This is a genomic window from Pedobacter borealis DSM 19626 (assembly GCF_000708285.2).
In the GTDB taxonomy this organism is placed as follows: Bacteria; Bacteroidota; Bacteroidia; order Sphingobacteriales; family Sphingobacteriaceae; genus Pedobacter; species Pedobacter borealis.
Genome location: NZ_JAUG01000013.1, coordinates 1 through 57,671, shown reverse-complemented (window position 1 = coordinate 57,671; position 57,671 = coordinate 1). Strand labels below are relative to the sequence as shown.

Below are 57,671 nucleotides of genomic sequence, written 5' to 3'. Positions count from 1 at the left end.
ACTTTTAGCTATACGGTTTCGCACGATTTAAGAACACCATTGACCTCGATAAAAACTTATGCTGAGCTTATGCTTAAAAATAAGAGCATTGATGAAAATGGTCAAAAAATGTTGGGTAGGATTTTAGTAGGCGCCGATAAAATGAATTTCTTAATTAAAGAGATCCTAAATTTAGCAAGAGTTGGCCGTTCTGAAATAAATTTTGAAACAGTTGATATAGCATCGCTGTTAAAAGAAATAAGAAGCGAAGTGTGGTCGGCCTTTAAAGCAGACCGTACCGAATTAGTTTTGGGGGAACTCCCAAATATAAAAGGAGATAAGACCATGATAGCGCAGGTTTTCACAAACTTGATTGGTAACGCGGTAAAATACTCTGCCATGGTGGACAAACCGAAGGTAGAGGTTTCTGCGTATATTGATGGAGGGGAGACTATCTACGCAGTTAAAGATAATGGAATAGGAATCGACAACCGTTATTACGATCGGGTTTTTGAGCTTTTTAAGCGCATGGATAATGTTAAGGAAATAGAAGGAACAGGAGTGGGACTGGCAATTGTAAAAAGGGTTGTAGAAAAACACAATGGCAGGGTTTGGTTTGAGAGTAAGTTAAATGTAGGATCTACCTTTTTTGTAGCTTTTAAAAACAGATAAGATGAAAACACCAGATATATTTTATGTTGAGGATGATATAGACTATGCATTTTTTATGCAAAGTGCTGTACAAGAGGTTAAGGATACACTTAATTTAACTATAATTGAAGATGGGGCAGAGGCATTACAAAAACTTCAGCATTTTGCGGAAAATAAAACCAAACCTAAATTAATTTTGCTTGATTTGAATTTGCCCGGCTTATCGGGATTAGATCTGTTAAAATTTATACGGGATATTCCTTATCTCAAAACTATACCTGTAATCTTGTTTTCTACATCTGATAATCCTGATGATGTAAAAGCATCAATTGAGTTTGGTGCCAACGCCTATCTTACCAAACCTGATGGTTACGAGAGTTTGCTTAAATGTGTACATTCTGTACACGATTTTTGGTTTAACCAACATTTGAGGTTAAATTAAAATTTTATAAAAACATATGGAGAGATTCGGATATTAATTCCGGATCTTTTCTTTTTAATAATTAAAATCCAAATAATGATTGCCAATTTATTGAGAACTGAAACAGCAGAAAACCATAAAACATTAGAATCCTTAATGTTTGTGAATGAGATTATGAACAATTCTTTAAGCATTGATCAGTATAAAAAGCTGTTAACCATTAATTATATTATTCACCAAAAATTAGAGAATACGCTCGCGAATATGCTGGATGCAGCTATTGCCGAACAATTGGAAATGAAAAGCAGATTGAAACTCACTGCTTTAGAAGAAGATTTAAAATATTGGAATATAGATAGTTTAACATTGCCAGGTTTAGATTTTGAATTGTTTGTTCCAGAAAAAAATACTGCCGAAGTTTTAGGTGCGTTGTATGTGCTAGAAGGGGCTACATTGGGCGGAAACGTAATTAAAAGGCATATTTTAGCCAATCCAAATTTTAAAGACCAGGAAGGAGGCCTAAATTATTATGGTGTTTATGGCGATGAGCTGAGTACGAAATGGAAAATATTTGTCTCTGTAATAAACCAGACGGTTGCTGAGGCAGATTATAAACGCTGTATAAATAGCGCCAATTTAACCTTCAATAACCTGATCAACTTATCGAAACAACTGAATTAAGTTGCCAGATTTTGATCTCAAAATTAGAAAAAATACCTCTATAATAGTGCCAGGGCATTTTTTTGATTGTGTAAATGTGCAAAACTTCTTTCAAATAAATATTTGCTTTCTGTTGTTAATTCAAGGTAAATATGTATTATTGAAAAAATAAATTTTTTAAACCTTAAAAACATCAATTAGCGATGGAAAAATTCTCAAAAGTTAAAGCTGCTGTTGCTGCTATTGAAGCAGATGTAGAAAAATTTTATAATGCTGGCAATGCAGCTGCTGGTACTCGTGTGCGTAAAGCAATGCAAGATCTTAAAGTTTTAGCACAAGAAATCCGTGCAGAAGTAACTGACAAGAAAAACTCTGGAAAATAATATTTCGCGAGTAAGAAACAAAAAGGGTTCTGGTATGCCAGGGCCCTTTTTGCGTTTTGGGTAGACTTACGAAGTCTATCTGCAAGTGGCCTATAGACTTCGTAAGTCTGGCCACCTATAAAAAGATAAGGCTCCCCATCGCGGAGAGCCTATATCCAACTAACAAAACATATTTTTTTAGTAAGCCTTAGCTTAAATTATCCCTTTTTTACCAATTTATATTCAATTACTGGTTTACCACGTGTTCCTGCATCGCCGGCACCCATCGAAATAAATTTCAGTTTGTACACGTTTCCAGCAGCATCTTTAATTAGATAAAAAACCTTTGTGTTAACACCAGTAGCAGGTTGCGTACTTCTCCAACCTGCCCCAATTACATCCCTATTTGTTAAAAATGTTTCTCCAGCAATGTTTGATTCCGAAAATGACGCATAAGTTTTTGAATCTGTAATGGTAACAACTGCAGCAGATGTACCGCCTAAACTGTTAATGAAAACCAAATCAGAAAAGTTATATGGAACCAGAACGCCTGAAAAAGTAGTCTGGTAAACAGAGTAAGTCCACTCCAAATCCCAATTTGTTTTTTCAGGCTGTGCGTTAACAATGGCTCCATTTGTAAGCGATACGAACTTAAAGTTAAAGTTTGCATCTTTTGGAATATCAACTGTTGTAAAATTTGTAGTTTCTTTGATTTTACCATACTGTAAAGTATAACCACCAGAGGCATTTCTGATTACTTTAAGTTTGATCCAAGATCTTGCTGCGATACCGCCAGCTGTACCGCGGTTCAAGATAATAATCTTGTTATCAGCGGCTGTTGCTGAAACTGCTGGGATTACGGTACTCGAAAGACTTCCATTTATAGCATCGAAATAAGCAAAATCAGTATTCGCCGGATTAGCCTGGCTAACCGCTAACGTTAACCCCAGGGTATCAGCTTCACTAACAGTGGCAAGACTGGCATTTGCAGTAGTAATCACTTTTGCACCTGCACCTGTGGTATTGTTAAGAATAACCCTAAAATCAGATCCGCTATAAAAACCTAAATCCCAGGATGATCTTGCTACAGAGGTCTGCTTATCAGTACTAAAATCTACATAAACACTATTACCAGCAGCACTTCCTGTTTCAGCACCTATTAATCCGTTAAGTGTTAAAGTACTTCCATCAGATGGTGGAACTACAACAATAGGTTCATCTGTATCTTTTTTACAGGCTGTAAATGTTACTGCCAAAAAAGCGACAGCGACTATTGAGTTAAATTTATTCATATTATTGTGATTATATTGTTTTTTATTAAAGTTTATACCAGTTATAACTTAGTCCTAATACATAAGAGCGACCATAACTATAAGGCACTGCAGCTCCACCTGTGCTATGCGCACCACCGCTATTAGCTGAACTATTGGCGAGCTGCGTAACATTAAATAGGTTTTTAATGCCTGTATTAATGGTTAAAGATTTAAATAGATTTTTGTTCAGCATTAAATCAGCCGTATGGAAATCGCCAATCTTTACCAATGTTGCAATATTGTTTGTGGCAAGCTGATAACTAGGTAAACTGCCTGTGTATTTATAAAATAGGCTAATGCCCCCGTTTATCTTCGGGAAAGTATAGGTAATGTTCGAGTTTACCTCTGTGGCCCAGGCAAATTCCGGAGCCTCTATATCATTGTCTTCCGGCAGATCGTTATATCGTCCGATATACGATAGCCCAAGCGTAGCCTGAAGATTTTTAAAGATCAACGTATTTTCTAAAGTTCCACCAGTTGTTTTGTATTTTGATACATTGATTGGTGTAGTGATCGATGTGTTTGTAGGAGAAAAACCAAATTCGATACGATTTTTAAACAAATTGTAAAAACCTGATAGGACAGAGCGAAATTGAAAATCCCTTTCTTGCAAACCCGCCCAAGCAAAGGAACCATTAAAACTGTTCGATTGTTCTGCCTTTAAATTGGGATTACCTAATATGGTGTGACTGGCATCTACAAAATCATAATACAATTCTCTAAGCGCCGGAGAGCGGAAACCTCTGGCGTAAGCCAAACGAAGATCCAAATTTTTAGTCAAAGCAAATTTAGTATTTAAAGAAGGGATAACAGGAGGGGCATCATAAACCGAATTTTTGATGAATCTTAATCCCGGTCTAATGTTTATGCCCTCTGCAAATCTGATTTCAGCAGAAATAAAGGCGGCATAATCGTTTATTACAGGCGATCCGCTAATTCTTTGCCCACTTGCTGCGTCTCTATTATACTCAACACCCGGTTGGAAAGAAACAGATTTGTTTAAGGTGTAAATTGCTGTAGCTCTGAATATGGTAGAATTAAATTTAGCCACATCCTGCTCACCTAAACCTGGTGAAAGTTCTTCTGTATTATTGCTAAAATCATGAATAACCGTTCTCGTGGCCCGATCAAGTTTTGTAAAGCCTGCGATAGCAGATAGTTGTAATTTACTGCTAAATTTATACTCCGATTGAAGCTGTTGGGTATGCCTGTGTGTTGTATAAGTTTGTAATATTCCCTTATAATTGTTTGGATTTAGTCCGTTGCGTACAAAAATATCTTCCTTTAATCCATCAAAACGGTACCAGATACTAAAATTATTATTGCGATAGCCCATTTTTGCATTACCCAAAAACTGTTCTTTAGGTTTCCAACGGTTAGGAACAGTATTAACTTCAGCTATAGTGGCTGTTTTACTGGCTAAGTTCCATCCTCCAAAATCATTATGGGTAAAACCCGCAAGTACACTCCAACCCTTATTCTTCCAGTTGGCACTGATATTTTGGATATGGTTTCCCTTTTCTGATAAAAATTCATATTCATTTCCGGCCGTTTCTTCCTGTACCCTTGCCGATAAATTCAAAAGCGATTTCCCGGCGGTTTTGGTTATAATATTAATTACACCAGCCAAAGCATCAGTACCATACACCACAGACATCGGGCCTTCAACAATTTCTATCCTTTCAATGGTGTTAATGTCGATTTGGTTTAAACTTTCGCGGGCATCAGATCGGTCTACCATCGGTACACCATCCAATAAAATTTTAATATTCCGGCCAGTCATTCCCATTAAAGAAACATCTGTTGTACCTAAAGTTAAATCGTTGCTAAAACGGAAACCCAACTCTGTATTTAAAATCTGTTGCACATTGGTGGCAGCTCTAAGTTTTATCTGCTCGGCAGTGATGGTCCTGACATTGTATACCGAATTTCTTAAAGTTTGCGGCCCGTATTGCCCTGTAACCACCACATCTTTTAAATCATTTGCCTTTGTAGTATCAACTTTAATTTCTTGAGCCACAGTAACAAATCCACAAAGTGATAAAGCAATTGATAAATATATCTTCATTTATTTAGACTAATTATAAATAATTGTGCAAATTTGTAGATAATCAGAAAAAACAGATAACGCTAAACGGATAATTAATACCGCCAAACGGATTAAGTGAATATGGAGCCATCATGATTTTTCAAATCACACAACGGGATGAAATATCATGATCGCTTCAGCACCTTTTAAAAAAAAACGAGCTTTTGCAAGCTCATTAACTAAGCGAAGCGTTCTCTTGAACACCATTGAGAAAATAAATGCAAGTGAAAAATGCCATTGAAAACAATGAGCAATAAATTAATAACTTTTATACAGATGACAATTAAACTCTCAAGCTATCCTAAAGGAAATATAATTTACAAGAACGCCTATCCTGATAATTTTGAAAGCATAAACGACATAGATGAGGCAGTTATAACATTAGATGAGAACGATGTAAAGTACCAAATAAAGGAAATGTGGTTTAGGGGGATCCACATTGGCATTATTGAGATCCATCCGAATCAGGAAGAGAATTTTTGCTTTGAATCTTCTCAGCAACATATTGGCTTTTTATTTTGTCTGAGCGGTACGATTAACTATTATTTTAATCATCAGCACGATAATTTATTATCATTGGCTAAAAACGAGCAGGATTTTAATGCAGGCAGCATTAATTCGATCAAATTTAATATCACAGAGAAAACCAGATACCTTTATATACAGCTCACAGAAGATTATTTTAAGCAGGTAACAGGAGGAGAACTTGGTAACGATCTTAAAACCGGAACCCAAAAGTCGATCAGTCCGGAAATCGGGTTGATATTGCAGCAGATAATTTATCCTAAACACGAGGGTAGGGTAAAACGTCTGTTCCTTGAAGCCAGGATCTTTGAGTTGATTATTGCTTATTTTAATCAAAAACCAGAGAAACAAACACACGTTTTAAAAAAGGAAGATATAGAAAAGATTCTGTTGGCCAAACAATTGGTAGAGCATGATCTGCAAAGGCCTAATTCATTAATGGAACTTTCGCGTAAGGCTGGGATTAATGACTATAAACTTAAAAGAGGGTTTAAAGAACTTACCGGACATACAGTGTTTGGCTATTTATATAAAATCAGGATGGAAAAAGCGCACTATTTTCTATCCAAGGAAAAGAAAACGGTGAATGAAGTTGCCTTCCTTGTAGGTTATAAAAATGCACAACATTTTATCACTGCTTTTAAAAAACAGTTTCATGTTTTACCTGGAAGTTTAAACAAAAGCTAGAAATTTAGCGCAAACGTTTGTTTATTCTTTTACCTCGTTTACAATCAAATCAGACTCTACAATGGTGTTGTAGTAAGCTTGGTTCTCAGAATTAGGGCTATGAATAAGATCTAACAGAATATTAGCTGCTTTTTGTCCTTGTAAATAGGGGTATTGCTCAACTGAAGCTACCGGCGAATTATCCAGGTAGCTGATAATAGGCAGATTTGCATAACTCACTATGTCGAAATCATTAATTACATTCAGTTTTTTGAAATATTTAATCAGGAAAAGTGCTACATAATCGTTAAAGGCCACAATTGCTGTAGGTTTACGCTTATGATTCAAAAATTGATTGGCAGCATCGATGGTACCTTCCTCAGTTAAATCACAGTTCACAACCAACGATGGATCAAATTTTAAGCGGTTAAAAGTAATCGCCTGCATATAGCCATCTTTACGTTCCTCGCTTGCGTACAAGGTACTTGGGCCATTAATCATTCCAATACTTCTATGTCCTTTTTTCAAAAGATAGTTCACTGCTTTAATTGTTGCACTTTCTAAGCTACACGCCACATAATGCACGTTTTTAAAAGGAGGTATCCGGTCAAAAAATACGACAGGTATATTGAATGAATTGAGTTTTTCGAAATGATCAAATTTTGAAGTGTCTTTACTGATGGATACCAATAAACCATCTACCCGTTGATTTTTCATTTTTTCAACGAGCTTTACTTCCTGATCATAATTATCGTGCGACTGCGCAAAAATAACCGTATAGTTTTTCTTAATGGCTTCATCTTCAATTGCAGAAATAGCAATAGAGAAAAAGTGTTCAGATAGTTCAGGTAAAATTACGCCAATAGTATATGTTTTTCCTTTTTGAAAAAGAATTGCCGCATTATTAGGCTCATAGTTTAGAGACTTTGCCAACTGCTTAATTTTCTCTCTGGTTACCGCTCCAATGCTCGGATGATCGTGCAATCCCCTGGAAACACTGGATGGAGAAATGTTTAAGATTCTGGCTATTTCTTTGATGGTTGTTGGTTTCGACTGCATTCTGAGTGCTAAACTACATTAAATTTCTTCAATATGTAATAATACAAAATTAATCAAACGTTTGCGCTGTTTTTTTTTCTCATTTCTTTCCTCTGCTATATAAATATCAATACTTTCGGAAAAGCTAAAGACCATACGTTCTGGAAAATAATAATAGAAAAATTATAAATAGAAAGCAATTTTAGTCCCTTAAAAAACAAAATTGATATACAGTTATAAATTACATCCCAACGATTAACAATAGTGCCCCTTAATTTGGAGGGGTATTTAAACAAAAAAGACGAGAAGTGTTCGTACCACTTCCCGCCAAATTGGGTTATTTTCCTGCAAGCAGGCACAAAAGTTATCTAAGCTATATGTTTAACCCTTATTCAAAGGTATAAAATTTACGCTTGTTATAAATAAGGTAGTACATTATTCTAATTATTTTAAAGCTTTTACAGCAATACCTCAATAAGTTGAGGCATTGCTATTTAAACGCTTAAGAAGTAATCCATACGTCATATAACTCACTCAGGCTTCTTTTTTAAAATCATATTCCTACTTTGGTTTTATTAATTTTAAAAAATGATAGCTGTATACATTTTACTTTTTATCTTAACCGCGTTCTTCATTATAACGAACCTTCCTGTTTTTGGCCGTTTACCCAAGGGATTACGATTGGAAAAAATCCACCATTTGGATAACTATCGTGATGGTGCATTGCAAAATCAGTCGATAACATTAATGCAACCCGAAGGCGTAAGCTTTTTTAAGATTTTAAATGCATTTCTTTTCGAAAAACATCCCAATAAAGCTCCAAATAAAGCGCTTCATTTTATTACACCTAACTTAAACGGAAGTCCTAAAAGCGTTGCTCCTGAAATTATATGGTTTGGACATTCATCTTACCTCATCAAAGTAGAGGGTTTAAGAATTCTGGTTGATCCAGTTTTTAGTAAAACCCCATCTCCATTTTCATTTATTGGGAGTAAGGCTTTTTTAGGTACAGATGTTGTGAAAGCGGAAGAATTTAAGAATGTTGATATTCTGCTCATTACACACGATCATTACGATCACCTCGATTACAATAGTATTTTAAAAATTGCACCACAAGTTAAAACCATAGTTACTTCGTTGGGAGTAGGAGAACACTTAGAAAAATGGGGAATTAAAGCTGATAAGATCAATGAATTGTGCTGGAACGAATCGTTAACATTATTTAGTAGCCTGAAGTTAACAGCGGTTCCGGCAAGGCATTTTACCGGAAGAAAATTTAAAAGAAATCAAACCCTTTGGTCGGCCTTTGTATTGAAAACTGAAAACTACCAATTATTTTTGGGAGGCGATTCTGGCTATGATGCACACTTCGCCAAAATAGGTAAAGAGTTTGGCCCTTTCGATTTAGCCTTGCTCGAATGTGGACAGTACAATGATTATTGGCCGTACATCCATATGTTTCCTGAAGAAACAGTACAGGCCGCTATCGATTTAAAAGCAAAAGTTTTAATGCCTGTGCATTGGGGCAAATTTAGCTTAGCCATGCACCCCTGGAACGAGCCTATTAAAAGAGTGGTTTTAGCTGCAGCAGCAAAGCAGCTTCCTTTGGTTACTCCAAAATTGGGTGAAACAATAGTTTTAAATGAATATTTACCGACTGAAAACTGGTGGCTTAAAGAATAAAAACTAAACAATAATTGTACTATGGTGTTTAATTCTAAAATCAAATACAATTATGAAAACTGATCTTGTTGAAATTTTCCAGACCATTAGAGCCGGAATACAGCCCTATGCCACCCGCGGATATACGGTACACGAAAATTCGGAAAACGGGTATGATCTTTATAGTGAAAAAAACATTGAATTAAACGGTGAAAAAGTGACCGAACGATTTTTTACAGGTGTTTATATTAATGGGAATGCTGTAGAAGTTAAAATCAATACAGATGAATTTTCTACTACAAATCATAATTTAAGCGATTTTGGTAAAAACAAAGCGGGTTTTAAAATTTCAGCACTTGATGATTCTAAATTAAAAGAAGTAGAAACGCTGGTAGAAATTATCCATACTAACTTTAAAGAAAAAGAGTGGATTTAACAATCTGATGGTTAAATTTGCAGCAGATAATTTTTCTAAAAACCTTCTACTGATTGAATAATTTAACTTCTGACGTTAACTGGCATCATCAATTAAGCTTAGCACTTGCTAATAACAAAATTGGGTGCCTTCTTTTTTTAGAACATGAATTTCGATTATTACGGACTGATCCTCAATTGATCATTCATCTGGTAAGTTTAAACAATAAATTTACCCCACAACACCTCATTGGGCTGCAGGAAAAATATCGTCAGGAAGGCATTAAACTCATTCATCTTTGGGAAGATCTGTGGCAATCAAGACCAGATCAGGTTTTAGCGAGAATAAAATCTTTGCTGGGTAAAAATATCCGTATTCACGGTAGAAAAACCAAAGTATTCAAAATTACTAAACCTGTTGCCGATTCATTTTTAATTGAAAATCACTTGCAGGGCTCAGTAAGCAGCCGTTATAAAATTGGTTTATTCGAAAAAGAAGCGCTTGTAGCGGTTGCTACTTTTTCGGCACTACGTAAAATGAACCATACCGAAAATTATAAATCAGCAGAATTGATCAGGTTTGCCGTTAAAGCTGGCTATTCTATTACCGGAGGGCTTAGCAAGTTGATTGCTTTTTTCGCTGAAACGTATAAACCTAATGACCTGATGACTTATGCAGATCATGATTGGTCAGCAGGAGAAGCCTATATTAAATTGGGTTTTAAGCAAACGGCAACGTTGGAGCCGCAGACTTATGTTCTTGATAAAAATCTAAATCGTCAGCTTAAAAAGAGCCATCAGGTTTTGGCGCAGGAAGTGTTTAATACAGGAAGTTTAAAGTTTATCCTCAAATTTTAATGGACCAGCATAATCTCATCATCATTTTGGGTGCAACGGCATCGGGCAAAACGAAACTTGCTGTAAGTGTTGCTGATGCGTTAAATGGCGAAATTATTAGCGCCGATAGCCGTCAGGTATTTAAACGAATGGATATTGGTACCGGGAAGGATTTACAGGAATATCGGATTAATAAGAATACAATTCCTCACCACCTCATTGATATTTTAGAACCGGGAGAACGTTATCATGTAGATGCCTTTAAAAACGACTTCTACAAGGCCTTTGAATCTATAACAGGAAAAGACAAAATTCCCATTCTCTGTGGCGGAACAGGAATGTACATCCATAGCCTTTTGCAAAACCAAACTTTTACCGCAATTCCCGTAAATCAACAATTAAGAGATCAATTAAATTTATTATCAAAAGAAGCATTAATTTCAAAATTGCAAAATGATAAAAGCCTGAATATTGATCATGTTGACTTATCCTCAAAAAAGAGGTTGATCAGGGCACTGGAAATATCCCATTACCTCCAATACAATCAGCTAGAAGTTGTCGATAGACCAGTGCTCAAACCCATTATTTTTGGATTGAAGAATGAAGTAGAAGTAACCAGAGCTAAAATTCTAGTGAGACTGAACGAAAGATTTGAAGCAGGCTTAATTGAGGAAGTAGTACAGTTGCTTAAAGAAGGTATTAGTAAAGAAATGTTGGTTTTCTATGGGTTGGAATATAAATTCATTGTTAATTACCTGGATGGCTTATTCACATTTGATGAACTGAAACTAAAACTTGGCATCGCCATTTGCCAATATGCAAAACGGCAAAACACCTTTTTCAGGAAAATGGAAAAGGACAATGTTGAGGTTATTTGGCTCGATGCATCAGCACCTACAAACCTATTACAACAGTTGGTAATTGAAAAAGTTTCACTTAGCGAAAATTAACTTTTATTGGTCATCTTAATGTTGGTTTATGGCCTAAATAGTACTAAAAAAGGCATTCTGGCACAACCTTTGTATTCGTTGCAGCATATTAGTTTAACTCAAAAACAATATCTTAAAATGAAAACAATTACTAAAATCATTGCTACTTCAGCAGCTGTCGTGGCTTTATTCTTTACTACAAATGCTAACGCGCAATCTCGAAATTTAGGCATAGGATTAAATGTAGGTGCAGGAACAACAACAGGTTATGGCCTAGTAATAGGTGGAGATATTAGATATCAATTTAATGTTGACAAACAATTATCTATTCCTGTTACAGCTGGTTATAATAATTTTTCTAGAAAAGACTCTTTCGGAGGTGGAAGTTTTGGAATTATCCCAGTTAAAGCCGGTGCGAAATATTTCTTTAACGACTCTGGAGCAGGTGCTTATGGCTTAGCCGAACTTGGTGCTGGATTCGGTACTACTAAAGGTTCAGGCACTTCATTTGTTTATTCACCTGCGATTGGTTATGCATGGAGTAATGGTTTAGATTTAGCGGCTAAATACGAAGGTTATTCTAACAACGGAAGTATTGGTTTTGTCGGTATACGTTTAGCATACGGATTTAGCCTGTAAGCTAATCACAAATAATATTGAAAGCCTCCTTTTAGGGGGCTTTTTTATTTCATAACATTCTGAAAAAAATGAAAATCTACATCAGATATTTTAACGTATATAAACTAAACCCTTAATTAATAACTTAAAATATCTAAAATGAAAACAGTTACTAAACTTTTTGCAACGACTTTAACGGCCACTGCAATTTTAACCACGTCAAATCTAAAGGCACAAACAATGGGTTCTACTGAACCAACGACACCAGGAAGCGGTATGGCTTTTAAAATCGGGGTAGGCGTAAACGGTGGATTATTTCCAGACAAGTCTGAAATGAATTATGGTTATGGTGCAGATGTAAGACTTCAATATGATTTAAGTCCTTATGTGGCCCTTACTGCTTCAGGTGGTTATACCGGATTAAAATGGAAGGGAAGCCCGCTAAAATTCGAATTCATCCCTTTATTAGGTGGCGTTAGAGTGTTTCCGATCAAGAGAATGTATCTAAGTACCGAGTTAGGTTCAGGTTTGGCCATAAAAGATGGTGCTAATATGAACTTTATTTATACAGGCGGTTTAGGCTACGAGTGGAAAAATGGTTTAGATTTGGGTATAAAATACGAAGGTTATGTAAACAATAGCGCTTCTGATCTCTATTTCATGAAAACCGGTCAATTTAACCTGAGATTAGGATATAATTTCAAATTATAATTAGAACATCATTTAATTTAAAGTTCCGATGAAAATCGGGACTTTTTTATTTATTTACCATTTTAATTGCTATTTTGAGCCGAAAACCAAATACAATGAAAAGAATATTCGGATTAGTAATACTTACCGCTTTAATGGCCTGTAACCAGGCAGAAAAAAAATCTACAGAAACTAAAGATTCAACAAAAACAGATTCAGCATCGGTTAAAAATGAGGTTTCGATAAAAGATGAAAAGAAACTAGCCATATTTACGCAGTATGTAGATTTAAAAAATGCGCTGGTAAAATCTGATGCTGCAGCTGCCCAAAAAACTGCTGCAGTATTAAAAAATAGTTTAGCTGCCTACGAAGGTTGCGAACCTACTGCTGAGATTGCCGAAAAAATTGCTTCAAGTAACAACCTGGTTGCGCAACGAAAAGATTTCACCGTTTTAAGTGCCGATTTAATTGCTTTACTTAAAAATGCAGAAATAGAAAAAGGCACAATCTATGTTCAGCATTGCCCAATGGCGAATAAAGGAAACGGAGGTGACTGGTTATCAACCGAAAAGGAAATTAAAAATCCTTATTACGGTAACGAAATGTTAGAATGCGGTAGAGTTGCCGAGGAGATTAAAGCAAAATAAGGTGCTAAACCTGTTTTAATTAAGCATGATTGTTACGTCATTTTGACCAATTATTCATATTAATTTAACAGATTTGTTATGCATGTATATTAATTTTATATAATTTAGAAAGCTATAAACACAATACAATAATATGTCAGATATTGCAGAGATAAAAGTTGATGGTAAGACAGTAGAATTGCCAGTAATTACAGGAACAGAAGATGAAAAGGCCATTGATATTTCAAAATTAAGAGATCTAATAGGTTTTGTTACTTTAGATACTGGTTTTAAAAATACTGGTTCTACAAAGAGTAAAATCACTTTTTTAGATGGTGAAAAAGGCATTTTAAAATATAGAGGTTATTCGATCGAAGAGCTTGCTGCAAAATCGAGTTTTTTAGAGGTTATTTATCTGATTATTTATGGTGATCTTCCAACGCAAACTCAATTAGAAGGATTACAGGCCGAAATCAGCAAACATACACTCATTCATGAGGATATGAAGAAATTTTTTGATGGTTACCCATCAAGATCTCATCCAATGGGCCAATTAGGTTCCCTGATCTTCTCATTGTCTACATTCTACCCAGAGTGCTTAAAACCAAATCAAACCGCAGAAGAACAAGATTTAACCATTATCAAACTTTTGGCTAAATTCCCAACCATTGTTTCTTTCGTTTATAAAAAATCATTAGGTCATCCACTTATTTATCCAAAAAATAAATACGATTATGTAACCAATTTCCTTTGGATGACATTTGGACAACGTACAGAAGATTATGATGTAAATCCAATCGTGGTTAATGCGATGAATAAATTGCTTATTCTGCATGCAGATCACGAGCAAAACTGTTCCGCATCTACCGTTCGTATCGTAGGTTCATCTGATTGTAATTTATATGCTTCAATTGCTGCTGGTATTGCTGCACTTTGGGGCCCACTACATGGTGGTGCAAACCAGGCTGTAATCGATATGCTTGAGTTGATTAAAGCTGATGGAGGTGATACAGAGAAGTGGATTGCAAAAGCGAAAGACAAAAACGATCCATTCCGTATGATGGGCTTTGGGCACAGGGTTTATAAAAACTTCGATCCAAGAGCTAAAATCATTAAAAAAGCTTGTGATGATATTCTGGAAAACCTAGGCATTGATGACCCGATTTTAGAAATTGCCAAAAAGTTAGAAGAAGCAGCTTTAACTGATCAATACTTCATCGACCGTAAGTTATATCCAAATGTAGATTTCTATTCAGGTATTATTTACCGCGCATTAGGCTTCCCATCTGAAATGTTTACCGTTCTATTTGCTTTAGGCCGTTTACCAGGATGGATTGCACAATGGAAAGAAATGCACGAGAATAAAGAGCCGATTGGTCGCCCTCGCCAGATTTATGTAGGTGAAACAGATAGAGAATTTGTTGAGCTTAAGGATAGAAAATAATTTCATTAAGCATAAAAAACCACTCGATACTATCGGGTGGTTTTTTTTATTCGGGGTATTCCCTTAACAGTCGTCACCCTGAATTCATTTCAGGGTCTATCTCTTGCAAGAAAGATGCTGAAACAAGTTCAGCATGACGTTGCGCGCTAAGTAGCTACATAATAAATCAAATTGATCATTGCCATTTCCGATAACTTGAAGGCCACAGCATACAGAATCAAAATCCAGAAGATTTTAAATATCGTGCTCCAGGTTTTGCGCTGATAAAAAATGGTAAGGGCCTTAAACATGTACCAGAACAAAAATACCGTAACACCCACTTTAATAATATTACTTACCACAGAGTCTTCACCAAAAACATGTTTCATGATGGGTTGAGTAAAAATGGAGATAATAAAATAAACCATCATTCCATGGATGGTAAAAATCAGGTGATCTAAATAGTAAATGTGGTTTTTCCTGAAATTCCACATAATAAAAAGCGCCAATAAAGGCATCAGCAAAAAGAATTGTTTTGGTCGGTTATGTTCTAAAGTTTCTTGAATTACTTCTGATTTTTCACCGATATTAATTGCCCTTTTTTTGATCATCCGCTCATACCAATTATCCCGGTAAGCTAAAGGCAATTTTTCCTGCCTACCTAAATAAGCCGCATAGGTACTATCGTTCCTTTCGATATGGATATCACTAAAATCTTCGATCATATCGGCAATGGAATCAGATTTTAGCTTGTTGTTTTCAGCTCTAAGTCTATTTAATTCTTTTTCCTGATCTGCAAAAGTAAGCCCCTTAAAGTCTTTTGTTTTTATTACTTTATTAAGCGATTTTACAGTTCTATTCGCAATAGCTTTAGGCACTCCCGGAAGCTTCAGCGCCTTATTTACACTATCGGTAACATTTTCATCCTTTTTCTTTTCAAAGCTGATACCGATATCATGTTTTTCTTTTTGTCCATGTTTTGGTGAGTACACCACCAAAAAATATACGATGGAAACAAAAATATACATACTCACCGGATTAATATACCTGGCTCTTTTGCCAGCTAAATAATCGAGCGTAACCTGCCCGGGCTTTGTTAAAAGAGGAGAGAGGGTTTGAAAGAATTTATTGTCGAAATGAAAGTAATGCGCTATACTATGACTAATAAATGCCCAGAAACTTTCTTTTAACTCTAAATTTGGCTGACCGCAATCGCTACAATAATGTTTTTCTACATGAGCGCCACAGTTTAGGCAGTTGTGTTCTTTTCTATACTTACCAGCTGACATAGGATAAATCGAAATTATAAATGGTTAATGGCCTCTACTTCTGCTCGTGTATGTTTGTGTTTAAATATGACTACAAAAACTATGGCAATAACCAGCACATAAATGGTGAAAGATAACCAGATGTTGTGCCAGTCTTTCACATCTAAAGCCCTGCTTAAATTTCCATTTTCTAATACACTGATTCCTTTATTTTTCAAAAATTGAAGGAGATGTTTATTGTCTGCTTCGCTCTTTACGTATTTAGATAATGAATCAATACTGCTATAATAGGTAGTAAAATATTTATTGATCATCCAACCTGACACTAAACTTCCAAACACAGCTCCAAAACCGTTAGTCATCATCATAAATAAACCTTGAGCAGATGAACGTGTTTTTGGTGTGGTTGATGTTTCTACGAACAGTGATCCGGAAATATTAAAGAAATCGAATGCCATGCCGTATACAATACAAGAGGTAATGATCATCCATAAATTGGTAGAAGGATCGCCAAAGGCAAATAACCCGAAACGTAATACCCAGGCAAACATGGCAATTGCAATTACCCATTTAATCCCAAATCTTTTCAAAAAGAATGGAATAGCAAGAATAAACAGTGTTTCCGATATTTGAGAGATGGATAAAATGATCGTGGAATAGCGGATTACAAAAGATTCTGCAAAAACAGGGAATAATTTAAATTCATCCAGGAAAACATCACCATAAGCATTGGTTAATTGCAATGCAGCCCCTAAAAACATAGAGAAGATAAAAAACAAGGCCATTTTGTAATCAGCAAACAGCTTGAATGATTCTAAGCCTAGCTTCTGTGCGAATGTTTTTTTCTCACTGATCAGATTTAAAGGTTTACAGGCAGGAAGCGTGAAAGAGTATAATCCAAGCATTAATGCGCTAATACCTGCAATGTAGAACTGATTTGCACTTGCTTTATTCCCGGTTAAATTGGTAAGCCACATGGCTGCAATAAAACCAACCGTTCCCCAAACGCGGATAGGTGGAAAGTTTTTTACAACATCGAAGTTGCCGTTTTTTAACGTTGTGTAGCTAATTGAGTTACTTAATGCAATGGTTGGCATATAAAAACACATAGACACCAATATTACCCAAAAGAAAGTGTGCGGATCTTCTACTTGAGGCAGATAGAACATGGTGGCTGCGTAAAGGATATGTAAAATAGCATATAACTTTTCTGCATTGATCCATTTATCTGCAAGAATACCTGTTATGGTTGGCATAAATAGCGATGCAATGCCCATTGTAGAGAAAATTACCCCAAAATCTGCACCGTCCCATTGTTTGGTTCCGAACCAATAATTTGCAATCGTAATTAACCAGGCAGCCCATACAAAGAATTGCATGAAACTCATTATAGTTAAGCGAAACTTAACGTTCATAATAATAGTTTAGTTTGAATTATTGAAAGTAAAAGCTGAATATAGAACTATTTTGAATGATAATTCAAAATGAACCTAAATTATTTTAAACAATTTGGCTCATTTTAGAATTTAGCTTTTTATAGGAAGGACTTGAGAAAAAATCTAGACAAATTTTGATCAGATAAACATTTTTATGAGCAACACTACTAAGATGTTCCGCGTTTATTCAATTCATCTCTTAATCTTGCGGCCTTTTCATAGGCTTCTTCGGCAATGGCTTCCTGTAACTTTTGCTGAAGTTCTTCTAATGTTAAATCACCAAAACCTTGTTGCTGGGTTGAGGTAGGCAAGCTATCTGCTTCAGGTTCTTTTGCAATAGAATCCATATTTTCGAGAAAAAGAAAATCATTCCCTTCTATTACGATTCCGGCAGAAGCCAAAATAAATTCGTAAGTATAAATCATGGCATTAAACCTAACAGCCAAAGCAATGGCATCAGATGTTCTGGCATCAACTTCATGTGTGTTTTTACCATCACTGCAGATCAACTTTGCGTAAAAAACACCATCAACCAGATTGTAGATGATAATTTCCTGGATATTGATATGAAAAGTATCAGCCATCGATTTAAATAAATCATGTGTTAATGGCCTACTAGGAGTCATTTTCTCAATTTCTATAGCAATGGCCTGTGCTTCAAATGCACCAATAATAATCGGTAAGCGGCGGCGTCCATTTACTTCTCCTAAAACAAGGGCATAAGCACCAGATTGAGTCTGGCTGTAAGATAAACCTACAATATCTAATTTAACTTTTTTCATATTTGTTTTCCAAACCTCGCAGGTTTTGGAACCTGCGAGGTTTAAAGGTTTATTTTTATGCTTTATGTGCTTTTAATGCTTCAATTAACTTTGGTACAACCTCAAAAGCATCGCCAACAATACCATAATCGGCCACTTTGAAGAAAGGCGCTTCCGGATCTTTGTTGATTACTACAATCACTTTTGATGAACTAACGCCAGCCAAATGCTGGATAGCGCCAGAAATACCGATAGCAATATAAAGATTAGGGCTAATGGCAATACCGGTTTGACCAACGTGCTCTGAATGTGGTCTCCAGTCTGCATCCGATACCGGTTTAGAACATGCTGTAGCAGCACCCAACAAACCAGCCAATTCTTCGATCATTCCCCAGTTTTCTGGTCCTTTTAAACCTCTGCCAGCCGAAACTACCAATTCTGCATCAGGTAATGAAACTTTATCAGTTGCCCTAACAATCTCTTTAATAACAGTTCCTAAGTCTGATTGTTTAACATCAGCAGTAAAGGCCTCTATTGCCGCATCTGTAGCATTTTCTTTAACACCAAAAGCATTTGGATTTAAAGCAATTACTTTATTGGCCGATGTTAATTCGGTAATGGCAAAGGCTTTACCTGAGAAAGCCGTTTTCTTAACCGAAAATTTACCATCAGTACTCGGTAATTCTACCGCACCATCAGCTAAACCCGCTTTAAGTTTTACTGCAATACGTGGCGCTAAACCTTTACCAGAGAAAGAGTTAGATAAAACTACAATATCGGCACCTTCTTTTTCTGCTGCTGCAGCAATAACACTTGCATAGGCTTGATTTACAAAGGTTTTTAATTGATCGGCATTTACGTTTAGTACTTTTGATGCACCGTATTTACCCAATTCCTTTAATTCGCTGTCGGCTACATCGCCAATAGAAATTGCGGTTAAATGAGTTGATTGTTGATCGGCAATGGCTTTGGCATAAGATACGGCTTCAAACACAGATTTCTTAAATTTCCCCTCAGCTTGTTCTACATATACTAATACTGACATATATTTACCCCTAAATCCCCTGAAGGGGACTTTTATTTTTAAATGAAATTAATTCTATTTATTATCTCTTTTATTATTAGACAACTGGAAATTGCCAACTGCTTTATATTACTTTAGCTTCGCTGTGAAGTAAACCAATTAACGATTCTGTTTGGTCGGCAGGAATTAACTTAACCGTTCCGCGCGGAGCAGGGGTTTCATATTTCGTAACCTTGGTTACTTCTTCAATAGCAACTGCATCTACTACAACCAATGGTTTTGTTCTGGCACTCATGATACCACGCATATTCGGGATTTTTGGCTCTGCCACACCTTCAGCACAACTGGCAACAAACTTGCCAGAAACGGTTAAAACTTCTTTACCACCTTCAATTTCTCTCTCAATCGTCGCTGTATCACCATCAACATCTAATTTTTTGATAATAGATACTGAAGGGATATCTAAAAACTCACCAACCATTGCAGCAACCTGATTTCCATTGTAATCGATAGATTCACGACCAGTTAAAATTAGATTGAAATCTTTATCTTTTGCATATTCTGCAATCTGTTTTGCCACGAAATAAGCATCTCTAGGTGCCGCATTAACCCTAACCGCATCATCTGCACCAATTGCAAGCGCTTTTCTAATGGTTGGATCATTACCTGCTTCGCCTACATTAATAACCGTTACCGTTCCTTTACCGCCTTCAGTTAGCTCAATTGCCCTTGATAAAGCGATTTCATCATATGGATTAACAATATATTGCACTCCTGACGTATTGAATTCGGTATTATCATTAGTAAAAGTTATTTTTGTCGTTGTGTCTGGCACATTACTGATACAAACTAATATTTTCATATGTTAATAGTGGTTTTTATTGCTATGAAGCTATCGTAAGCCGAAATTTTTAGCTCATGATAATTTCATATGTTATATGTTTATTATATAAGGTCTTTCTGCAAATTTAATTAAAAAAGCAAGGAAATAAAATGTCATCAACCCGTTTAAGTAAGTTATTAGAATTTTTAGAAAGCGATCCAAACGATCCTTTTATACTATATGCTTTAGCCACAGAGTATAACGCACAAAATGATAAAGAAAAGGCCTATTCTTTTTACCTTCAGTTAACGGATAAACACCCCGATTATGTTGGCACTTATTACCATTTGGGTAAATTGCTTGAAAAAGATGATCAAAAAGAGAAAGCTATAGCCATTTATCAGAAGGGTATGCAAGTAGCACGCAACAAAAGAGACATGCACGCTTTTTCTGAATTACAGGGCGCATATAACACTGTTGCCGGATTAGATTATGAAGACGACTAGTTCAGTTAACAGTTATCAATTTTTAGTCCTGAGCTAATGCAAACAAAACCTATAGCTGCAAAAAAACAGTGGTTATTTATTAGAAACGTAATCTTTTTTACATTTACTTCTTTTGGAGGCGCACAAGCGCACCTGGCTTTGCTGCTTAAATACTTTGTTCAGGGCACTAAATTTATCTCAGAGGAAGAACTTTTAGAGTTAAATGCACTGGCACAGGTACTCCCTGGACCGGCATCCACCCAAACCTTGGTTGGGATCGCCTGGAAAGTTGGAAAACTTAAACTGGCCATTATTACTTTCCTGATCTGGATTTTACCTACAGCAACCATAATGACCTTTGCTGCAATCAGTTATGCTTTACTAGATCAAAAACAAAAATTTAACGATATTTTAGAATATATCCAGCCAATTGCATTGGGTATTGTAGCTTATGGTGCATGGAAACTTGGTAAAAAGGTTTTATCCTCTCAGGTTTCTATATTCCTTGCCATTGCTTCGGTTATTGCCACATTAGTTTTAAGAAATGCTTATGTGTTTCCATTGTCGATATTAATAGGCGGAATGATCTCTTCAGCCATCGAAACACCAAAAGAGGAAGCGGAGTTAAGGGTTAAACTTTTTTCAAATATCAATCCTAAAAAACTGGTCTACTTCCTAGGTGCTTTGCTTTTATTTGCCTTGGTAGGTGCAATTATAAACAGAACATCGCCCTTTAGTTTACCGATTCGTTTGCTCGAAAACTTTTATCGTAACGGAATATTGGTTTTTGGGGGCGGACAAGTACTTGTCCCTTTGATGTTTACCGAGTTTGTAGAGATGAAACATTATTTACCTTCATCTGGATTTTTATCGGGTTTTGCATTACAGCAGGCCTTACCTGGTCCAACATTTTCTTTTACGAGCTACTTAGGCGCATTAAGCATGAAGAATTTTGGTTACGGATTATGGGGCCAAATTTTAGGAGGATTGATTGGGGTTATCGGCATCAACTTACCCGGGCTAATCCTCGTTTTATTTATTGTACCGTTTTGGGACGATCTGAAAAAGATCTCACGGATCCGTCATAGCCTTTCCGGAATCAATGCCGTTAGCGTTGGATTTATTATTGCTGCTTTTGTGCTACTGTTAATACCGATGGGCTTTAACTGGATATTTTTAGGGATAATGGTCGCTACATTTTTGTTGTTAAATTTTACTAAAGTTAGTCCACCTGTTATTGTATTGGCAGGTATATTAATTGGATATTTATTTTAATATCATATTAGTTAACAGATTGTTATTTAGACTAATAGAAAAGGAGTTAGAACTTGGAAAGCAATTACGGCACACTGTAGGTTAATGTAGCCCCGCTATCACTGCTGCTCCGATGAAGAATCGGGAGCATTCGTTTTATCGGGTTTAGATTGGTTTGGCTTAGTGCTACTAGGTTCGGTTTTCCGTGCCAGTACTCATGGTTTTTAGTTCCAAATGAAGCAGAGATTTTCTTTTGTCACCCTGAGGGGGTAATTTATGATATAAAAATCAGTATTAATGACAGGTGAGTTTAAAAGATTAAATCTTCTCAGATTATCGTCATTGCGAGGAGAAACGACGAAGCAATCTTTCAAGCTAGTGATCCTTGCCATAAAGATTGCTTCGTCGGCTGAAAAAGCCTTCTCGCAATGACGATCGTTCTATTAAGTCTGCCATTGATAGCGGAAAAAAGCTAAAAAACTTATGCTAAAAATGGGATAGGTTTTGTTGCGTATAACAGCCAGATTGCTTATTCCTAAAACGGTGGATCATCATCATTATAATCGTCCATTTTTGAAGGGCGGATAATCACGTTGCTTTGTTTTTCAAAATCCTGTGATGGGTACATACCAGCTGAAGGATCAGCCGCAAATGAACTTGGCGGTGCATTAAAGTCTTCTTCCAAATCGGTAAACTTCACAAATTTACCCACGAATTTAAGTGGTACAATCCCGGTTTCACCGTTACGGTGTTTTGCAATGATAACCTCACCAATACCCGCTTGCGATCTTCCTTGCTCATCCTCGGTAATACCGTAATATTCAGGGCGGTACAAGAATAATACCATATCCGCATCCTGCTCAATTGAGCCCGACTCACGTAAATCGGATAACATAGGCCGTTTTCCTTGCAAACCTGGTCTACTCTCTACCGCACGACTTAACTGCGATAGTGCCAGCACCGGAACATCAAGTTCTTTTGCAACCGATTTTAGTGCCCTAGAAATACTACCAATTTCCTGCTCACGGTTACCACCGCCTTTTCCTTCGCCTTTACCATGCATTAACTGCAAATAATCGACAATTACCAATTGAATATCGTATTGTGATTTTAATCTTCTGCATTTTGCCCTGAACTCAAAAATATTTAGCGCAGGCGTATCATCAATTAATAGGGGAGCTTCGGTTAAACGGCCAATTTTACTGTGTAACTGCTGCCATTCCCATTCCTGTAAATTTCCTTTTCTGATTTTTTCCTGCTCTATTTCTGCTTCTCCAGAAATTAAACGATTAACCAGCTGAACTGACGACATCTCTAGCGAGAAAACTACCGTTGGTTTTGCAAAATCGACAGTGGCGTTTCTAGCACAGGTTAGTACGAAAGCCGTTTTTCCCATCGCCGGACGTGCAGCAATAATTACTAAATCCTGCTTTTGCCAACCACCAGTTATTCTATCTAGCCCTGTAAAACCAGTTGGCACACCAGTTAAACCATCGGTTTTGGTACGAAGCTCTTCAAGTGTGGCTAACGATTGTTTAATGATATCGTCCATTTTCTGTGTATCTCTACGCAGGTTATTCTGGGCAATTTCGAAAAGTCCTTTTTCTGCCTGATCTAAGAGATCGAAAATATCAGTTGTATCTTCGTAGGCATTTGTAATGATTTCGGTTGAAATCCTGATCAGTTCACGCTGAATATATTTCTGAGAGATAATACGTGCGTGAAACTCGATATTCGCTGCTGATGCAACTCTATTGGTTAAGTTGGTAATGTAGTAAGCGCCACCAACCATTTCTAAAGAGCCCAATGTTCTCAGTTCTGCCGTTACAGTTAAAATATCAACGGGGCGCGATTTTTGAAATAGAATATGAATTGCTTCAAAAATTTTCTGGTGGGCAATGTTATAAAAAACCTCTGGTTTCAAAACATCAATTACAGCAGAAAGCGCATCTTTTTCGAGCATTAACGCTCCAAGAACTGCTTCCTCAAGATCTAATGCCTGAGGGGGAATTTTCCCCTGTGAACTTATAGTATTACTTAACCTGCTTTTTCTAGCAGTTATACTGTTCTTTCCGCCTTGTTCATTATCGATACTCATTCCACAAAAGTAATCAAATTTTGATGCGGTTGTTCGAATTAGTTACTAGCTGTTTGTTAACAAATTGAAGCATAATCAGATTAAATTTTATTGGATTTATGATGCCATATAAATTTTTAAACAATTAAATGTTAATAAGGCGCACATTGTTTAGGGCTAAAACATTTTATTTGAATACTTTTGCCTAACAATTTCAAAACATGGATAATTTTAGAAGACCGCAACGCGCAAAAGAGAATAATGAGTTTGTATTCGGCATCAGGGCCGTAATAGAAGCCGTTAAAGCAGGAAGAGACATTGAAACCATTTACCAGCAACGCGGTCTGGGCGGCGATCTTTTTCTAGAATTAAAAGCCCTTCTAAAAGATACTTTGATTCCCTTAAATTCGGTTCCAATCGAGAAGTTGAATCGCATGTCGCAGAAAAACCATCAAGGTGTAATTGCGGTTATTTCGCCGATTACCTACCAGAATATTGAAGACATTATTCCAACCGTTTTCGAAAAAGGTGAGGTCCCATTAATTTTGGTTTTAGATAGTGTTACCGATGTGCGTAACATGGGTGCAATTGCACGTACGGCCGCCTGTGTAGGGGTGCATGCCATTGTAGTTCCTTTAAAAAATGCTGCACAGATCAATGCTGATGCCATTAAAACCTCGGCAGGTGCCTTATTTAGTATTCCGATTTGTCGCCATGCTAACCTGCATAAAACCTGTTTATTTCTACAGGAAAGTGGTCTGCAGGTTGTAGCCTGCACCGAAAAAACCAGTGACTTTATCTATGCGCCGGATTATACCATGCCTACAGCAATTGTAATGGGATCGGAAGATGAAGGAATTTCTAACGATCTTTTAAGGGTAGCCGATCACCTGGCTAAAATACCAATGGCCGGAAAAATCGAATCGTTAAATGTTTCAGTAGCTGCTGGGGTAATATTATATGAGGCCGTTAGACAGAGAACGATCTAAAGCTAGATATAAAAAGGAAGAGGGAATTTAATATCGATTAGTACGTTCTATGGGGCGTCTTCCTGAACTTGTTTCAGGATCTTACGTAATAGATTAGGATAGGAAATATAAGATGGATGATGAAAACTATGTTACATCATCCATCTTACATTTATTTAGATGAATTTATTGCCAAAACGCGATTTAACCTCCGCAACAAACTCTTTAACCTTTTGCTCTTCATTTCTTGGACAGATCATCAGCATATTATTGTTTTCTACAACAATGTAATCGTGCAGCCCCTGTAGGATAACCAATTTATCTTCTGGAACATTTACCATACAGTTTGATGAATCGAACATCAGTACCTGTTGTGACGGGATAACGGCATTACCCACATAATCTTTCTCTGCCATTTCATAAATAGAGGCCCAGGTTCCTAAATCAGACCAACCGAAATCAGATGGAAGCACGTAAACATTTTCTGCTTTTTCCATAATTCCGAAATCTATTGAAATATTGGTGCATTGAAAATAAGCATTATTGATAAAGGCTTTTTCTCCTTCAGTATTCAATTCAGACCTGCCGATATTAAATATTTCATACATATCTGGCAGATGTTTTTCGAAAGCACTTAAAATCGCTTTAGCCGACCAGATAAATATCCCGGCATTCCACAAGAAATCGCCGCTTTGTATAAATGATTTTGCCAATTCTAAGTTCGGCTTTTCGGTAAATGTTTTAACCTTATGCAGATCAGTGTCGGTATTAAGCACATAATCAGTATGTTGAATATAACCATAGCCCGTATCCGGACGGTTTGGTTTAATACCCAATGTGATTAAACAATCGTTTTTCGAAGCCGCGTCTAATGATTGCTCAATAGACTGTATAAAACCATCAATATTGGCAATGGTATGATCAGAAGGGGCAACAACTATGGTGGCGTTCGGATTTAATTCAGCTATTTTTAAACTTCCATAAGCAACACAAGGAGCTGTATTTCTTAACAATGGTTCGGCTAAAATTTGATTTGCACTGAGCTGTGGTAATTGCTCTTTTACTAAATCCGAATAAATTTCGTTGGTAACAATAAAAATATTTTCAGGAAGGCAAATTTTTAAAAATCGATCGTAGGTGCTCTGTATCAAAGTTTTACCTACACCAAAAAAATCGATAAACTGTTTTGGGTATTCTGTTCTGCTTACTGGCCAAAAGCGACTTCCGACACCACCGGCCATAATCAATGCATAATAGTCTTTATTCATTTTATAAATTAAAATTACACGATGCCTTCGTTAAGGAGATCGTGTAAATGGATAATGCCAAAGTAAGTATTTTGTTCTAGAACTAGCAACTGCGTTATATTGTTTTGTTTAATAATATCTAGGGCATCAACCGCTAAAGCATTAAATTGTATGCTCTTTGGCGTTCTGCCCATGATATCTTCAGCTTTTAAGTTTGCAATAGAATTGTTATTTTCTAACATCCGCCTTATATCACCATCCGTAATGATGCCAAGCACCTTATCGTCGCTATCAACAACAACAACAGCACCCAAACGGTTTTTACTAATTTCTATTAACACATCTTTAACTGATGCAGATGGGTGTATGGAAGGTTTCTCATTAGACAAAGCCAGATCCCGTGCTTTTAAATAGAGTTTTTTGCCTAATGCCCCGCCTGGGTGATATTTAGCAAAATCGGATTCATTAAAATCTCTACATTCCAATAAACAAATAGCCAGGGCATCGCCCAATGCCAATTGCGCCGTTGTACTGGTAGTGGGTGCCAAATTATGCGGACAAGCTTCTTTTTCGAAAGAAGTGTTCAAAATCAGATCGGCCTGCTCGGCTAAAAAAGAATTCAATTCACCAACCATCCCGATGAGCAGATTGCCAGATGTTTTCAACAAGGGGGTAAGCACTTTTATTTCTGGTGTGTTTCCACTTTTAGAGAGGCAGATTACAATATCATCTACCTGGATCATCCCCAGATCGCCATGAATAGCATCTGCGGCATGCATAAAAATAGCAGGGGTGCCTGTTGAATTAAAAGTAGCTACCATTTTTTGTGCAATGATTGCACTCTTTCCTATACCAGTAACAATTACCCGTCCTTTGCCATGTAAAATGCTTGATACGACTTTTTCAAAATCGCTGTTAATATTCTTTGCAACATTTAATATTGCTGCTGCCTCAAGCTCTAATGTGCTTACAGCCGATTGGATTATTGATTTTTTACTTTTCAAAGAGAAAATAATTGTCTGTTAATACTTGAAATTCTTGTAAAATTATGTTATTTTGGATACAAAAATAGCATCGCATATTTTATTACACAAAATGGACGTGAAAAAGTCGTTATTTGATAACCTACAAAATTTCTTCGGGTTTGACAATTTCAAAGGTGATCAGGAGTCGATCATTACAAATATTTTAGAAGGCAATAACACATTTGTTATTATGCCAACAGGCGGAGGGAAGTCTATTTGCTATCAGTTACCCGCTTTAATGAGCGAGGGAACAGCAATTGTAATCTCTCCACTAATTGCATTGATGAAAAACCAGGTTGACCAATTAAGGGCTTTTGGTGGAAATGACAGTATTGCTCACTTTCTTAATTCATCCCTAAATAAATCTGAAATTACTCAAGTTAAATCTGATCTTTTAAGCGGTCAGACTAAATTATTGTATGTTGCGCCAGAGTCTCTGGCGAAGCAGGATAATATTGAATTTTTAAATCTGATTAAAATCTCTTTCGTTGCCGTTGATGAAGCGCATTGTATCTCTGAATGGGGGCATGATTTCAGGCCAGAATACCGTAAGATTAAACAGGTTATTGCAGGATTGGGGAATAACATTCCAATTATTGCATTAACCGCAACTGCTACGCCAAAAGTACAGCAGGATATTATGAAGAATCTTGGAATGACGGAAGCAACGTTGTTTAAATCCTCATTTAACAGGCCCAACTTATTTTACGAAATCCGCCCTAAAAGAGACATTACCAAAGAAATTATTAAGTACATCAAGTCTAATCCGGGGAAATCGGGGATTATTTACTGCCTTAGCCGTAAAAAGGTTGAAGAAGTGGCAGAAGCATTAAATCTGAATGGAATTAGTGCCTTGCCTTATCATGCGGGGTTAGACCCAAAGGTTAGAGCTGAAACGCAGGATAAATTTTTGATGGAAGATGCTGAGGTTATTGTTGCAACCATTGCCTTTGGTATGGGGATCGATAAACCCGATGTTCGCTTTGTGATTCACCATGACGTGCCTAAAAGTATGGAGGGTTATTACCAGGAAACTGGCAGGGCCGGACGTGATGGTGGCGAAGGCGTATGTATTGCTTTCTACGCTCAAAAAGACGTAGACAAGCTGGCTAAATTTATGAAAGATAAACCAGTTTCGGAACGTGAAATTGGTACGCAGATATTAAAAGAAGTGATCGATTATGCTGAATCTGGTGTATGCCGACGTAAGCAGATCCTTCATTATTTCGGTGAAAACTTTAACGAAACGGGCTGTAACTGCATGTGTGATAACTGTAAAAAGCCTAAAAAGCAATTTGATGCAGAAAGTCAATTGTCAACCGTTTTGAAATTTATCGAAAAATCGGGCGAAAAATTTGATGATGCACACTTGTTAAACGTATTTTTAGGTTTAGAAACCGCTCAAACCATTGCTTACGAACACAGCAAGATTCCTGAATTTGGAATCGGTAAAGAAGAAGGCGAGCTGATGTGGAAATCGATTATCCGCCAGGCTGTTCTAAATAATTACCTTTTTAAAGACATTGACAATTACGGTTTATTAAAGTTAACCAAACAGGGAAGAGATTTTATTATCAACCCTTATAGCCTTAAATTCATACTAAACGAACCAATAGAGAACGGTGCTGATGACGATGACGATGATGTAAAACAAGGTACAGGTGCTTTAGATACCCATCTTTTATCATTGCTTAAAGAGCTACGTAAAAAAATTGCGAAGCAAAAAAGTGTTCCACCATTCGTAGTTTTCCAGGATCCCTCTTTAGAGGAAATGTGCACACATTACCCGATTACGACGGAAGAGCTTCGCCAGATTTCTGGTGTAGGTTCGGGTAAAGCAATGAAATTCGGGACACCTTTTATCGAATTGATCAAAAAATATGTCGAGGATAACGATATCGAACGTCCAATCGATTTGATTATTAAAACTCAGGCCAATAAATCGCAGATGAAGGTTTCGATCATTCAAAATATCGACAGGCAGATTGGTTTGGAAGATATTGCCGATTCGAAAGGCATTACTTATGAAGAAATTCTGAAAGAAGTAGAATCGATTGTAAACTCTGGTACTAAACTTAACCTAAACTATTTCATTGATGAAGTAATTGATGATGATAGACAGGATGAAGTATTTGACTATTTCAGAGCTGCTGAAAGCGATTCTATCGATGAAGCACTTAACGAGTTAGGCGAAACCGATTATACCCGCGAAGAAATTCAATTGATGCGGATTAAATTCATGTCAGAACTAGGAAATTAAAAATTAGGTGTGAGATCGGAGAAGCTAGATTTGAGACAAACTCAGATCTTAGATCTTATGTCTCACATCCAACATCTTAACTATGCTTAACTATTTAGATAAATTAAAAAATACAGATTCGGGAAATTTCTTTTTAATGGCTGGTCCATGCGCTATTGAAGGCGAGGATATTGCCATGAGAATTGCCGAAAAGATTATTACAATTACTGATAAACTTCAGATCCCATATATTTTTAAAGGTTCGTACCGAAAAGCAAATAGGAGCAAAGGAAGTTCTTTTACAGGGATTGGCGATGAAAAAGCTTTGCGCATTTTAGAAAGGATTGGTAGAGAATTTGGTGTGCCAACAGTTACCGATATCCATGAAAGTGGCGAGGCCGCAATGGCAGCTGCTTATGTAGATGTATTGCAGATCCCTGCATTTTTATGTCGCCAAACTGATTTATTAATTGCTGCCGCCGAAACTGGAAAAGTAGTAAACGTTAAAAAAGGTCAGTTCCTTTCTGCAGGTTCTATGAAATTTGCCGTTGAGAAAGTAAAAGAAGCCGGAAACAACAAAGTGATTTTAACAGATAGAGGTAATACTTTCGGTTATCAGGATCTGATTGTTGATTACCGTGGTTTACCCGAGATGCAGGGTTTCGGTGTTCCGGTAGTAATGGATTGCACACATTCCCTACAACAACCTAATCAAAGTAGTGGTGTTACTGGTGGTAAGCCAGAATTAATTTCAACTATCGCTAAAGCAGCAATTGCAGTAGGAGCAGATGGTTTATTTATTGAAACACACCCTGATCCTGCAAATGCAAAATCAGATGGTGCCAATATGTTACATTTAGATCTGTTGGAAGAAACTTTAACCAAACTGATCCGAATCAGACAAGCTATACTTTAATTTTGACTAGCCCGAAAGTATTTCTTACTGCAGAGTGGCGTAAACTGGCTTTGGCGCAGTATGCTGTGGATAAAGAAATACTTTCGGAATACTTGCCCGCACATACTGTACTGGATGATTGGCAGGGCAAGTATTATGTGAGTTTAGTCGGCTTTATGTTTGTTGATGTTAAACTACGGGGCTTTAATATTCCATTTCACACTAATTTCGAAGAGGTTAACTTAAGATTTTATGTCAAATTTAAGGATGGAGATACGTGGAAAAGAGGCGTGGTATTTATTAAAGAATTTGTACCCAAGCCTGCCATCACCTTTGTAGCCAACACCATTTATAAGGAGAATTACCAAACATTTCCCATGAAACATGTTTGGATTGAACAAGAACATCAGCTTGAGGTAGATTATCGCTGGAAGAACCAAACCTGGCATAATTTTTCACTTATTTCTTCTTCAAAGGCAGAAGAAATACGGATTGGTAGCGAAGAAGAATTTATTACAGAGCATTATTGGGGTTATACTAAAATTGGAGCGAATAAAACATCTGAATACGGTGTTGAGCATCCGCGCTGGCAAACTTATCCGGTAAAAGACTATAAAATTGATGTCGATTTTGGAATTAACTACGGAAATGATTTTTCTTTTTTAAATGACGCTAAGCCTGATTCTGTATTCCTGGCTGAAGGCTCTGAAATAAGGGTGTTAAAAGGAAAAAAGTTTTAATATTAAAAATACTTTTTGTCATTCTGAATGCAATGAAGAATCTTTATAAATAGATTTTCATCTGTGTTCATAAGTTAAGGATTCTTCACTAAGTTCAGAACAACAAAGTTACCATTATATCCTATGATAGTCTCCGCGCCAATTTTTAATGGCTTTTTTGATCTCATCAGGAGATAACTTATCAGCCAAAGCTTTATCAACCAAAGCCAAATATTCTTCATCACCAGCAAAACGCAAAGCCATAATTTGCCCCATTCTCAGCTCACTCGGAAGTGCTTTACCTGTAAGAATGTAATAACGTAATTTTTCTTCGGCTCTTGCAGCTCTATCCTGTGCCTTAAGTGCAAACATCCGTGCCATTACAGCTATAAAGGCAATCAGGAAAAATGCAAGCACAAGCAAGCCCGTGATTATAGTAGGTACGGCTATGCAACAATAAATGGCAAAACCTAATCCTAAAACCGCTAAGGGTATTGTAAAAAAATGAAAAGGTGGATAAAATCTCTTATGGTTTCCGTAATGCTGAGACATCTTGAGTTTTTTAAGTAATACTTTATATGTTTATATTTTAGTAATTACAAACGATGTTCTACGATTGTTTTTCCTACCTGATTCCGTTTTATTATCAGCGATCGGTTTACTTGCTCCAAAGCCCTTAAAGGTAAGCCTTTTAGCATCAATACTATTTTTGATCAGGTACTCATAAACTGCATTGGCACGGTTAAAAGACAACTTTTCATTCAACTTATCATCGCCAACATTATCGGTATGGCCCTGAATCTCAATCTGTACGTTTTCGTTTTGGTGCAAAAAATCGATAAGCAGATCCAGTTCACGGATAGAGGCGGGCAAAAGATTAAACTTATTGGTATCAAAGAAAATGTTTCTTAAGGTTACATTTCCACCTTGCTTTATTTTTTCGATGTAAACTTCAATCTGGTAAGGTTTATTGATATCTCCCGCCTTGAGCTCAAAGTTTTCAGAGTAAAACATATAGCCTTCAGCATTTACATTAAACAGATAATTACTCCCAACAGGCATTACCGCTAAAAACTGACCGGTTTCTGGATCAGTATAATCATCGAAAACAGTTTTATTGCTTTTCAGATCAATCACTTGAACATTACTTTCGATCGTTTTTTTAGTATCCCGGTCCCTTACAATTCCTTTCACATAAGAAACCTTCAGCGGTTTAGCGATTTCAGGAATTCCAAAACTATAAATATCCTGTAAGCCAAAACCTCCTTTTAAATTCGAAGAAAACAAGCCGAAATTTCCATCGGCACTTACTACCAAGCCACTTTCATCTTCGAAAGAATTGATCGGATAACCGATATTAATTGGGCTTTGCCACTTGCCATCATTATCCATTCTGCTATAATAAATATCTTTGTTTCCAAAACCTGGCCAACCATCAGAAGAAAAATACAAAGTTCTTCCATCAGCATGTAAAAATGGTGTATTTTCATCATAAACCGTGTTGATATCAGGCCCAAGGTTAATGGCTGGTCCCCATTTGGCATCATCGGTAATGGTGCTTTTCCATATGTCGTACCCTCCTGAGCCACCAGGTCTGTTGCTTATAAAATACAAGGTTCTTCCATCAGGACTGATTGCCGGTTGTGATTCCCAATATTCTGAATTAACGGGTTTCCCAACATTGTAAGGTTCGCCCCAATCTTTTCCCTCACGGTGTGAAACATAAATATCACACCTACCTAGGCCATCTGGTCGGTTGCATCCCGTAAAAAAAAGGTACTTCCCATCAGGTGAAATGGTTTGGGCCCCTTCATTGTATCGAATAGTATTTATTTTGCTGGATAAGGGAGTAGCGGCATCCCATTTATTATTTTTAAGCTGTGATGTCCAAAAATCTTCATTACCATTTAGCTGACGCGTAAAAACCAAAGTTTCACCATCAGCTGTTATCGCAGGAAAGTACTCAGCATCTGTTGTATTTACACCTTCACCTAAATTTGCTGGACTATATTTTACGGGTTTCTTGGTTGCTATGGTAGCGAAATCACAATCTAAAAGATATTTCTTTGCTCTTCTTGCTCTATCAGATGAAGAATCTAATAACAAAAATTCACTAAAATGCTGTTTCGATTTTAAATAATCTTGAGTTGCAAATTCGGTTTCAGCCAAGCCATAAATTACAGCCGGAGCTACAGTTTTATTGATCAATATGGCTTTTTCGTAAGCAGCTTTGGCTTCAGCATACTTTTTTTGTGCCTTATAAACGCCAGCAAGTACCATGTAGGCATTCTGAAATAAAGGATCAGCTTCAACCGCACTTTTTAATACCTGTTCGGCAGCAGCATAATCCAATTTATCAATAAATGGACCTGACTTTTCAAAAAAAACCTGTGCTTTTTTATTTAGGGAGCTTTGCCCAAAACAATAAATACTCAGAATGCTAAAGAAGAGGGTTAAGCGGAATTTCATTACATTAACATTTGGTTATAAAGCTAATGTATTGTTTTTAAGGAATATTTAAAAATTTGTGCGTTTGCAAAGAAATTTCCCATTTTGGGTTTGCCATTACATAATCAATAATCAATGGTGTAATTTCTTTTGATTTAGACCATTCTGGTTGGAGATATAATTTACAGGTAGGAGACACCATAGCCGCGTATTCTTCAGCCCATTTAAAATCACTTTTATTAAAAACGATAACTTTTAATTCGTGCGCAAAAGGTGTAATATCCGGCCTTGGTGCTTTAAATTTCTTTGGTGATAAACAGATCCAGTCCCAATTTCCAGAAAGTGGGTAGGCCCCAGATGTTTCGATAAAGGTAAGAATACCTCTTTCCTTTAATTTATTGGTTAAATAATCCAGGTTATAAATCAAGGGTTCGCCACCAGTAATTACAACAGCCTTGCCCGGAAATTTATCGGCGTTTTCAACAATTATATCCGAAGCCGTAAGTGGATGCATTTCGGCATCCCAGCTTTCTTTCACATCGCACCAATGGCAACCTACATCGCAGCCCCCTAAACGGATAAAATAAGCTGCTTTACCAGTATTAAATCCTTCGCCCTGTATGGTATAAAATTCTTCCATTAAAGGAAGTAATGTGCCGTCTTCTGGTATGTCTTGTTTCATTTTTGAGGATGCAAATATCCTAAAAAAATATGGTGATGCTGTTCCTCTTTTGAAATTTAATGTAAAGATGAAATAAGACTGATATTTATTTGCCGTATTTTAGCTGTATGAAGTGGTTTAAGGCGCTAAATAATAATCAAATTCCCCGTCCTGATACAATTAAAACAATAGAAGTTGCGGGAAAACAAATTTGTTTGATTAACAATGAAGACAAAATTACAGCAACTCAATCGCATTGTCCCCATGCTGGCGGTCATTTTAGTGGCGGCTGGTGCAAAAACGGGCATCTGGTTTGTCCAATCCATCGGTACGAATACAGTTTAACCACGGGAAGGGGAGCAGAGGGACAAGGTGATTATATCAATATCTATCCGACCGAATTACGCGAAGATGGCCTCTATATCGGTTTTGAAGAAAGCTGGTGGAGTAAACTTTGGGGGTAGACTGGTATGAGTCGCTATGCTGAGTTTGTTTAGTAGAAAAACTAATTAACCTGAGTTCGATTATTAAATCTCATTTTGTGGCGTTTTAATCAAGTTTTCTGTTAAGACGGTCGTCACCCTGAATTTATTTCAGGGTCTTTCACGCTAAAAAGATGCTGAAATAAATTCAGGGTGACGATAAAGCTGGATTAGGCGTGTATAAGATATGATTTTCAGCTAATAATTATCGAACTCAGGTTAATTAAGTAAATATCTTTTAAAAAATTCCTGACAGTTCAATATTTCAATTTCAGAGAAATAAAAATCTTCAATATCTTCTGTAATAATACATTTACAATTAACAGATTTGGCCGCGTAATATTCTAAACCATCTTCAAAATCGTGAATTGATTTGTTGGACAAGGTATCCAAAACACCTTTTGATAAATTTTCAGCAATCTTAATATGTTGGCAAAGCAAATCGATTTTCTGCTTGGCCAATTGAGATTTGTGTTTCTTTTCGGCAAAGTAAAAAGCAATGGCCAAACAAAGTGGAGTAGTATATATTTCAAATTTTGGATGCGATGCCAAACTCAAAATCCTAGAAGAATAAGTAAACAATGGATATTCCTTATTCAATACTGAAACGAGAACATTGGCATCTAAAAATATCTTCATTAATTACTTTTTAGAAGAAAAATACTCGTTTTTTGAATCTTTACGTGTTTGTTTTGGCATTTTTTTATATTCTACTTCCCCCTCAGCAACCATACTTACCCAATCAGAAATTGGAAAGTCTTCTAAAGATTTGTATTCTTTAGCAGTTACCTGAGTTAAGAGGTGTTCTATTAATCGCGATAAGCTAATGTTGTTTTCAGCGGCATATTTTTTTGCCCTTGCTACAACATCTTGATTAAAACTTAAAGTTAACTTAGTGTCCATCTAATTAAATTTTAATTCAAATATAACAATTGTACGTAAGGATTTAAAATATTACACGTAAAAAAAACAGCTCAAATATTTGAGCCGATTTTTAATATCTATAATGATATGTTTCACTTTAGTCTTTAAGCTTTTACCTTTTCGCTTATGAATAAATTTCTTTTCTAGCAGATGCTAATGTGTTTTTCAATAAACCAACAATGGTCATTAAACCTACACCACCAGGAACAGGCGTAATGTATGAAGCTTTTGGTGCTACATTTTCGAAATCTACATCACCATATAACTTAAAGCCAGATTTGGTTTCAGCAGAAGTTTCGCGGTTAATACCTACATCGATAATAATGGCACCAGGTTTAACCATATCGGCAGTAACAAAATTCTTTTTACCAATAGCGGCAATCACAATATCTGCTTGGAGAACCTGTTCTTTTAAATCTTTAGTACGAGAATGGGTAAGTGTTACAGTACAATTGCCTGGATTGGCATTGCGGGCCATTAAAATGCTCATTGGGCTACCCACAATGTTACTGCGGCCAACAACCACACAGTGCATTCCGGTAGTATCGATATTGTATTCCTGTAGCATCAATAAAATACCATAAGGTGTAGCCGGGATAAAGCAAGGCAGGTTACGCATCATCCTACCTAAGTTTACAGGATGGAAGCCATCTACATCTTTACGGTGATCGATCTTTTCGGTAACTTTCTCCGGATCGATGTGTTTTGGCAAAGGCAATTGAACAATTAATCCGTCTACATCATCATCCTGGTTAATTTCTTCAATTTTCGCCAATAACTCAGCTTCAGTTACCGAGTTATCATACCTATGCAACGATGATTTAAAACCAACTTTTTCACAGTTTTTCATCTTACTGGCCACATAGGTTTCGCTACCACCATCATTGCCCACTAAAATGGCAACTAAATGTGGTTTGCGTCCACTTTTATTTAAAAATTCGGCAGCTTCTTCTGCAATTTGAATTTTAACTTTTTCTGATACGTATTTACCGTCTAATAATACCCCTAAATCCCCTGAAGGGGACTTTGAATTTGCATCGCTCATATAACTTGCTTCGTTATAATTTTATAATTTAAGATTTAACTTAATAAAACTCGCCAATAATTCCCCCTTCAGGGGGCTAGGGGGTTAATCTAATTTCAAAACCGCCATAAATGCACTTTGTGGAATCTCTACGTTTCCAACCTGGCGCATACGTTTTTTACCTTTTTTCTGCTTTTCCAATAACTTACGTTTACGGGAAATATCACCACCGTAACATTTAGCCGTTACATCTTTACGTAAAGCACTCAGTGTTTCGCGGGCAATAACTTTAGCGCCAATTGATGCCTGTATTTTAATCTCGAATTGTTGACGAGGGATTAACTCTCTTAATTTCTCACAGATTTTCTTTCCAAAATCGTAAGCATTGCTACGGTGAATCAGTGAGGATAACGCATCAACAGGCTCATCGTTTAACAATAAATCAAGGCGTACCAAATCAGATTTGCGGTAACCAATTTGGTGATAATCAAACGAAGCATATCCTTTAGAAAGTGTTTTTAACCTGTCATAGAAGTCAAATACGATTTCGGCCATTGGCATTTCGAAAACCAATTCAACCCTGTCTGATGTTAGATATGATTGATTAATAATCGCTCCCCGTTTTTGGATACAAAGCGACATTATTGGACCAACAAAGTCAGCCTTGGTAATAATATTTGCTTTAATGTAAGGTTCTTCAACCGAATCCAATTTACTTGGATCTGGCAAATCAGATGGGTTATTTACAATAAACTCATCACCTTTTGTAGTGTGTGCAATGTACGATACGTTGGGAACCGTTGTAATTACAGTCATATCGAACTCGCGTTCTAAACGCTCCTGGATAATCTCCATATGCAGCATTCCTAAGAAACCACAACGGAAACCAAATCCTAATGCGGCAGAACTTTCAGGTTCGAAAACGATAGAAGCATCATTCAACTGCAACTTGTGCATGGCTTCGCGAAGTTCTTCAAATTCATCCGTATCAACAGGGTAAATACCCGCAAAAACCATTGGTTTAACCTCTTCGAAACCTTGAATGGCATCTAACGAAGGCCTCGCCACAGTCGTAATCGTATCACCAACTTTCACTTCTCTGGCTTCTTTAATTCCAGAAATAATGTAACCCACATCTCCGGTTTTCACCACACTACGTGGCGACATATCCAGCTTCAAAATCCCGACTTCATCAGCCAGATATTCTTTGCCAGTATTAATGAACTTTACTTTGTCGCCTTTTTTAATTTCGCCGTTTACTACTTTATAATAAGCAATAATTCCCCTGAATGAGTTAAAAACAGAGTCGAAAATCAAAGCTTGCAAAGGTGCTTCTGGGTCACCAACCGGAGCTGGAACACGGTCTACAATGGCTTGGATAATATCAGGAATACCCATTCCGGTTTTACCCGATGCAGGAATAATATCTTCTCGTTTACATCCAATTAAATCAATAATCTGGTCTTTTACTTCCTCTGGCATTGCCCCAGGTAAATCCATTTTATTTAAAATCGGAATAATTTCAAGGTCGTGTTCAAGTGCTAAATATAAGTTCGAAATGGTCTGTGCCTGAATACCTTGCGAAGCATCAACGATAAGTAATGCACCCTCGCAGGCTGCGATGGAACGCGAAACTTCGTACGAAAAATCTACGTGTCCAGGTGTATCAATCAGGTTGAAATTATATTCAATATCACCAACTTTATAGTTCATTTGTATGGCATGACTTTTAATTGTTATGCCTCTCTCACGCTCTAAATCCATATTATCGAGCAATTGTGCCTGCGCCTCACGCTTTGAAATTGTCTCGGTATATTCTAATAACCTATCAGCCAAAGTACTTTTACCGTGGTCGATATGTGCAATAATGCAAAAATTACGTATATGCTTCATCTTTGCGCAAAGATATGCTTTTTAAGGTAATTTTTAATCTAGAAAATATCTACTCCAAGCACTTTGATTTGAAAGGCAAATACAGTGACTTTTCTGCTACTGCAGACCTGCTTTCCACTTTACTCCGTTGCACTTCGTGTACGTTCCAATCAGGTTTATTTTATCAGAGATAGTTTGCTTTTGATACTTTTCTGTCATGGCGCCTTAGTAAGTAACAAATCAGGCATAACGAAATCTAAACTGAACTAAAATCAAACATCTTGCTCAGCTTAAACAACATCGATAAAAAATATGGCAGCCATGAAGTACTAAACTTTGGCGAATGGAAAATCGATAACGGAATCCATTGGTTAAAAGGAGGAAACGGAACCGGCAAATCGACCTTATTTCGGATTATATCAGGACAGATTCCATTCAAAGGCGAAGTAACACTCAATGGAATAAACCTTAAAAATGAGCCCATAAAATTCCGTTCGAAAATTAGTTTTGCCGAAGCCGAACCGCAATATCCCTTATTTGTGACAGGGCAGGAGCTGATCAATTTTTATGTAGAAACAAGAAAAGCAGAAGAAAAACAAGCCGAAGACCTTGCAGCTTATTTCGAAATGACAGCCTTTCTTAACAATAAAATTGGTGGTTATTCGAGTGGGATGCTCAAGAAACTTTCTTTGATCTGTGCATTTACTGGCAGCCCTGATTTATATGTTTTAGACGAGCCGCTGATTACCATTGATGTGGCTTCGGCAGATAAATTGTATCAGTTGATCAAGGAAAAAGCAGCACAGGGAAAGAGTTTTCTTTTATCATCGCACCAGGAAGTTAGGTGCGATAAACTAAAATTGGATACCGTATTTCAGATCGTTGACAAACAGATCATTCAACTATAATGCTGAAGTTACTGATCAACAGCTTAGCCAAAGAATTTTACCAGCAACACGCAGGATTTTTTCTGGTAGGTATTTATATTTTATTCGGTGTGGTAGAGCCTTCACAATTAATCGGCTATCAAAAGGCCCTATTATTAGCGGGTATTTCATCGCCTGTTGGAATGCTCATTGTATTTGTTTCATGGTTTTTATATGCCACAAAAGTTCATTTCTTTATTAAGCAAAAATTAGCATCAGCCAAGTATAATTTTATTAAAGAAACAGCTGCTCTGGAAAAAAAGATGCAACTAAAATTGTGGTTAAGATTACATTTTGCCATTCTCTTACCGATTATTATTTACGTTTTTCTGCTCATCGGTTTAAGCATCAACTACAGCTTTTTTGTTAGTGCCATTTGTACCCTGATTGTTTTTTCGACGTTAATTTTTGGCTTATCGTGGCTAACTTATGAATCGGTAACATTAAGTTTTTTAATTAATGAAAAGGAACCGGTTTATTTTGGAATAAAATTTAAAAAACCATTCTTCAGCTGGCCGTTATTTCATTTACTGAAAGAACAACCATTAATGTTATTGATGTGTAAGCTGTTGTCATTTATTTGTTTTAAAGCAATGCTGTGGATGTTTGCCGATGTTGGCTACGATATACGTATATTATTAGTTGCTTTATGGGCGTCTGTTCTGTGTCATGCAGTTTTGGTTTTCACTTTGCTGAAATTTGAAACTGAATACACGAATTTCAGCAAGAGCCTTCAGCTATCAATCTATAAAAGAATATTTAACTGGTTATTGGTTTTCGCCATCATACTAATCCCCGAATGGATATTTTTGATTTCAGCGGCTCACTTTAACCTCTATGCTATAGCCAATGGGCTTCTGTTTAGTCTGGCCGGGCTATTTTTCCTATTGGCGTTAGTATATATTGTTCGGTTCGATATGGACAATTACCTCAAATGGTTGCTGTTTTTCTTTTTCATTGCGATGTGGTCAATTCTCGCGCATTATTATCTTTTGTTCAGTTTGGTGTTGTTAGCCAGTTGTATTTTATACTACTTGCTTATGTTTAATAAAATCGATCTGAAGGGGATGGAAGAATAAGAATTTTAACCACAGATGTTCATCGAGAATACGGATATAAATTCATCTGTGCTTCTCATTTGGTCTGTGGTTAAATTCTGTTAGAGATTACCTAAACCATCGTTTTTTTCCATTTACCTTTTTTAAACAAGATATAAGCAGCTATCGCAATCCCTGCTTCAGCTGTTGGGATGGCAATAAAAACACCTGTTGGGCCCATTTCTAAAAATTTGGCTAAAAAGTAAGCCAAAGGAATCTGGAACAACCAAAAGGCAAAAACATTAATTTTGGTCGGCGTCCAGGTATCACCAGCGCCATTAAACGCACTACTGAATACCATTGCAGCTCCATAAATCACAAAACCAATACTTAAAATTTTTAAAGCTTCGCTTGCAACGGCAATCACATTTTCATCTGACGTAAAAAATGCCGCGAACAAATGCCCGCAGGTTAAGAACAGCACACTTACAACTGCCATGAAAATAATAATGTATTTCAAGGTTTGGAATACCGATTTTTCAGCGCGTTCTATATGGCCTGCGCCCAAATTCTGGCCAACCAAAGTAGCAGCCGCGTTACTTAATCCCCAGGCTGGTAACATAAAAAACATCATCAACCGCAGTGCTGTTTGGTAACCTGCCGATCCTGTATCACCTCCAGTAGTGGCAACAAGTTCTGCCAAAAACACCCAGCTACAGCTCGCAATTACGAACTGGAAAATAGCTGGAGCAGCAATCTTAACGATAGCCTTAATCTGGGTAAAATCAGGCAAGAAGTGACTAATGCGTATTTTTAATATATTTTTACCACTAAACAAATTGTAAACCTGATAAGTAACGCCCAAACCACGACCAATTGTTGTGGCAATTGCAGCGCCCGTTAAACCGAATGCCGGTACTGGCCCAAAACCATTAATAAAAATAGGGCAGAGGATGATGTTCGCAATATTGGCGATCCATAAACTCCGCATCGCGATAGCTGCATTACCTGCACCACGAAAAATCCCATTGATTAAGAATAAGAGTACAATAATGATACTTCCACCCATCATAATCCGGACAAATGGAATACCTTGATCAGCTGTTTCAGTTGAAGCACCCATGAGCAATAGAATATCTCTAGCGTAAATTAAGCCGAGGATACTGATAATAATGTTAACGAAAACCGCAATTACAATCGTCTGCATACCAGCTTTTGATGCCGCTTCTGGATTTTTTTCGCCAATTCTCCTGGCAACCACCGCTGTTGCAGCCATACTCAACCCGATGGCTAATGAGTAAATAATTGTTAACACTGATTCCGTTAAACCAACGGTTTGTATAGCATGGCTACTATTTTCTAAGTGGCCGACAAAATATAGATCGACTAAGGCAAAAACCGACTCCATAGCCATTTCCAGCATCATCGGAATGGCCAATAAAATAATTGCGCGTTTAATACTAATTGAAGTTAAATCAACCTCATGACCTTTTAAAGATTGAACGAGGATATCGAAAAAAGACGAAAGTTTGCCCTGTGTCTTTGTTGACTGTGACATATAATAAAAGTAAAGTGTAATGTATAAACCAATGATACGCCTTTAAGCGTACGTACCTAAAAATTGTAATGGGAGGGAATCCTCGGTTATTTAGAACCTCAAACGGATTGCAGATACTATCATTGTTCTGTTCTTTTTGATGAACCAAAGATAGATAAAATTTTGAATTGTTAAATTTAGATGACTAATTTTTAAGATAGTGATTGATTTTTTTTGCCACCGAAACACGGAAATCACGGAAACTATTTTTAACAGTTGTCAGTCTGAGCGTAGAAGACTTATATACTATAGGCTTTAATCATTTCTTCTGAAACCTTTGTTCCACGACCAGTAGTTAAATCAATCAATACATAATCAAAAATGCCATCTGAAGCCACTTTGCCTGTTTTTTGATTGATGATTTCAAACTGAACCGAACAGCCTTTATCGTTCATCGTTAAAATGCCGGTCCTGATCAGCATTAAATCATTCATCAGTAGGGGACGTTTGAAATTAATATCGACATGACTTACTACCCAGCCAAGGCCCTGTTTGGTAAAATCTTCCCAAGGCATACCGTAGAATTTTTCCATTTGCTCATAACGAGCTGCCAGTACATAATCCAGGTATTTGCTGTTATGTACGTGATTAAACATATCGATATCATCCGGACGGACACGTAATTGACTTTCGAAAATGCTGTATTGACTTTTTTCCAATTGTAAATGTTTTTTCGCAAAAGTAAGCTTTTGATGTCTTTATATAAAGAAGTCTTGACGTAAAGATATATCATCTATTTTTCGTATTTTTGATATGAAATGGGAAAGCTCACTCTATATGACATTACAATTCCGCGCGAAACAATTATTGAAGAGCGTGATAGTATTTATTTGAGCCGTACCCCCGAGCAGCGCTTCTTTGGTGTTTTGCAGCTTAACCACATCTCAGTTACCATGAATGGGGGCCAACTCCTTAAATCGCCACAAGGGAAGGGTATTATTATCCGTAAGCCAAACATATAATTCAGATATGTCTTTTGATGAAAAAATGAAGCTTGATTTTATTTTAATAATTTGATTTTTAGTCTTGCCTGATGCGATCGTCATGCTGAATTTAGTTCAGCATCTTTCTAATATAATAGACCCTGAACTAAATTCAGGGTGATGGCTGCAATATTTAGACCATCTATAAGATCTTTAAAGGTAATTACAGATCGAATCCTTACCAATAAAACTCTTGCTTTTAAGCAAAAATAACTTTATCTTTGCACCACAATTAATTAATTTTTTATTGCTTTAATATTATTCAAGAATGTATTTAAGTCCAGAGAAAAAAGCTGTAATCTTTAAAGAACACGGCAAAGTAGAAACCAACACTGGTTCTGCAGAAGGTCAAGTAGCGTTATTTACATACCGTATTGCGCACTTAACAGAACACTTAAAGAAAAATCGTAAAGATTTCTCTACTCAGTTGTCACTTCAAAAATTGGTAGGTAAACGCCGCGGTATTTTGGCTTACCTATACAAAAAAGATATTGAGCGCTATCGTGCTATCATCAAAGCTTTATCGCTTCGTGATATCATCAAACAAAAATAAGCGCAAGTTTATCAATAAAAGCCATTCTTAAGGGAATGGCTTTTTAATTCCCTGTTAATTTTTTTAACGGGTTTTATTATAGATAGGCTTTTTTAATCCTATCTTCGTTTGCAAAAACAAATACATATATAAACAACAGTGTGTAGAAAGAGGAAAACACACCATAATTCTATTTAAATGAATGTAATAAAAAAATCGTTCGATTTGGGCGATGGCAGAATTGTAGAAATTGAAACTGGTAAATTGGCTAAACAAGCTGATGGTTCGGTTGTAGTAAAAATGGGCGATACCATGTTGTTAGCAACTGTAGTATCAACCGTTGGTGCTAAACCAGGTACTGATTTTTTACCTTTATCGGTTGATTATCAGGAAAAATATGCGGCTACAGGTCGTATCCCAGGAGGCTTTTTACGTCGTGAGGCAAGATTATCCGATTACGAGGTATTAATCTCTCGTTTGGTGGATAGAGCTTTACGCCCAATGTTCCCAAGTGATTATCACTCTGATACACAGGTGATGATTTCTTTAATCTCTGCTGATAAAGATATCATGCCAGATTGTTTGGCAGGTTTAGCAGCATCAGCTGCATTATCAGTATCTGATATTCCTTTCAACGGTCCGATTTCTGAAGTACGTGTGGCGAAAATTGATGGTAAATTGGTAATCAATCCATTAGCTAGCCAATTAGAGCGTGCAACTTTAGAGTTTATGGTTGCTGGTTCAGCTAACGATATAGGCATGGTTGAAGGTGAGTGTGATGAAATTCAGGAAGACGAAATGGTTGAGGCTTTAAAATTCGCTCACGATGCAATTAAAGTTCAATGTGCTATTCAGGTTGAATTAACTGAGGCTACTGGCAAAACCGTTAAACGCGAGTACAGCCACGAAGACCATGATGCTGATTTAAAAGCTAAGGTTTATGCTGATACTTACGATAAAGTTTACGCTGTAGCAAAAGCTGGTGGCAATAAAGATGTTCGTAAAGAAGGTTTCACTGCGATCATTAACGAATTCTTCGAGGCAATGCCGGAAGATACTGCAGATTTAACTAAAGCAATGGCTAAACATTATTATCATGATGTTCAGTACGATGCCATCAGAAACCTATTGTTAGATGAAGGTATCCGTTTAGATGGTCGTAAGACTACAGAAATTCGTCCAATCTGGAGTGAAGTTGGTTATTTACCTGCTGCTCACGGTTCGGCTGTATTTACACGTGGCGAAACACAATCATTAACTTCAGTTACTTTAGGTAGTAAAGATGATGAGCAAATGATTGATGGTGCTTTCTTCAATGGTTACAATAAATTCTTATTGCACTATAATTTCCCTGGTTTCTCAACAGGAGAGGTTAGACCAAACAGAGGCGCTGGCCGTCGCGAAATTGGTCACGGTGCTTTAGCACAACGTTCATTGAAAAAAGTGTTGCCTCAAGGTGAAGCAAATCCTTATACCATCCGTATTGTTTCTGATATCTTAGAATCTAATGGTTCGTCATCAATGGCAACTGTTTGTGCGGGTACATTAGCATTAATGGATGCAGGTATTAAAATCAAATCTCCAGTTTCAGGTATCGCAATGGGTTTAATTACCGATGAGAAAACTGGTAAATATGCAATCCTTTCTGATATTTTAGGTGATGAAGATCACTTAGGTGATATGGACTTTAAAGTAACTGGTACTGAACACGGTATCGTTGCTTGTCAAATGGACTTAAAAATCAATGGTTTATCTTACGAAGTTTTAACAAAAGCTTTGTTACAGGCTAAAGAAGGTCGTTTACACATCTTAAACGAGATGAAGAAAACCATCAGCTCGCCTAACGAAGATTACAAACCACATGCACCACGTATTGTTTCTTTAACTATTGATAAAGAATTTATCGGTGCAATTATTGGCCCTGGAGGTAAAATTATCCAGGAAATGCAACGCGAAACCGGTGCTTCAATCTCTATCGAAGAAGTTGATGGCAAAGGTATTGTAGAAGTATTTGCAGATAACAAAGCAGCTATTGATGCAGCGGTTACCCGTATCCGTAATATCGTAGCTAAGCCAGAAATCGGCGAAGTTTACCAAGGTAAAGTAAAATCAATTATGCCATTCGGTGCATTTGTTGAGGTGATGCCAGGTAAAGATGGTTTATTGCACATCTCTGAAATTTCATGGGAACGTTTAGAAACCATGGATGGTGTACTAAAAGAAGGTGATAAAATCGAGGTTAAATTATTAGACATCGATAAGCAAGGTAAAATGAAACTTTCTCGTAAAGTTTTATTGCCAAGACCAGAAAAACCAGCTGCGCCACAAGCGTAATAATCAATACGTCATGCTGAACTTGATTCAGCATCTGTTTAATAGACTCTGAAATAAATTCAGAGTGACGCACAAATAATAAGACCCTTTCAGTTTTACTGGAAGGGTTTTATACTTTTAAACTGATTTAATGCGCTTTGTCATGCTGAATTTATTTCAGCATCTTTATTTCTAACTTAAAAACTTTCGGACTTCTTTCGTAACTTGCATTCTTAGAAAAACCGTATAAACAAATCCTCATTGCAAGGCAGAAAGTATCTTTTTTGGCACCGTAGTCGTATTAGATTGCTTAGTGCCTCGCAATGACGAAAAGCTAAATAAAATGAAATACATCATTGCCCCATCCATACTTTCTGCCGATTTCGGCAATTTACAGCGAGATATTGAAATGATTAACCACAGCGAGGCCGATTGGTTCCACGTTGATGTGATGGATGGTGTTTTCGTTCCAAATATTTCTTTTGGTTTCCCCATCATGGCTGCTGTAAAAAAACATGCAACCAAACCTTTAGATGTACATTTAATGATTGTTGAGCCGGATAAATATGTTCAGGATTTCGCTAAAGCAGGAGCGGATAGAATCACGGTACATTACGAAGCCTGCACACACCTGCATAGAACCATTCAGTTAATCAAAGCATCAGGCTGCAAGGCTGGTGTGGCTTTGAATCCGCATACGCCGGTAACCTTATTGCAGGATGTGATTGAAGATCTGGATCTGGTACTTATTATGTCGGTTAATCCCGGTTTCGGTGGACAAGCTTTTATCCATAATACCTACAAGAAAATAAAGGATTTAAAGACCTTGATTAAAGGGATAAATGAAGACCTAATAATTGAAATCGATGGTGGTGTTGGTTTGCAAAATATTGATACATTAGTATCTGCAGGTGCCAATGCCTTTGTGGCCGGAAATGCAATTTTCGCAACAGATAATCCAACGGAAACCATTTCTAAAATGAAAAGCTTGACAACTAGCGCGATAAATATTTAATTTGTTAAATGTTTTATTGCTAAATTGTTTTTAGGATGAGGCGCATATAGTCTTAATACCTGATACTTTTGTCTTGATACTAAAAATGCTCAAATTTCGGCTAACCCTTCTCCTTTTAATTGCTGGTTGCAGTTTTGCTGTGGCACAGCCTTTAGTTAGGGTTTCAGGAATAGTTTATAGCGATGAAAAGCTACCTTTAGCACAGGTTACGGTAATCGTTCTAGGGCAGGCACAATCAACTGTTACTGATGAATTTGGTGTATATACCATTTATTCAAAATCAAAAACGTTTAGCATTAAATATTCGCTTTTGGGCTATCAGCCACAAACCGTAAAATTTAGTGAGCGCTCGGGGGCTCGGATTATCAAACAGGTAAGTTTAATTGCCAATATTAATGAATTAGAACAGGTTAATATCACCAATAAACAGAACCAGTTAAGTAACACCACCACTATTAATATTGCCGATGTTTCTTCAATGCCATTGGTTTCTGGCAATTTTGAAACCATGCTCAAAACCCTGCCAGGTGTATCTACAAATAACGAATTAAGTGCCCAGTATAGCGTTAGGGGAGGTAACTTCGATGAAAATCTGATTTACATCAACGATGTAGAAATTAACCGACCGGTTTTGATCCGCAATGGGCAACAGGAGGGATTAAGTTTTATCAATTCAGACCTGGTGAGTAAAGCAAAATTCTCTGCAGGTGGCTTTGAAGCGAAATACGGCGATAAACTTTCTTCAATCTTAGATATTAGATACGATAAACCGGATAGTAATCAAACCATTTTTAGTACCAGCCTTTTAAATACCTCATTAACAACGAAAAAGATATTCAAAAACAGCTTCCTTTTGGCTGGTTTACGCTATAAAAACAATTCGAGTGTGCTGATTAAACAGGATGAAAAGGGGAGTTATAACCCCAATTTTGCCGACGCTCAATTGCTGTATCAATATGATTTTTCATCAAAATTCAATATCAGTTTTTTGGGCAGCTTTAACCTCGGTCAGTTTAAACTGGCACCCACCAATAGAGAAACCCAGTTCGGAACATTGAGCACTACATTAAGACTAAATGTGGATTATACGGGACAAGAAATAGACGATTACCAAACTTTGGGAAGCGCCGTTACTGCTACTTATTCACCCAAACCAAACCTGGTCATCAAGTTTATTAACAGTTATTTTAGTACGGTTGAGAGAGAGCGTTTCGATATTAATGGCAGCTATATTTTTGATGAGGTGGATAATAATTTTTCAGGTGAAAATTTTGGGGTGATCAATAAAAACAGGGGCATTGGCAGTTATTATAATTATGGAAGAAATAGTTTAAATACCCAGATTTTCGCTTCTGAAATAAAAGTAGATCAGAATTTTAATAATCATGTTTTTTCCTGGGGGATAAAATTCGATAAATCTAAATATGACGATCAGTTGAACGAGTATAATTATACCGATTCTGCCGGCTTCATTTTGCCCAACAATTCGAAAAATATTACCTTACAAAATGTAATCAATATACAGAACAATATTGATATCAAAAACTACAGCACCTACATTCAGGATAGCTATTCGCTTTCTAATTCGGCAGAACTGCAATTGGGCGCACGTGCTACATACAGCTCGTTGAGCAAACAGCTATTGATCAGTCCGAGGATGTTAATTGCTTACAGGCCCAATTCAAACAATAAAATTTTAAGGTTTTCTGCCGGTGTTTATAAGCAGCCACCCTCATACCGGACCATTCGTGATTTTTCAGGAGTATTAAATATTGATCAAAAGGCACAGAGTTCTTATAACACTTCTCTGGGTTATGAATACGCTTTCGATGCTTTTGGAACACGGCTAAAGTTTACTTCTGAGGCATATTTTAAATATTCTGACCGACTGATTCCGTATAAAATAGATAACCTGAGAATTAAATACCTGGCGAATGAAGTCTCGCGCGGTTATGCTTATGGTGCCGATTTTAGTATAGGGGGTGAGTTTGTTAAGGATCTGGTTTCTTATTTCAGAATGTCGGTTATGCATGCCAATGAAGATATTATTGGAGATAGTTATATTCAGAATGGAACTACAATTTATCCTGGTTATCTAAAAAGGCCAACTGATCAGCGTTTGAATTTCTCTATATTTTTCCAGGATAAATTATTAAATAGTCCAACTTATAAAGTACACTTAAACGCGCTTTATGGCTCAAGATTACCGATTGGTCCATCACAAACACCACGGTATTTAGATCAATTTTTTATCCCATCATACAAGCGGGTAGATATCGGTTTCTCTAAAGATTTCCTTGATGACGCCGCTTTGCACAAACCCAAATTTTTAGACAAAAATTTCAGTTCGGTTATTCTGTTCTTTGAGGTTTTTAATATGTTGAATATCGACAATACAGTTTCCTACTTATGGCTTAAGGATGTGGATAATGTGCAATATGCCATTCCAAATTACTTAACAGGCAGGCAGTTTAACCTGAAGTTGATTGTGAAGTTGAAGAATAAGCCATAAACTACTAAATCTATCGGTGTTAATCTTTTCGCACTTCTGATTAACGAATTCTTTTATCAAAAAAGCAACAAAACGCGCTATTTTGTCGAGATTTTTAACAAAATTTAATTTTTTATGATACGATTTTATGGGCATAACTGCTTTAAAAATTTTACATTTACGCCCATAAAACATTATATAATAAGATGAAGCATAATTTTGGCGCAGGCCCTTGTATTTTACCTCAAGAAGTGTTTAAACAAGCAGCTCAGGCTGTTTTAGATTTTAACGATGGATTATCAATTTTAGAAATTTCGCACAGAACAACCGAATTTGAGGCAGTTGTTGCTGAAGCTGATAAGTTGGTAAAGGAATTATTAAATGTGCCGTCGGGTTATTCCGTTTTATTTTTACAAGGTGGTGCAAGTTTACAGTTTGCAATGGTTCCGATGAATTTATTGGGCGATGGACAAACAGCAAGTTATTTAGATACTGGTGTTTGGGCAACCAAAGCATTAAAAGAAGCTAAATTTATCGGTAATGTGAATGTAGTTGCCTCGTCTAAAGATGCGAACTATACATTCATTCCAAAGGATTTTGAAATTCCTGCTGATAGTGCTTATTTCCACTATACTTCAAACAATACCATTTACGGAACTGAGCTTTTCGAAGTACCTAAAACAAACATTCCGGTTGTTTGCGATATGTCTTCTGATATCATGAGCCGTGTAATCGATGTTTCTAAATTCGATTTAATTTATGCCGGAGCTCAAAAAAATGTAGGCCCTGCTGGTTTAACTATCGCTATTGTTAAGAATGAAATTTTAGGGAAAATTGACCGTAAAATTCCATCTATGTTGAACTATCAATCGCATATCGATAACGATTCGATGTACAATACACCTCCAGTTTTCTCAATCTATGTAGCTTTATTAAATTTACGTTGGTTAAAATCGAAAGGTGGTGTTGCTGAGATTGAAAAAGAAAACAAACAAAAAGCTGAGGCACTTTACAGAGAAATCGACCGTAATCCATTATTTAAAGGAACTTGTTCAGTTGAAGACCGCTCTAGAATGAACATTTGTTTCGTAATGGAAAACCCAGAATTGGAAAAACCATTCTTGAAATATGCAGAAGAGCAAGGTATCGTAGGTATTAAAGGACACAGAAGCGTTGGTGGTTTCCGTGCATCGATGTATAATGCATTGCCAATTACAAGCGTACACGCTTTGGTAGATGCCATGCAGGTATTTGAAGAACAACAAGCAAAAGCAAATTAATTTAAATTTTAACCACAGATGATTGCTGCGATTATTTAATCGGTGTAATCAATCAAATCTGTGCAATCATACATACAATGATTAAAATATTAGCAAACGATGGGATTGATCCGATCGGAAAAGAATTATTAGAAAAAGCAGGTTTCCAGGTTGATACTGAAACCGTTCCTCAGGATAAATTAGCTGAAGCATTAAAAAACTATGATGCCATTACTGTACGTAGTGCAACAAAAGTTAGAAAAGAATTAATTGATGCTGTACCCAATATCAAATTAATTGGTAGAGGTGGGGTGGGCATGGATAATATCGATGTTGAATACGCACGTAGTCAAGGTGTTAATGTGGTAAACACGCCAGCTGCATCTTCATTATCAGTTGCCGAATTGGTATTTTCTCACTTATTTACAGGTATCAGATTCTTACAGGATGCTAACCGTAAAATGCCTGTAGAAGGTTCTACTCAATTCAATAACCTGAAAAAAGCTTATGCTAAAGGAACTGAATTAAGCGGTAAAACCATCGGTATTATTGGTTTCGGTCGTATCGGTCGCGCTACTGCAAAAGTGGCTTTAGGCTTAGGTATGAATGTTTTGGCTTACGATTTATATCCTTCAGAATCTGAAATCACTTTAGAATTCCAAGGTGGAAAGTCAGTAAGTATTCCAATTAAAACGGTTTCTTTAGATGAGGTAATTACAGGAAGTGATTTCTTTAGTTTACATACTCCATTTGCTGATAAACCGATTTTAGGTGCAGAAGAATTTGCTAAAATGAAAAACGGAGTAGGTATTGTAAACTGTTCACGCGGTGGAACAATTGATGAGCCAGCTTTAATTGAAGCGCTAAATTCTGGTAAAGTTTCTTTCGCTGGTTTAGATGTTTTCGATAACGAGCCTACACCATTGGCAGAAATTTTAACCCATCCAAAAATCTCTTTAACACCACATATTGGTGCATCAACCAACGAAGCACAAGAACGTATTGGTACGGAACTGGCAACGTTGATTATTGAGCATTTTAAGAAGTAATTTATTTAGACCTTACAGGTTTTAAAAACCTGTAAGGTCTAATATTTAATCTAACGCATTCGTTAGCACCCAATAGCGGTAGCCCAAAATCGCCTTCTGAAAAGTAGTCAGCTTATTTGGATCTTTTTTATACAAACTTGGTAAAAGCGCCTTATTTATCTTCACCAAGATTTTAAACAGTTCTTTTTTCATAATTTGTCAATTGCTTTTACTGGTTGCAAAGTGGCTAAAATCCGATTGAAATTTTAAGAGCTGATTTTAGCAGTTTTATACCCCTGAAGTTTTTTGCTGAAGAAATAAAATCCACCTGCCATTACTAAAATCAAAAAGGCGATGATGTAGGTTGATAAACCTCCTTTATTCTTTTTCTCTAAATCTTCTTTGAGCTGCGCATTCTGATCCTGTAGTTTTTTAATGGTTTGCATATAACGTTCCAAGCGTTCCTGAGAATTATCCGCCACGGCTACTTTCTGCTGGTTTTGCAAATCTTTATAATCCATTAATACTTTCAGCTCTTTGAAAATATTGTTGTCGGTTAAAACTACCTGGCGAAGAATTTCATTAGAATTTTTAATATCACGTTTGGTTTGCCATCCGAATATTCCAGTTCGTTGATTTAAACTTTCATCATACTGACCAAACTTGGTACTTCTTTCTGCAAGTAACGAATTTACTTTAGCTCGCTGAGCAGCATAGGCAGCAGTATCTTGCTGTGCAAAGGCATGTAGGTTCAGCAATAAAATAGTAAGCAGATAAAAATATTTCTTCATGGGATATAAACGTGAAAAGGGTGAAAGTTGTTTTGTTGTATTCCGTCACTCTGAATTTATTTCAGAGTCTTTTCAAGATAGATGCTGAAATAAATTCAGCATGACGACCACTTTTTATTATTTGCTAAATCTAGCCTCAGTGTTTCTGCTTTGACCACATCTAAGGATGAAACTCCACCCGTACAATATCACCTAAATGCAAACCTAATAAACCACTTGCTTTACCTTTATTAATCGCAATTTCCAAGTGGTTACTAATCCCGAACAGACAAAGCTTTTCACCTTCCTGTACTTCATTGTAATGCCAGCTCAATTGCGTAATGGTTTCGCTTTTTCTAAAGTATAAAGTAAAGTCCCTGTTCTTCTGTATTTTGGTGAAAAGATCTTTAGTAATGTTGGTAATTACATTGCAAAAAGTATCAATATATATCACACTTCCGCGGATCACATCTCGTTCAATCACAGGATGTAAAAGCATCTTCTGTTCAATTTCTGCTACAGGTAAACCGATGTCTTTCAGTTTGCCACCTTTGGCTAAATGCGTTGCTGCTTTAACAAAAATATCAACCAAAGGGAAGTGGAGATATTTCAAATCCTGCATAATGTTCAGCTCTACCACATCTTCCGGAACATCGTCAAAAAGAAGGGAAAAAATACCATTATCAGCCCCTACAAAAAAGTGATCACGGTGTTTTACAGCAATATATTTGGTGTTTTCACTGTATACAGAATCGATACCGATTAAGTGCACCGTGTTCTTCGGAAAGTAAGGATAAGCGTTTTTTAGCACAAAGGCTGCGTACGAAATATTGAATGATGGAACCTCATGGGTAATATCAACTAAATTAACATTAGGCATAAGACTCAACAGACTACCTTTAAGGGCACTCTGGTAAAAATCTTTTGAACCTAAATCTGTTGTTAAAGTAATTATCCCCATTAAAAATTCATTATTATTGCTTATTCTTGTGTACGGGCCTAAGCGTCTGCAAATATTCAAATTTTAATTAATATACCCCGATAACTTTTTAAAATACTACAGTTTGAACGAATTAAAATTAACTCTGGATACCGTAAATCCTGCTCACTTTTGGGGGCCGAATAACGAGAATTACGAAATGATTAAAGGTGCTTTCGCGAAGTTGAAACTGGTAGCGAGAGGTAGTGATGTTAAGGTTCTCGGTGATGAACAGGAACTTAAGGCTTTCGAGGATAAGTTTAACCAGCTTATTGCACACCTCGAGAAATATAGCTCACTCACCAATAACGACGTAGAATCTATACTAGGTGCAAAAGCAGCCGGTGTAGTAAAAAAAGATGTAGAACAACCTACAGGAGGTGGTGGAGAAGTAATTGTTTTTGGCACAAACGGCCTTTTGGTTAAGGCAAGAACCGCTAATCAGCGCAAAATGGTAAGCAGTATTGCTAAAAATGACATCTTATTTGCCATTGGCCCTGCAGGAACAGGAAAAACATATACCGCCGTAGCACTGGCAGTTAGGGCATTAAAGAACAAAGAAATTAAACGGATCATTTTAACCCGTCCGGCAGTTGAAGCAGGGGAAAACCTTGGTTTCTTACCGGGGGATTTAAAAGAAAAAATAGATCCGTATTTACGTCCACTGTACGATGCGCTGGATGATATGATCCCTGCGGAGAAATTGAAATTCTACATCGAAAACCGTACGATAGAAATTGCGCCACTGGCATTTATGCGCGGACGTACTTTAGATAACTGTTTCGTGATCTTAGATGAGGCGCAAAATGCCACCGATATGCAGTTGAAAATGTTTTTAACCCGTATGGGGCCAACTGCTAAATTTATTGTCACTGGCGATGTTACACAGATCGATTTGCCTAAAAAACAGATGTCGGGTTTATTTAACGGCTTAAGGATTTTAGAAGATATTAAAGGCATCGATATTATTTACTTAAGCGGTGAAGATGTGGTAAGACATAAACTAGTGAAAGATATCTTGAAAGCTTACGGCGATATTCAATAGAAGAGTCCCGAGTCAATAGTCTATAGTCTTGAGTCTAAATCGACTATGGACTAAAGACTTTCAGACTTTCGGACTTTCGGACTTTCGGACTTTTTTCCTATTTTTATCCCCTCATGAAAGCACTAAAAGAAACTCATTTCAATTTCCCAAATCAAAGTAATTTTTACAAAGGTAAAGTTCGCGATGTATATACTATTGCCGACCAGTTTATGGTGATGGTGGTATCAGACCGTATTTCTGCCTTTGATGTAGTATTGCCTGAAGCTATTTCATTTAAAGGACAGGTATTAAACCAAATTGCAGCTAAGTTTTTAGCAGCTACCCAGGATATCGTTCCTAACTGGGTTTTAGCCGTGCCAGATCCAATGGTTACGATTGGCCGTATCTGTGAGCCTTTTAAGGTTGAAATGGTAATTAGAGGTTACTTAGCCGGTCATGCATGGCGCGAATATAGTGCAGGAAAACGTTCGGTGTGTGGTGTTTCTCTACCTGATGGATTAAAAGAAAACGATAAACTACCTCAGCCCATTATTACCCCAACAACAAAAGCTTCAGTAGGGCATGATGAAGACATTTCAAAAGAAGATATTTTAGCAAAAGGCATTGTTTCTATAACAGACTACGAAAAATTAGAAGAATATACTTACGCACTATATCAACGCGGAACTGAGATTGCTGCAAAAAGCGGATTGATTTTAGTGGATACGAAATACGAGTTCGGTACTGCTGATGGCGTAATTTATTTGATCGACGAAATACATACACCAGATTCTTCACGCTATTTTTATGCAGAAGGATATCAGGACCGCCAGAATAATAATGAGCCACAAAAGCAACTTTCGAAAGAATTTGTAAGAAAATGGTTAATCGAAAATGGTTTTCAGGGGAAAGATGGTCAGGTTGTGCCAGAAATGACACCTGAAATTGTAAATTCAATTTCAGAACGTTACATCGAACTTTACGAACAAATTGTAGGTGAGACCTTTATAAAAGCTGATGCTGATGCCATTTCTAGCCGCATTGAAACCAATGTTTTAAAGGCTTTAGAAACACTTTAAATTCGAAAGAAATTTATACATTAGTAAAATAAAGATTAGAGAGATGAAATTTTCAGTAGATAAACACGATAAATATGTAACCTTAAAGTTAGAAGAACCTAAGTTTACAAACGATAATGCTCCAGGACTAAAATCAGAGTTCTATTTGCTCAACGCAGAGGGATTTCAAAATATAATTGTTGATTTAAGTCATGTTACAGAGTGTAGCGATGCGCAGGATTTAAGCTGTTTATTGGTTGGCGATAGGCTTTGCAAATCGGCAGGTGGGTTATTTATTGTAACCGGAATTAATGATGAGTTGGCATCGATTATCGAATTATCAAACATATTCCAATCTGTAACGTTTGTTAATACAATAGACGAAGCAACTGATTTTATTTTCATGGATGAGTTGGAGAAAGAGTTTAGAGGCGCTAAATAACAAATATTTAAATAACATTCCGGCCTCGTAGTTTCTAAAAATCTACGAGGCTTTTTATATCTTATCATGATGAAATTTGAAGTTACAATTTTAGGAAGCAGTTCTGCTACTCCTGTATTTAACAGGAACCCATCGGCACAGCTTTTAAATTGTAATGAAAAATATTACCTCATCGATTGTGGTGAAGGCACACAACAACAATTGACCAAGTATAACCTTAAAGCCGCCCGCATCGATTATATCTTTATCAGCCACTTACATGGCGATCATTATTTCGGTTTAATAGGCTTGCTTTCCAGTTTGCATTTAAACGGCAGGATAAAACCCATGCAGATATTTGGCCCCAAGCCTTTATTGGAAATTTTAGAGATTCAGTTCAAATATTCTGATACAGTATTAAGATATCCAATTGAGTTTTTCCCGATTGAAGCCGATGAGTCCAGACAGATATTCGAGAATAGTGATTTAACAGTTAAAACTATTGTTTTAAATCACCGTATCCCTACAACGGGATTTATTTTTCAGCAAAAGAAACGTCAGCGCAAACTAATAAAAGAGAAGACGAATGAAGTACCTATGGCTTATTATACGGCCTTAAAAAAAGGAATTGATGTAGAACTACCAAATGGCGATATTTTACGCAGTGAAGATTATACCACCGAAGCAGATGCACCAAGATGTTACGCCTATTGCTCTGATACCTTATTTGATGAAAGTTACTTTGCTACCATAAAAGATTGTGACACCTTATACCACGAAACTACCTTTATGCACGATTTATTGGATAGGGCTAAAGAAACACATCATACAACCGCTTTACAGGCAGCAGAGGTGGCCAAAATCAATGGTGTAAAGAAATTACTTATCGGCCATTTTTCTTCACGTTACAAAACCTTACAAATGCTTTTAGAAGAAGCACAATCTGTTTTCGAAAATACGGAGCTGGCTGTAGAGGGGAGAACTTTTCATCTTTAGGTATTTTTATCTTTTTTACCGCAAAGCACGCAGAGAGAAATACACAAAGAATCACAGAGTTGTGTGCAAAACAAAAATTAGCTACAATCTGCGTCTATCTTCTTAAATCTGCGGGAACCTATAGCAGAAGTTTTTCACGCGGATAACGCAGATTACTGCAGAATTAATTCCACCCATTTTGCTTCGTTTAAAGATCCTTCATTACATTCAGGATGACAAAAGAATTGAGATGATCAATTTTCCGTGTAAAAAAACATTCATATAGAATTGTGGTTATAAAAAAAGTCTGACAATATCTTTTTTACAGCAGAGCACGTAGAGAAATACGCAAAGATTCGCAGAGTTGGGTGCAAAACAAAAATTAGCTACAATCTGCGTCTATCTTCTTAAATCTGCGGGAACCTATAGCAGAAGTTTTTCCCACGGATAACGCAAATTATCGCAGAATTAATTCCACCCATTTTACTTCGTTTAAAGATCCTTCATTGCATTCAGGATGACAAAAGAATTGAGCTGATCAATTTTCCGTGTAAAAAAACATTCATATAGAATTGTGGTTATAAAAAAAGTCTTACAATATCTTTTTTACCGCAGAGCACGTAGAGAATCCGAGGCAAAAAATAGGCATATTAGAACTATGACCATAAAAAAAGCCTTATAATTTAAAACTGTAAGGCTTTCGAATTTATAAAAATTAATTACTTGTC

56 protein-coding genes (1 of these 56 running past the window's edge) are annotated in these 57,671 nt (G+C 36.7%); 33 read left to right on the top strand and 23 right to left on the bottom strand.

What is annotated here, in order from left to right; genetic code table 11:
• From AW17_RS05810 to AW17_RS05795, 4 genes are all read left to right on the top strand, one after another.
• Window positions 1-651: the final stretch of an ATP-binding protein gene (locus AW17_RS05810; RefSeq protein ID WP_029275185.1), read on the top strand. It extends 1,563 nt beyond the left edge of the window; only the last 651 of its 2,214 coding nucleotides appear in the window; the start codon falls outside the window, past its left edge; its stop codon occupies window positions 649-651.
• 1 nt (window position 652) lies between these two features.
• Complete coding sequence (locus AW17_RS05805; RefSeq protein WP_029275184.1) at window positions 653-1,072, top strand: response regulator; 420 nt, start codon at window positions 653-655, stop codon at window positions 1,070-1,072.
• A 75-nt stretch (window positions 1,073-1,147) separates the two neighbouring features.
• Window positions 1,148-1,732: a biliverdin-producing heme oxygenase gene (locus AW17_RS05800; RefSeq protein WP_029275183.1), complete on the top strand. Its 585-nt coding sequence runs from the start codon at window positions 1,148-1,150 to the stop codon at window positions 1,730-1,732.
• 182 nt (window positions 1,733-1,914) lie between these two features.
• Window positions 1,915-2,094, top strand: coding sequence for a hypothetical protein (locus AW17_RS05795; RefSeq protein ID WP_010602585.1), 180 nt, complete (start codon window positions 1,915-1,917; stop codon window positions 2,092-2,094).
• A 197-nt stretch (window positions 2,095-2,291) separates the two neighbouring features.
• Here the strand turns inward: AW17_RS05795 and AW17_RS05790 are convergent, their stop codons facing one another.
• Together AW17_RS05790 and AW17_RS05785 are read right to left on the bottom strand one after the other, a co-directional pair.
• On the bottom strand, window positions 2,292-3,365 hold the full coding sequence (locus AW17_RS05790) for an HmuY family protein (protein ID WP_051691653.1): 1,074 nt from the start codon (window positions 3,363-3,365) through the stop codon (window positions 2,292-2,294).
• A gap of 25 nt (window positions 3,366-3,390) precedes the next feature.
• Entirely contained in the window at window positions 3,391-5,454 is a 2,064-nt protein-coding gene (locus AW17_RS05785; RefSeq protein WP_029275181.1) for a TonB-dependent receptor plug domain-containing protein, read from the bottom strand.
• Window positions 5,455-5,751: 297 nt separating this feature from the next.
• Between AW17_RS05785 and AW17_RS05780 the strand changes: the two genes are divergently transcribed.
• Window positions 5,752-6,687 carry a helix-turn-helix transcriptional regulator gene (locus AW17_RS05780; protein ID WP_029275180.1) on the top strand — a complete coding sequence of 312 codons (936 nt, stop codon included), beginning with the start codon at window positions 5,752-5,754 and terminating at the stop codon, window positions 6,685-6,687.
• 21 nt (window positions 6,688-6,708) lie between these two features.
• Here the strand turns inward: AW17_RS05780 and AW17_RS05775 are convergent, their stop codons facing one another.
• The gene (locus AW17_RS05775; RefSeq protein ID WP_029275179.1) at window positions 6,709-7,725 is read right to left on the bottom strand and encodes a LacI family DNA-binding transcriptional regulator; all 1,017 of its coding nucleotides are present in this window, start codon (window positions 7,723-7,725) and stop codon (window positions 6,709-6,711) included.
• A gap of 567 nt (window positions 7,726-8,292) precedes the next feature.
• On the opposite strand from AW17_RS05775, the gene AW17_RS05770 reads away from it, so the two are divergent.
• The 8 genes from AW17_RS05770 (at window position 8,293) to AW17_RS05735 (ending at window position 14,924) form a co-directional block, all read left to right on the top strand.
• On the top strand, window positions 8,293-9,387 hold the full coding sequence (locus AW17_RS05770; protein WP_029275178.1) for an MBL fold metallo-hydrolase: 1,095 nt from the start codon (window positions 8,293-8,295) through the stop codon (window positions 9,385-9,387).
• A 52-nt stretch (window positions 9,388-9,439) separates the two neighbouring features.
• On the top strand, window positions 9,440-9,802 hold the full coding sequence (locus AW17_RS05765; protein WP_029275177.1) for a hypothetical protein: 363 nt from the start codon (window positions 9,440-9,442) through the stop codon (window positions 9,800-9,802).
• Between the two features lie 176 nt (window positions 9,803-9,978).
• Entirely contained in the window at window positions 9,979-10,638 is a 660-nt protein-coding gene (locus AW17_RS05760; protein ID WP_157280214.1) for a PDDEXK family nuclease, read from the top strand.
• Window positions 10,638-11,567, top strand: a complete 930-nt coding sequence (miaA, locus tag AW17_RS05755; RefSeq protein WP_029275175.1) for a tRNA (adenosine(37)-N6)-dimethylallyltransferase MiaA — start codon at window positions 10,638-10,640, stop codon at window positions 11,565-11,567. Before AW17_RS05760 ends, miaA begins: the two co-directional genes overlap by 1 nt.
• Before the next feature lie 117 nt (window positions 11,568-11,684).
• On the top strand, window positions 11,685-12,185 hold the full coding sequence (locus AW17_RS05750) for a hypothetical protein (RefSeq protein ID WP_029275174.1): 501 nt from the start codon (window positions 11,685-11,687) through the stop codon (window positions 12,183-12,185).
• 138 nt (window positions 12,186-12,323) lie between these two features.
• Entirely contained in the window at window positions 12,324-12,875 is a 552-nt protein-coding gene (locus AW17_RS05745) for a hypothetical protein (protein WP_051691651.1), read from the top strand.
• Between the two features lie 95 nt (window positions 12,876-12,970).
• Window positions 12,971-13,501, top strand: a complete 531-nt coding sequence (locus tag AW17_RS05740) for a DUF3347 domain-containing protein (protein ID WP_029275172.1) — start codon at window positions 12,971-12,973, stop codon at window positions 13,499-13,501.
• A gap of 133 nt (window positions 13,502-13,634) precedes the next feature.
• A complete protein-coding gene (locus tag AW17_RS05735; protein WP_029275171.1) occupies window positions 13,635-14,924 on the top strand; it encodes a citrate synthase in 1,290 nt (429 codons plus the stop codon).
• 146 nt (window positions 14,925-15,070) lie between these two features.
• Here AW17_RS05735 and AW17_RS05730 read toward each other — a convergent pair whose 3' ends face one another.
• The 5 genes from AW17_RS05730 to AW17_RS05710 all read right to left on the bottom strand — a co-directional run bounded on the left by AW17_RS05730 (window position 15,071) and on the right by AW17_RS05710 (window position 20,254).
• Window positions 15,071-16,192, bottom strand: coding sequence for a DUF3667 domain-containing protein (locus AW17_RS05730; RefSeq protein ID WP_029275170.1), 1,122 nt, complete (start codon window positions 16,190-16,192; stop codon window positions 15,071-15,073).
• 14 nt (window positions 16,193-16,206) lie between these two features.
• On the bottom strand, window positions 16,207-17,586 hold the full coding sequence (locus AW17_RS05725) for a nucleoside permease (protein ID WP_029275169.1): 1,380 nt from the start codon (window positions 17,584-17,586) through the stop codon (window positions 16,207-16,209).
• A 188-nt stretch (window positions 17,587-17,774) separates the two neighbouring features.
• Window positions 17,775-18,389: a bifunctional nuclease family protein gene (locus AW17_RS05720; protein ID WP_029275168.1), complete on the bottom strand. Its 615-nt coding sequence runs from the start codon at window positions 18,387-18,389 to the stop codon at window positions 17,775-17,777.
• A 55-nt stretch (window positions 18,390-18,444) separates the two neighbouring features.
• Complete coding sequence (locus tag AW17_RS05715) at window positions 18,445-19,413, bottom strand: electron transfer flavoprotein subunit alpha/FixB family protein (protein ID WP_029275167.1); 969 nt, start codon at window positions 19,411-19,413, stop codon at window positions 18,445-18,447.
• A 103-nt stretch (window positions 19,414-19,516) separates the two neighbouring features.
• Window positions 19,517-20,254, bottom strand: coding sequence for an electron transfer flavoprotein subunit beta/FixA family protein (locus tag AW17_RS05710; RefSeq protein ID WP_029275166.1), 738 nt, complete (start codon window positions 20,252-20,254; stop codon window positions 19,517-19,519).
• A 131-nt stretch (window positions 20,255-20,385) separates the two neighbouring features.
• Between AW17_RS05710 and AW17_RS05705 the strand changes: the two genes are divergently transcribed.
• Window positions 20,386-20,721, top strand: a complete 336-nt coding sequence (locus AW17_RS05705) for a tetratricopeptide repeat protein (protein WP_029275165.1) — start codon at window positions 20,386-20,388, stop codon at window positions 20,719-20,721.
• Between the two features lie 36 nt (window positions 20,722-20,757).
• Window positions 20,758-21,975, top strand: a complete 1,218-nt coding sequence (chrA, locus tag AW17_RS05700) for a chromate efflux transporter (protein ID WP_029275164.1) — start codon at window positions 20,758-20,760, stop codon at window positions 21,973-21,975.
• Window positions 21,976-22,489: 514 nt separating this feature from the next.
• On the opposite strand, the gene dnaB is transcribed toward chrA, so the two are convergent.
• The gene (gene dnaB / locus AW17_RS05695; protein ID WP_029275163.1) at window positions 22,490-24,052 is read right to left on the bottom strand and encodes a replicative DNA helicase; all 1,563 of its coding nucleotides are present in this window, start codon (window positions 24,050-24,052) and stop codon (window positions 22,490-22,492) included.
• 200 nt (window positions 24,053-24,252) lie between these two features.
• On the opposite strand from dnaB, the gene rlmB reads away from it, so the two are divergent.
• Window positions 24,253-25,020, top strand: a complete 768-nt coding sequence (gene rlmB, locus AW17_RS05690; RefSeq protein ID WP_029275162.1) for a 23S rRNA (guanosine(2251)-2'-O)-methyltransferase RlmB — start codon at window positions 24,253-24,255, stop codon at window positions 25,018-25,020.
• Between the two features lie 155 nt (window positions 25,021-25,175).
• Here the strand turns inward: rlmB and AW17_RS05685 are convergent, their stop codons facing one another.
• Both AW17_RS05685 and AW17_RS05680 read right to left on the bottom strand, forming a co-directional pair.
• Window positions 25,176-26,267, bottom strand: coding sequence for a mannose-1-phosphate guanylyltransferase (locus tag AW17_RS05685; RefSeq protein ID WP_029275161.1), 1,092 nt, complete (start codon window positions 26,265-26,267; stop codon window positions 25,176-25,178).
• 14 nt (window positions 26,268-26,281) lie between these two features.
• The gene (locus AW17_RS05680) at window positions 26,282-27,250 is read right to left on the bottom strand and encodes a KpsF/GutQ family sugar-phosphate isomerase (protein ID WP_029275160.1); all 969 of its coding nucleotides are present in this window, start codon (window positions 27,248-27,250) and stop codon (window positions 26,282-26,284) included.
• Window positions 27,251-27,341: 91 nt separating this feature from the next.
• On the opposite strand from AW17_RS05680, the gene recQ reads away from it, so the two are divergent.
• The 3 genes from recQ (at window position 27,342) to AW17_RS05665 (ending at window position 31,145) form a co-directional block, all read left to right on the top strand.
• On the top strand, window positions 27,342-29,531 hold the full coding sequence (recQ, locus tag AW17_RS05675) for a DNA helicase RecQ (RefSeq protein ID WP_029275159.1): 2,190 nt from the start codon (window positions 27,342-27,344) through the stop codon (window positions 29,529-29,531).
• Between the two features lie 82 nt (window positions 29,532-29,613).
• A complete protein-coding gene (gene kdsA, locus AW17_RS05670; RefSeq protein ID WP_029275158.1) occupies window positions 29,614-30,426 on the top strand; it encodes a 3-deoxy-8-phosphooctulonate synthase in 813 nt (270 codons plus the stop codon).
• A 2-nt stretch (window positions 30,427-30,428) separates the two neighbouring features.
• On the top strand, window positions 30,429-31,145 hold the full coding sequence (locus AW17_RS05665) for a YqjF family protein (protein ID WP_029275157.1): 717 nt from the start codon (window positions 30,429-30,431) through the stop codon (window positions 31,143-31,145).
• Between the two features lie 114 nt (window positions 31,146-31,259).
• On the opposite strand, the gene AW17_RS05660 is transcribed toward AW17_RS05665, so the two are convergent.
• Genes AW17_RS05660 through AW17_RS05650 form a run of 3 tightly spaced genes read right to left on the bottom strand, consistent with a single transcriptional unit; the run spans window position 31,260 to window position 34,254 of the window.
• Window positions 31,260-31,676, bottom strand: a complete 417-nt coding sequence (locus tag AW17_RS05660) for a DUF6526 family protein (protein ID WP_029275156.1) — start codon at window positions 31,674-31,676, stop codon at window positions 31,260-31,262.
• A gap of 30 nt (window positions 31,677-31,706) precedes the next feature.
• Window positions 31,707-33,593 (bottom strand): OmpA family protein, encoded by a 1,887-nt coding sequence (locus AW17_RS05655; protein ID WP_029275155.1) that lies wholly within the window; start codon window positions 33,591-33,593, stop codon window positions 31,707-31,709.
• A gap of 37 nt (window positions 33,594-33,630) precedes the next feature.
• Window positions 33,631-34,254, bottom strand: a complete 624-nt coding sequence (locus AW17_RS05650) for a 7-carboxy-7-deazaguanine synthase QueE (protein WP_029275154.1) — start codon at window positions 34,252-34,254, stop codon at window positions 33,631-33,633.
• A 107-nt stretch (window positions 34,255-34,361) separates the two neighbouring features.
• Between AW17_RS05650 and AW17_RS05645 the strand changes: the two genes are divergently transcribed.
• Window positions 34,362-34,697 (top strand): Rieske (2Fe-2S) protein, encoded by a 336-nt coding sequence (locus AW17_RS05645; protein ID WP_029275153.1) that lies wholly within the window; start codon window positions 34,362-34,364, stop codon window positions 34,695-34,697.
• Window positions 34,698-34,934: 237 nt separating this feature from the next.
• Here the strand turns inward: AW17_RS05645 and AW17_RS05640 are convergent, their stop codons facing one another.
• The 4 genes from AW17_RS05640 to lepA form a co-directional block, all read right to left on the bottom strand.
• On the bottom strand, window positions 34,935-35,354 hold the full coding sequence (locus AW17_RS05640; protein ID WP_029275152.1) for a PIN domain-containing protein: 420 nt from the start codon (window positions 35,352-35,354) through the stop codon (window positions 34,935-34,937).
• Between the two features lie 3 nt (window positions 35,355-35,357).
• On the bottom strand, window positions 35,358-35,618 hold the full coding sequence (locus AW17_RS05635) for a DUF6364 family protein (protein ID WP_029275151.1): 261 nt from the start codon (window positions 35,616-35,618) through the stop codon (window positions 35,358-35,360).
• 145 nt (window positions 35,619-35,763) lie between these two features.
• Window positions 35,764-36,684: a bifunctional 5,10-methylenetetrahydrofolate dehydrogenase/5,10-methenyltetrahydrofolate cyclohydrolase gene (locus AW17_RS05630; RefSeq protein ID WP_029275150.1), complete on the bottom strand. Its 921-nt coding sequence runs from the start codon at window positions 36,682-36,684 to the stop codon at window positions 35,764-35,766.
• 84 nt (window positions 36,685-36,768) lie between these two features.
• Window positions 36,769-38,556 (bottom strand): translation elongation factor 4, encoded by a 1,788-nt coding sequence (gene lepA, locus AW17_RS05625; RefSeq protein ID WP_029275149.1) that lies wholly within the window; start codon window positions 38,554-38,556, stop codon window positions 36,769-36,771.
• Window positions 38,557-38,816: 260 nt separating this feature from the next.
• Between lepA and AW17_RS05620 the strand changes: the two genes are divergently transcribed.
• Window positions 38,817-39,443, top strand: coding sequence for an ATP-binding cassette domain-containing protein (locus tag AW17_RS05620; RefSeq protein WP_029275148.1), 627 nt, complete (start codon window positions 38,817-38,819; stop codon window positions 39,441-39,443).
• Window positions 39,443-40,540: a hypothetical protein gene (locus tag AW17_RS05615; RefSeq protein WP_029275147.1), complete on the top strand. Its 1,098-nt coding sequence runs from the start codon at window positions 39,443-39,445 to the stop codon at window positions 40,538-40,540. The genes AW17_RS05620 and AW17_RS05615 overlap by 1 nt, the downstream gene beginning before the upstream one ends.
• A gap of 91 nt (window positions 40,541-40,631) precedes the next feature.
• On the opposite strand, the gene AW17_RS05610 is transcribed toward AW17_RS05615, so the two are convergent.
• Both AW17_RS05610 and AW17_RS05605 read right to left on the bottom strand, forming a co-directional pair.
• The gene (locus tag AW17_RS05610) at window positions 40,632-42,056 is read right to left on the bottom strand and encodes an MATE family efflux transporter (protein ID WP_029275146.1); all 1,425 of its coding nucleotides are present in this window, start codon (window positions 42,054-42,056) and stop codon (window positions 40,632-40,634) included.
• Between the two features lie 278 nt (window positions 42,057-42,334).
• Window positions 42,335-42,754 (bottom strand): acyl-CoA thioesterase, encoded by a 420-nt coding sequence (locus AW17_RS05605; RefSeq protein WP_029275145.1) that lies wholly within the window; start codon window positions 42,752-42,754, stop codon window positions 42,335-42,337.
• A gap of 99 nt (window positions 42,755-42,853) precedes the next feature.
• Here AW17_RS05605 and AW17_RS05600 point away from each other — a divergent pair, with 99 nt between their 5' ends.
• From AW17_RS05600 to AW17_RS05570, 7 genes are all read left to right on the top strand, one after another.
• Window positions 42,854-43,057 (top strand): hypothetical protein, encoded by a 204-nt coding sequence (locus tag AW17_RS05600; RefSeq protein ID WP_029275144.1) that lies wholly within the window; start codon window positions 42,854-42,856, stop codon window positions 43,055-43,057.
• A gap of 289 nt (window positions 43,058-43,346) precedes the next feature.
• Entirely contained in the window at window positions 43,347-43,631 is a 285-nt protein-coding gene (gene rpsO / locus AW17_RS05595; RefSeq protein WP_029275143.1) for a 30S ribosomal protein S15, read from the top strand.
• Between the two features lie 177 nt (window positions 43,632-43,808).
• A complete protein-coding gene (gene pnp / locus AW17_RS05590) occupies window positions 43,809-45,944 on the top strand; it encodes a polyribonucleotide nucleotidyltransferase (RefSeq protein ID WP_029275142.1) in 2,136 nt (711 codons plus the stop codon).
• A gap of 322 nt (window positions 45,945-46,266) precedes the next feature.
• Window positions 46,267-46,938 carry a ribulose-phosphate 3-epimerase gene (gene rpe, locus AW17_RS05585; RefSeq protein ID WP_029275141.1) on the top strand — a complete coding sequence of 224 codons (672 nt, stop codon included), beginning with the start codon at window positions 46,267-46,269 and terminating at the stop codon, window positions 46,936-46,938.
• A gap of 85 nt (window positions 46,939-47,023) precedes the next feature.
• Complete coding sequence (locus AW17_RS05580; RefSeq protein ID WP_029275140.1) at window positions 47,024-49,450, top strand: TonB-dependent receptor; 2,427 nt, start codon at window positions 47,024-47,026, stop codon at window positions 49,448-49,450.
• Window positions 49,451-49,635: 185 nt separating this feature from the next.
• Complete coding sequence (gene serC / locus AW17_RS05575) at window positions 49,636-50,709, top strand: 3-phosphoserine/phosphohydroxythreonine transaminase (protein WP_029275139.1); 1,074 nt, start codon at window positions 49,636-49,638, stop codon at window positions 50,707-50,709.
• A gap of 77 nt (window positions 50,710-50,786) precedes the next feature.
• Window positions 50,787-51,737, top strand: a complete 951-nt coding sequence (locus tag AW17_RS05570) for a D-2-hydroxyacid dehydrogenase (protein WP_029275138.1) — start codon at window positions 50,787-50,789, stop codon at window positions 51,735-51,737.
• A gap of 45 nt (window positions 51,738-51,782) precedes the next feature.
• On the opposite strand, the gene AW17_RS24405 is transcribed toward AW17_RS05570, so the two are convergent.
• The 3 genes from AW17_RS24405 to AW17_RS05560 form a co-directional block, all read right to left on the bottom strand.
• Complete coding sequence (locus AW17_RS24405) at window positions 51,783-51,929, bottom strand: hypothetical protein (protein WP_167343644.1); 147 nt, start codon at window positions 51,927-51,929, stop codon at window positions 51,783-51,785.
• 53 nt (window positions 51,930-51,982) lie between these two features.
• The gene (locus AW17_RS05565; RefSeq protein ID WP_029275137.1) at window positions 51,983-52,507 is read right to left on the bottom strand and encodes a hypothetical protein; all 525 of its coding nucleotides are present in this window, start codon (window positions 52,505-52,507) and stop codon (window positions 51,983-51,985) included.
• A 160-nt stretch (window positions 52,508-52,667) separates the two neighbouring features.
• Window positions 52,668-53,447 (bottom strand): SAM hydrolase/SAM-dependent halogenase family protein, encoded by a 780-nt coding sequence (locus AW17_RS05560; RefSeq protein ID WP_029275136.1) that lies wholly within the window; start codon window positions 53,445-53,447, stop codon window positions 52,668-52,670.
• A gap of 103 nt (window positions 53,448-53,550) precedes the next feature.
• Here AW17_RS05560 and AW17_RS05555 point away from each other — a divergent pair, with 103 nt between their 5' ends.
• The 4 genes from AW17_RS05555 to AW17_RS05540 all read left to right on the top strand — a co-directional run bounded on the left by AW17_RS05555 (window position 53,551) and on the right by AW17_RS05540 (window position 56,964).
• Window positions 53,551-54,510: a PhoH family protein gene (locus AW17_RS05555; RefSeq protein ID WP_029275135.1), complete on the top strand. Its 960-nt coding sequence runs from the start codon at window positions 53,551-53,553 to the stop codon at window positions 54,508-54,510.
• Window positions 54,511-54,623: 113 nt separating this feature from the next.
• Window positions 54,624-55,568: a phosphoribosylaminoimidazolesuccinocarboxamide synthase gene (locus AW17_RS05550; RefSeq protein ID WP_029275134.1), complete on the top strand. Its 945-nt coding sequence runs from the start codon at window positions 54,624-54,626 to the stop codon at window positions 55,566-55,568.
• A 43-nt stretch (window positions 55,569-55,611) separates the two neighbouring features.
• Entirely contained in the window at window positions 55,612-55,989 is a 378-nt protein-coding gene (locus AW17_RS05545) for an STAS domain-containing protein (RefSeq protein ID WP_029275133.1), read from the top strand.
• Window positions 55,990-56,058: 69 nt separating this feature from the next.
• Entirely contained in the window at window positions 56,059-56,964 is a 906-nt protein-coding gene (locus AW17_RS05540) for a ribonuclease Z (RefSeq protein ID WP_029275132.1), read from the top strand.
• Window positions 56,965-57,671: the final 707 nt, after the last annotated feature.

What these genes read in the sequence shown, in the direction of transcription:
- AW17_RS05805 (WP_029275184.1), top strand. Translation starts at nt 653, where the DNA reads ATGAAAACACCAGATATATTTTATGTTGAGGATGATATAGACTATGCA.
- AW17_RS05800 (WP_029275183.1), top strand. Translation starts at nt 1,148, where the DNA reads ATGATTGCCAATTTATTGAGAACTGAAACAGCAGAAAACCATAAAACA.
- AW17_RS05795 (WP_010602585.1), top strand. Translation starts at nt 1,915, where the DNA reads ATGGAAAAATTCTCAAAAGTTAAAGCTGCTGTTGCTGCTATTGAAGCA.
- AW17_RS05790 (WP_051691653.1), bottom strand. Translation starts at nt 3,365, where the DNA reads ATGAATAAATTTAACTCAATAGTCGCTGTCGCTTTTTTGGCAGTAACA.
- AW17_RS05785 (WP_029275181.1), bottom strand. Translation starts at nt 5,454, where the DNA reads ATGAAGATATATTTATCAATTGCTTTATCACTTTGTGGATTTGTTACT.
- AW17_RS05780 (WP_029275180.1), top strand. Translation starts at nt 5,752, where the DNA reads ATGACAATTAAACTCTCAAGCTATCCTAAAGGAAATATAATTTACAAG.
- AW17_RS05775 (WP_029275179.1), bottom strand. Translation starts at nt 7,725, where the DNA reads ATGCAGTCGAAACCAACAACCATCAAAGAAATAGCCAGAATCTTAAAC.
- AW17_RS05770 (WP_029275178.1), top strand. Translation starts at nt 8,293, where the DNA reads ATGATAGCTGTATACATTTTACTTTTTATCTTAACCGCGTTCTTCATT.
- AW17_RS05765 (WP_029275177.1), top strand. Translation starts at nt 9,440, where the DNA reads ATGAAAACTGATCTTGTTGAAATTTTCCAGACCATTAGAGCCGGAATA.
- miaA (WP_029275175.1), top strand. Translation starts at nt 10,638, where the DNA reads ATGGACCAGCATAATCTCATCATCATTTTGGGTGCAACGGCATCGGGC.
- AW17_RS05750 (WP_029275174.1), top strand. Translation starts at nt 11,685, where the DNA reads ATGAAAACAATTACTAAAATCATTGCTACTTCAGCAGCTGTCGTGGCT.
- AW17_RS05745 (WP_051691651.1), top strand. Translation starts at nt 12,324, where the DNA reads ATGAAAACAGTTACTAAACTTTTTGCAACGACTTTAACGGCCACTGCA.
- AW17_RS05740 (WP_029275172.1), top strand. Translation starts at nt 12,971, where the DNA reads ATGAAAAGAATATTCGGATTAGTAATACTTACCGCTTTAATGGCCTGT.
- AW17_RS05735 (WP_029275171.1), top strand. Translation starts at nt 13,635, where the DNA reads ATGTCAGATATTGCAGAGATAAAAGTTGATGGTAAGACAGTAGAATTG.
- AW17_RS05730 (WP_029275170.1), bottom strand. Translation starts at nt 16,192, where the DNA reads ATGTCAGCTGGTAAGTATAGAAAAGAACACAACTGCCTAAACTGTGGC.
- AW17_RS05725 (WP_029275169.1), bottom strand. Translation starts at nt 17,586, where the DNA reads ATGAACGTTAAGTTTCGCTTAACTATAATGAGTTTCATGCAATTCTTT.
- AW17_RS05720 (WP_029275168.1), bottom strand. Translation starts at nt 18,389, where the DNA reads ATGAAAAAAGTTAAATTAGATATTGTAGGTTTATCTTACAGCCAGACT.
- AW17_RS05715 (WP_029275167.1), bottom strand. Translation starts at nt 19,413, where the DNA reads ATGTCAGTATTAGTATATGTAGAACAAGCTGAGGGGAAATTTAAGAAA.
- AW17_RS05710 (WP_029275166.1), bottom strand. Translation starts at nt 20,254, where the DNA reads ATGAAAATATTAGTTTGTATCAGTAATGTGCCAGACACAACGACAAAA.
- AW17_RS05705 (WP_029275165.1), top strand. Translation starts at nt 20,386, where the DNA reads ATGTCATCAACCCGTTTAAGTAAGTTATTAGAATTTTTAGAAAGCGAT.
- chrA (WP_029275164.1), top strand. Translation starts at nt 20,758, where the DNA reads ATGCAAACAAAACCTATAGCTGCAAAAAAACAGTGGTTATTTATTAGA.
- dnaB (WP_029275163.1), bottom strand. Translation starts at nt 24,052, where the DNA reads ATGAGTATCGATAATGAACAAGGCGGAAAGAACAGTATAACTGCTAGA.
- rlmB (WP_029275162.1), top strand. Translation starts at nt 24,253, where the DNA reads ATGGATAATTTTAGAAGACCGCAACGCGCAAAAGAGAATAATGAGTTT.
- AW17_RS05685 (WP_029275161.1), bottom strand. Translation starts at nt 26,267, where the DNA reads ATGAATAAAGACTATTATGCATTGATTATGGCCGGTGGTGTCGGAAGT.
- recQ (WP_029275159.1), top strand. Translation starts at nt 27,342, where the DNA reads ATGGACGTGAAAAAGTCGTTATTTGATAACCTACAAAATTTCTTCGGG.
- kdsA (WP_029275158.1), top strand. Translation starts at nt 29,614, where the DNA reads ATGCTTAACTATTTAGATAAATTAAAAAATACAGATTCGGGAAATTTC.
- AW17_RS05660 (WP_029275156.1), bottom strand. Translation starts at nt 31,676, where the DNA reads ATGTCTCAGCATTACGGAAACCATAAGAGATTTTATCCACCTTTTCAT.
- AW17_RS05655 (WP_029275155.1), bottom strand. Translation starts at nt 33,593, where the DNA reads ATGAAATTCCGCTTAACCCTCTTCTTTAGCATTCTGAGTATTTATTGT.
- AW17_RS05650 (WP_029275154.1), bottom strand. Translation starts at nt 34,254, where the DNA reads ATGAAACAAGACATACCAGAAGACGGCACATTACTTCCTTTAATGGAA.
- AW17_RS05645 (WP_029275153.1), top strand. Translation starts at nt 34,362, where the DNA reads ATGAAGTGGTTTAAGGCGCTAAATAATAATCAAATTCCCCGTCCTGAT.
- AW17_RS05640 (WP_029275152.1), bottom strand. Translation starts at nt 35,354, where the DNA reads ATGAAGATATTTTTAGATGCCAATGTTCTCGTTTCAGTATTGAATAAG.
- AW17_RS05635 (WP_029275151.1), bottom strand. Translation starts at nt 35,618, where the DNA reads ATGGACACTAAGTTAACTTTAAGTTTTAATCAAGATGTTGTAGCAAGG.
- AW17_RS05630 (WP_029275150.1), bottom strand. Translation starts at nt 36,684, where the DNA reads ATGAGCGATGCAAATTCAAAGTCCCCTTCAGGGGATTTAGGGGTATTA.
- lepA (WP_029275149.1), bottom strand. Translation starts at nt 38,556, where the DNA reads ATGAAGCATATACGTAATTTTTGCATTATTGCACATATCGACCACGGT.
- AW17_RS05615 (WP_029275147.1), top strand. Translation starts at nt 39,443, where the DNA reads ATGCTGAAGTTACTGATCAACAGCTTAGCCAAAGAATTTTACCAGCAA.
- AW17_RS05610 (WP_029275146.1), bottom strand. Translation starts at nt 42,056, where the DNA reads ATGTCACAGTCAACAAAGACACAGGGCAAACTTTCGTCTTTTTTCGAT.
- AW17_RS05600 (WP_029275144.1), top strand. Translation starts at nt 42,854, where the DNA reads ATGGGAAAGCTCACTCTATATGACATTACAATTCCGCGCGAAACAATT.
- rpsO (WP_029275143.1), top strand. Translation starts at nt 43,347, where the DNA reads ATGTATTTAAGTCCAGAGAAAAAAGCTGTAATCTTTAAAGAACACGGC.
- pnp (WP_029275142.1), top strand. Translation starts at nt 43,809, where the DNA reads ATGAATGTAATAAAAAAATCGTTCGATTTGGGCGATGGCAGAATTGTA.
- rpe (WP_029275141.1), top strand. Translation starts at nt 46,267, where the DNA reads ATGAAATACATCATTGCCCCATCCATACTTTCTGCCGATTTCGGCAAT.
- AW17_RS05580 (WP_029275140.1), top strand. Translation starts at nt 47,024, where the DNA reads ATGCTCAAATTTCGGCTAACCCTTCTCCTTTTAATTGCTGGTTGCAGT.
- serC (WP_029275139.1), top strand. Translation starts at nt 49,636, where the DNA reads ATGAAGCATAATTTTGGCGCAGGCCCTTGTATTTTACCTCAAGAAGTG.
- AW17_RS05570 (WP_029275138.1), top strand. Translation starts at nt 50,787, where the DNA reads ATGATTAAAATATTAGCAAACGATGGGATTGATCCGATCGGAAAAGAA.
- AW17_RS24405 (WP_167343644.1), bottom strand. Translation starts at nt 51,929, where the DNA reads ATGAAAAAAGAACTGTTTAAAATCTTGGTGAAGATAAATAAGGCGCTT.
- AW17_RS05565 (WP_029275137.1), bottom strand. Translation starts at nt 52,507, where the DNA reads ATGAAGAAATATTTTTATCTGCTTACTATTTTATTGCTGAACCTACAT.
- AW17_RS05560 (WP_029275136.1), bottom strand. Translation starts at nt 53,447, where the DNA reads ATGGGGATAATTACTTTAACAACAGATTTAGGTTCAAAAGATTTTTAC.
- AW17_RS05550 (WP_029275134.1), top strand. Translation starts at nt 54,624, where the DNA reads ATGAAAGCACTAAAAGAAACTCATTTCAATTTCCCAAATCAAAGTAAT.
- AW17_RS05545 (WP_029275133.1), top strand. Translation starts at nt 55,612, where the DNA reads ATGAAATTTTCAGTAGATAAACACGATAAATATGTAACCTTAAAGTTA.
- AW17_RS05540 (WP_029275132.1), top strand. Translation starts at nt 56,059, where the DNA reads ATGAAATTTGAAGTTACAATTTTAGGAAGCAGTTCTGCTACTCCTGTA.